This window comes from Aeromonas sp. ASNIH8, assembly GCF_002919855.1.
Lineage (GTDB): Bacteria > Pseudomonadota > Gammaproteobacteria > Enterobacterales > Aeromonadaceae > Aeromonas > Aeromonas caviae.
On record NZ_PQLN01000022.1, the window covers coordinates 1 to 54631 of the forward strand.

Here is a 54631-nt window from a genome sequence, read left to right on the forward strand (position 1 = left end):
GCTCTTACTTTGCGGGCTCTTGCGGCGGAGCACCGTTGGAGGTGATCAAGCAATACATTCAAAACCAGCGGGGCTGACGCCCCGGCGAAATTCCCCTCCCACCTACGTCGGAGGGAGTCCCCTTTCGCATTTAAGATGGTGTTCATGGCATGTCCTGCATGGGGAAAACAAGTGGCATTGCTGGGCGCAGGCCTGGCCTGCGCCTTCACTACCCTCCTTGGCAGCACATCTCGTCCCTGTCGGAGCGCACAAGGGCGGGCCCGGAGGTGTCGGCGTCAACCAGACCGTCCGACAACACGGAGAGCCATAGCGACCGGCACGGTCACAACTTTACGTATTTTTCAAAAAAGTGAGGGAAAGGAGACGGGGCCTGTCGGCGACAGGCCCCGGGAGCACTACCCTTTCAGACCACCGAGGAATTCGGCGCGGGTGTCGGGCTGGGTCTTGAAGACGCCGCCCAGGGAGGTGGTGGTGGTGTAGGAGGTGGAGTCCATCACGCCACGGGCCTTCACGCAGAAGTGGGTCGCCTTGATGCTGATGGCCACGTCCCTGGTGCCAAGCAGGGTCTGCAACGCCAGCAGGATCTGCTGGGTCAGCCGCTCCTGTACCTGGGGACGGCGGGCGAAGAACTGCACGATGCGGTTGATCTTCGACAGGCCAATCACCTTGCCGCGGGGAATGTAGGCCACGTGGGCAAAGCCGTCTATGGTGACGAAGTGGTGCTCGCAGGTGCTGGTGAGGCTGATGTCCCGCACCATGATCATCTCGTCCACCTTCATCTTGTTCTCGATCACCGTCACCTTGGGGAAGGTGGCATAGTCGAGGCCGGAGAAGATCTCGTTCACGTACATCTTGGCAATGCGGTGCGGGGTCTCGGCCAGACTGTCGTCGGCCAGATCCAGTCCCAGCGTCTCCATGATGGCGCGCATATGACCTTCGATTTTTTCCTTTTTCTGCTGGCCGCTCAATTCATTGGCCACCAGAGGTGTCTCAAGGCCCTCGGCCTCGAGCGCCGCCCTGACCAACAGGGCTTCCTGGCTTAAGCTCGTCATCGTGTTTCTCTCCCACGCTCAGGGACTGTGCTGGCCTGCGGCATGGTGCCGCGGCGCAATCTTACAGGGCGATTATTGTCATAATTCTGTCTAACTCAAGCCCGGTGCCCGACTTTATGCCAAACCACCCCGTTTTGTCCGCACCGGCCTGCCCATTCGGGGGCAAGGCGCACGGCCGTGCCGCCTCTTCCCCACCTGCCATCCCGCGCAAGCCTCGCCCTGGTTACCCATCAGGAGGTAATTTAACGGGATAGCGCCCCAGAATCCGATCACACCGGGGCATCTGCCCCCCATTACCGCACCTTCGGCCTGCCCATCGGAGCGGATTTTTGGGATAATCCGCCCCCTACACACCAGAGAGGTCATGATGATGGGATTCGATACCGGTGCACTCCTCCCCTTGGACAAGGCCCTGCAAGGGATGCTGGAACAACTCACCTGCTGTTGCGAGACGGAGCGGTTGCCCCTGCCCCAGGCGCTGGATCGGATCCTGGCCGAGGAGATAAGCTCCCCTCTGTTCGTCCCCCCCTTCGACAACGCCGCCATGGACGGCTATGCCGTGCGCCTGGCGGATCTCGCCGCCGGGGTGCCGCTCCCCGTGGCGGGCAAGGCCTTTGCGGGCCAGCCCTATGAGGGGGAGTGGCCCGCCGTCCACTGCATCCGCATCATGACCGGGGCCCCTGTGCCCCCGGGTGCTGACGCAGTGGTGATGCAGGAAGAAACGCAAGCCGGCGACAACGGGATCACTTTCCTGACCCGCCCCGTTGCCGGCCAGAACATCCGTCGCCGCGGCGAGGACCTGGCGCAGGGTGACAGGGTGCTCGAAAGCGGCCTTCGCCTGAGCCCCAGAGAGCTGCCGCTGCTCGCCTCCCTTGGCATCGCGAACGTCACGGTGCGCCGTCCCCTCAAGGTCGCCATCTTCAGCACAGGGGACGAGCTCAAGCCTCTGGGCACCCCGCTCCAGCACGGGGACATCTACGACTCCAACCGCTACGGGGTCAAGGCGATGCTGAGCCGCATGGGCTGTGAGTGCCTGGACCTTGGCATCATTCCCGATGATCCGGAGGCCCTGCGCGCCGCCTTCTTGCAGGCCGACCGCGAGGCCGATACCCTGATCACCACCGGGGGCGTCTCGGTGGGAGAAGCGGACTTCACCAAGCAACTGCTCGAAGAGCTCGGGGAAATTGGCTTCTGGAAGCTCGCCATCAAGCCGGGCAAACCCTTCGCCTTTGGCCGGTTGCCAAACGCCTGGTTCTTCGGTCTGCCGGGCAACCCGGTCTCCGCCATGGTCACCTTCGATCAGCTGGTGCAACCGGCCCTGGCCAGACTGGCCGGTCAGCAGTTTGCACGCCCGCACCCCCTCCAGGCCCTGGCGACAGAGCCGCTCAAGAAGAGCCCGGGGCGCCTGGACTTTCAGCGCGGCATCCTGAGCGTGGGCCCGAATGGCCTCGAGGTACGCAGCACCGGCTCCCAGGACTCCGGGGTGTTCAGCTCCCTGTCCCGGGCCAACTGCTACATCGTGCTCGAACAGGAGCGCGGCAAGGTAGCCGCCGGTGAGACGGTCACCGTCGAGCCCTTCTCGGGGCTGCTGCTGTGAGTGAGATCCTGAGCGACGCCGAGCTCCTTCGCTACAACCGCCAGATCGTGCTCAAATCCTTCGACTTCGAGGGACAGGAGGCGCTCAAGCAATCCCGCGTGCTGGTCATCGGCGCCGGGGGCCTCGGCTGCGCCGCCAGCCAGTATCTGGCGGTGGCCGGGGTCGGCCACCTCACTCTGGTGGATTTCGATCGGGTGGAGCTCTCCAATTTGCAGCGCCAGGTGCTTCACAGCGACGCGCGCATCGGCCAGCTCAAGGTGGAGTCCGCGGCGACGTCCCTGCGCGCCCTCACCCCCTGGCTCGAGGTGGAGACCCACGCCGCCCTCGCCGACGAGGCGCTGCTCGATGCCCTGCTGCCAGGCCATCAGCTGGTGCTCGACTGCACCGACAACGTCGCCATCCGCAACCTCCTCAACCAGCGTGCCCGCCAGCACAAGGTGCCCCTGGTCAGCGGCGCCGCCATCCGGCTCGAAGGGCAGCTTTGCAGCTTCACCTGGCAGGAGGATGAACCCTGCTACGCCTGTCTCAGCGCCCTCTTTGGCGATCAGGCCCTCACCTGTGTCGAGGCGGGGGTGCTGGCCCCCGTGGTGGGGCTGGTGGGCAGCCTGCAGGCGCTCGAAGCCATCAAGCTGCTGGCGGGCATGGGCAAAAGCTACAGCGGCCGCCTGCTGATGATCGACGGTCTGGGTGGCAGCTTTCGCGAGCTGAAGCTTCCCAAGCGCCCCGACTGCCCGGTCTGCTCAAGACCCTGAGCAGCGCCCACAAAAAAGCCGAACCCCGGGGTTCGGCTTTTTTTATCTACCTCTGCTGTCTGCTCCCCTCAATGGGTTGAGAGGATCCGCTGCAACAGATGATTGAACCCGGCGGGATCTTCCGCCGGCCAGGCGTGGTGACCATCCGGGGTGTGGATGGTGGCATTGGGCAGGGAGGCGAACTGCTCCACCCGCCGCGCCAGGGGCAGATAGTCGTGACTGGTGGAGATGATGGCCACCGGCTGCCAGAGGGTGCCGAGACGAGCCCGCACCGACCAGCCGGGCAGCGCCTCCAGCAGCGCCTTGTAGGTCTTCTTTTTGTTGCGCACGAAGCGCCCCCGGAAGGTGTGGCGCACCTGGGCGAGATCGGGGCCGGGAAAGAGCTCGCGACCGAGCCACCACGCCAGCGGCCGCATGCCGAACCAGCGCAGCCACTTGAGGCGCATGGCATAGCGCTCCTGCTCCTTTGGCGTCTCCAGCAGAAATTCGCTGAAGCCGTTGACCAGCACCAGCCCCTGCACCTTGTGGGGCAGTTGCAGCGCCAGCTCCAGCGCCACCATGGCACCGAGCGACAACCCCACTACCCAGGCAGGCTCGGGCTGTTCGTCGAGCCAGCGGGCCACATCCGCCGCCAGGGTGGGCACGTCAAAGGGCCCCTCCTGCATGCTCTGGCCGTGGCCGCGCAAGTCGATGGCCACCACCCGGTAACGCTCGGAAAAACGCTCGATCTGCGCCTGCCAGTCGAGGCTGGAAGAGCCCAGCCCGTGCAGCAAGAGCAGCAAGGGCCCCTCCCCCGCACTGCGCAGGGCCAAGCCATGGGATTTCATTACCTGATTGCGACGCACCCGTCCCCCCTTTCTCGACGCCATGCCGGCCACTCATGACCAGCCCATCCGCACTCCGGTCCCCTGTCTACCCCTCTCCCACCAGGCTCACCGCCTTGATGTAGGCGTAGAGGCGCATGGCCGGCGTCAGGGCGAGCCGCTGCGCGGAGCGGCTGGTGATCCGGGCCAGCAGTATCTGCTGCCCGAGAGCCAACTGCAACAGGGTCTGCCCCGGTCGCACCTCCCGCACCTCCAGCAGCCGGGTCTCGAGGCAGTTGGAGAGGCTGGAGTGCACGATGGGCTCGGTGGCGATCACCAGATCCCGCGCCGCCACCTTGATCTGCAAGGGGCCCGCTTCATCGGGGGCATGCTCCATGGTCACCATCAGGGTCTGCTCCCCGAGTCGCAGGGTCGCCATCTGCTCGTGCTCGTCGTAGTGGGACAGGGTCGCCGAGAGCATGACCCCGACGTCGTCGCGACTGGCCAGCGACAGGTCGGTGCGGGCGAAGATCTCCTCGGGGGTACCCTGGGCCTCCACCCGTCCCTCTGCCAGCAGCACCAGTCCATCGCAGAGCAGGCTCACCTCCTCCATGGCGTGGCTGACGAAGATCATGGGGATGCCGCTCTCCTGCTGCAAGCCCTTGAGCACGTGGGCCTGATGGATGCGGCTGCGCCTGTCCAGCGCCGAGAAGGGTTCATCCAGCAGCAGCAGATCAGGCTCGGCCAGCAAGGCCCTGGCCAGTGCCACCCGCTGACGCTGACCCCCGGAGAGGCCGTGGGCCGGTTGCCCCAGCAGCTCGGCAAAGCCGAGGCGCGCAGCAAGGGCCTGTGGCTGCCAGCGCCCCCTCCCCTTGCGAGCCGCCAGTTGCAGGTTGCCGAGCACGCTCAGGTGGGGGAAGAGACGAGCATCCTGAAACACCAGCCCGATGCGCCGCGCCTCGGGGGGCAGGGCTGCAAGCTCGCGCCCCTGCCAGCGCAGGGCATCGCCCGGGGCCCTGTCGAGCCCGGCGATGATACGCAGCAGGGTGCTCTTGCCACAGCCCGAAGGACCGAACAGACCGAGGATGCGGCTGGGGGGCAGTGCCAGATCGCACGCCAGGGTGAAGGGGCCGAAATCACGTCTGGCCTTGAGGTAGAGGCTCATCCGAACAGCCTCCGTTGTCGGCGTTGCAGCACGCCGTAGACCAGCACCAGCATCACCAGGGAGAAGCCCATCAGGCCGCCTGCCAGAATATGGGCATTCTGGTAATCCATCGCCTCCACGTGATCAAACAGGGCGATGGAGAGCACCTGGGTCTCCCCGGGAATGTTGCCGCCAATCATCAGCACCACCCCGAACTCCCCCAGGGTGTGGGCAAAGCCCAGCGCTGCCGCCATCACGAAGCTGGGCAACGTCATGGGCAGGATGATGCGAAAGAAGCGCTCAAACGGGCCCATCCCCAGGGTGGCGGCAGCCTCCAGCTCCTTGTTGCCCATGTTGACGAAGGCGGAGGTGAGGGGCTGTACCACGAAGGGGAGCGAGTAGATGACGGAGGCGATGAGCAGGCCGAGGAAACTGAAGGCGAGCGGGGCCCCGAAGGTCTCCCGCCACCAGCCACCGAGGCCGTACTCCGGGGAGAAGGCCAGCAGCAGATAGAAACCGAGCACGGTGGGCGGCAGCACCAGCGGCAGGGCCACCATGGCCTCCACCAGGGGGCGCAGCCGGTGCTGGCTGCGAGACAGCCACCAGGCGAGCGGCGGCGACAGCAGCAGCAAGATGGCAGTGGTGCTGGCCGCCAGTTTCAGGGTCAACCAGACCGCCAGCAGATCCCCTTCACTCATAGGGTCCCCTCTCGGGTGTCGATAAAAAAACAGGGCGCCGTCATGACGGGCGCCGCCTTGGGACACGTCAGGCACCGGATTTGGCCAGCACGGGGCGGGCCGGCAGACGCCGGGCGCTTACTGCGGCAGGGCGTAACCCGCCGCCTTGATCTGCGCCTGTCCCGGCCCCTTGAGCCAGGCGACCAGGGCATCCACCGCCGCCCCTTTCTTCAGCACCAGGGCCTGCTGCTCGATGGGGGGATAGAAGCTGGCCGGCACCGTCCAGGCTTCGCCGGTCTTGCCCGCCTCCACCAGATTGGCCCAGGCGACGAAGCCCAGCTTCGCATTGCCGGTGTCGACGAACTGCCAGGTCTGGCTGATGTTGGTGCCGGTCAGCACCCGATACTGCTTGGGATCGATCATGAGATGAGCCAGGGTCGCCATGGCGGCGGCGCCATAGGGCGCTGTCTTGGGGTTGGCGATGGCCAGCTCCCCCTGCCAGTGGCGCAAGGTGGCCTCGTCAGGGGCAGGCCCCCCCTTCTGCCAGAGGCCGAGCTGACCGATGGCATAGGTGAAGCGCTCGCTCCCCTTGCCTTCCGACTCCAGCTTTTGAGGGGTCGCCACGTCGGCCGAGAGGAAGAGATCGAAGGGCGCACCGTGGGTGATCTGGGTATAGAGCACGCCGGTGGCCGCCGAACTGATGACGACGCTGTGGCCGGTCTTGGCGGTGAACTCCTTGCCGATGCGCTCTATGGTGCCCTTGAAGTTGGCCGCCACCGCCACCTTGACCTCGTCAGCCAGCACAGCACTGCTGTACATGGCGCCGGCGCCCAGCACCAACACGGATACCCATCTCTTCATTCCGTTGCTCCTTATGCTCCGGCACGGCCGGATCGATTGACGCGAGCCCGAGGCTCACTCCCCTTGTTGCCAGCGGGCCAGGGCGGCGTCATCGCTCGCCCTGGCCTCGACCCAGCGTTGCACCCCGTCGGCGATCAGCTCTTTTTTCCAGAACGGCGCCCGGGTCTTCAAGAAATCCATGATGAAGTGGCAGGCCTCGAAAGCCGCCTCGCGGTGGGCGCTGCTCACCACCACCAGCACAATCTGATCCCCGAGCAGCAGCTCGCCGATGCGGTGAATGAGGGTGCACTCCTGCAGGGGCCAGCGCCCGCGGGCCTCGGCCACTATGTTCGCCAGCGCCTTCTCGGTCATGCCGGGGTAGTGTTCGAGGGCCAGCCCCTTCACATGCTCCCCCTGATTGAAGTCGCGCACCTTGCCGACAAAGCTGACAATCGCGCCTGTGTCCTGCCGGGCAGCGAGGCGGGCATATTCGTCCGCCAGCGAGAAGTCATCCCGCTGCACCAGGATGCGATCGATCATGGTTGCCTCGCTCATCATCAGCCTCCGGTCACCGGCGGGAAGAAGGCGACCTCATCCCCGTCATGGAGGGGGGTATCCAGCGGTACCAGGGTCTGGTTGACCGCCACCAGGAGCTTGCCGGATTCGAGCGCCAGCGCCCACTTGTCACCTCGCTCGCTCAAGGCGGCGCGAAGGACATCGGCACTGGCGTAGTCGCAAGGCAGGCTGAGCTCGTCGCAGCCGACCAGCTCACGCACCTGGGCAAAAAACAGAACCTTGATCATGCCTGCTCTCCTTGGGTCGCACCCAGCTGGAAATGACCGGACTTGCCGCCCTTTTTCTCCACCAGACGCACCTGCTCGATCACCATGTCCTTTTGCACCGCCTTGCACATGTCGTAGATGGTCAGGGCCGCCACCGAGGCGGCGGTGAGCGCCTCCATCTCCACCCCGGTCTTGCCCGAGAGCTTGCACAGGGTGCGGATATGGACCCGATTGTGCGCCGTCTGGGGGGCTATCTCTACCTCCACCCGGGTCAGGGCCAGGGGATGGCACAGGGGAATGAGGTCGGCGGTCTTCTTGGTCGCCATGATGCCGGCGATGCGGGCGGTGGCGAACACGTCCCCCTTGTGGTGCTGACCACTCAGGATCAACGCCAGGGTCTCGGGGGCCATGGTCACGAAAGCCTCGGCGCGGGCCTCGCGTTCGGTCACCTGCTTGTCGGTGACATCCACCATGTGGGCCTCGCCGCTCTGGTTGAGATGGGTCAGGTTCATCTATGCACCTATCGAAAAATAAGATGGATGATCCGGGTTTACTCCCGGGATCACAGATGGGTCACGAAGTTGCACGGCCGGGTACGGGCATCGAGCTGATCCCGGATAAGCTGTTCCCAGCCCAGACGGCAGGCGCCGGTGGAGCCGGGCAGGCAGCAGATCAGGGTGCGATTGGCGAGCCCTGCCAGGGCACGGCTCTGCATGGCGGAGCCTTTTATCTCGGCAAACGAGAGCTGGCGGAACATCTCGCCAAAGCCCTGCACCGTGCGCTCGAACAGCACGCCGACCGCCTCGGGCACCCGGTTCTGCTCGTTGAAGCCGGTGCCGCCGTTGATGAGCACCACCTGGACTCCCTCGTCGGCAATCCAGTCGCTCACCTGGGCGCGGATGCGAAACAGGTTGTCTGGACAGAGCGCCCGATCGGCCAGCACGTGGCCGGTCTGGGTCAGGGCCTCGACCAGATAGTCCCCCGAGCTGTCATCGGCAGCGGTGCGACTGTCGGAAACCGTCAGGACGGCGATCTTGAGAGGGATGAATTCGCTGTGTTTGGGTGCCATTGGGGCCATTCCTGTCAATCATTGACCACGAGAGGATGAGGTGAACGCGCCGCACCGTGGTGCCAGCCATGAAAGGAGCCGGTGGGCGCCGCGTTGCCGGGAAGGGATTCTATCAAAAGATGTCTGGCTGGGGGGCGTCATTGCCCATTAATCTCGAAGGCCGCCGGATCCCGAGGATCCGGCGGCCTTCCCATCAGAAGCCTGGCACCCCTTTCATGTCAGGCAGTTGGTGCGCAATCCCCTTGTGGCAGTCGATGCAGGTGTTGGCCCCGCTTGCCAGGTTGGTGGAGTGCATCTGGGCGGCCCGACGCCCTTGCAGGGAGAAGTCCATGTACTCGAAGTTGTGGCAGTTGCGGCACTCGCGCGAATCCGTCTCCTTCATCCGCTGCCACTCCCGCTCGGCCATCTCCCGCCGGTGGGATTCAAACTTCTCGCGGGTATCCACCTTGCCGGTGATCATGCCCCACAGCTCCTTGGAGGCCTGCACCTTGCGGATGATCTTGTAGGTCCACTCGTGGGGTACGTGGCAATCCGGGCAGCTGGCCCGCACGCCGGAGCGGTTGGCGTAGTGGATGGTGTCGCGGTACTCCACGAACACGTTGTCCTTCATCTCGTGGCAACCGGTGCAGAAGGCCTCGGTGTTGGACGCTTCCATGGCGGTGTTGAACCCGCCCCAGAAGATGACGCCACCGAAGAAGCCCATCAGCAGGATGACCCAGAGGGCCGCCTTCGACGGTGACTTGAAGGTGGTCCACAGACGCTTCACAAAGCCGGGTAATTTCATCTATGGGCTCCTCAGTTCAGCGCTTCAACCGGTTTGAAGGTATTGTTCACCAGCGGCTTGGCGTCCGCTTGCGGCACGTGGCACTGCAGACAGAAGTAGCGGCGCGGAGAGACTTCGCCCAGGGTCATGCCGTCGCGGGTCTCGAAGTGGGTGGGGCTTATCTTGGGGGCCTTCATGGCACTGGCGTTCTTGAAGCTGTGACAGGCCAGGCACTTGTTGACCTTGTTGTCCACTTCATAGTTGCGGGTGTCGTGGGGGATCAGCGGGGGCTGGTGCATGTACTGGCGATCGTAGAGGTCGCCATCCTTGCGAAAGTTCTTCAGAGGGGCCGCGTCGGCATCCGTCACCAGATCCGTGCTTCCCCGCTCCGACTTGATGCCCCCCGTGCTGTTGGTGATCTCGGGGACGGCCGCCATCAAGGAACCCGCCATCAGGCAGGCCAGCATTGCTCCAATCAGCTTCTTCATTATGTGTTCTCCGACGTTTTCTCTGCCTTGACGGCAAAACCTACAGTGATTTCAAAAACTTGCTCCGCGCAGACATCGATGCAACGGCCGCAGTTGGTACACTCCTGAGCCGCAATCAAGGGCCCGTGACCACGCCTGGCACCGTGAACGGGGCCGCGCAGGATGGGACGCTCCGGGCAGACCGCATAACAATCCATGCAGTTGCTGCACCGCTCGCGCCCCGAGGCTGCAATCTTGATGAACCCGACCCGGTTGACCAGGGCATAGAAGGCCCCCACCGGACAGAGGTGGCCGCACCAGCCCCGCTCCACCACAAAAAGGTCGAACAGGAACAGCACCGCCAGCAGGCCCCAGCCCGCCCCCATGCCAAACAGCAGGCCCCGCAGGGTGAGCGACACCGGATTGACCAGCTCCCACACCAGCACGCCTGTGATGGCCGGCGCCACCAGCACCATGGCCAGCAGCCAGTAGCGGGTAGCGCGGTTGAACTGACCATTGCCCTTGAGCCCGAGCCGCCCCCTGAGCCAGGCGGCGACATCGGTGACCAGGTTGACTGGACAGACCCAGGAGCAGAACACCCGCCCCCCGACCAGCCAGTAACCCGCGAGCACCAGCCCGGCCCCGAGCCACAGGGTGGGGATGGGCCACTGGCCCGCCGCCACCGACTGCAACAGGGTCAGGGGATCCGTGAGGGGCACCGTCTCCAGCAGCAGGGAGCTGGAGAGGTTGCCCTTGAGGATCCAGATGCCCGCGAGCGGCCCCAGCAGGAACAGCCCCAGCACCCCGAACTGGCAAAGCCGGCGCAGCAGCAGGAAGCGGTGGGCACGCCACCACCCCAGCCTGGCCGTGGCCTCGGCCCCTGGATACCGACTCATAGACCCTCCGGTTTGCGGGTCGGCAGGGTGAGCCTGTCGCCGATGAGCGATTTGCCCGCCTTCGCCTTCTCTTCCCAGCCGAGCCGGTAGTGGTGACCCAGCTCCCCCTTGGCAAGCTGGCGAGGCACCACCTTGATGGCCGCCTCCTCCAGCACGCAGGCGTGCTCGCACTTGCCGCAGCCGGTGCAGAGATCGCTGTGCACCGTGGGCAGGAACATGGCGTGCTTGCCTGTGCGCGGGTTGTGCTGCAGCTCCAAGGTAATGGCCTTGTCGATGAGGGGGCAGACCCGGTAGCAAACGTCGCAGCGCAGCCCCAGGTAGTTGAGGCAGGTCTCGTGATCGATGAGCACCGCCACCCCCATCCGCGCCTGATCGATATCGGTCATGGCCCGATCCAGCGCCCCGCTCGGGCAGGCCGCCACGCAGGGGATGTCGTCACACATCTCGCACGGAACGGCGCGCGCCTTGAAGTAGGGGGTGCCGGTGGTCACGGGTTCAAACAGCCGGGCGAGCTTGAGGGTGTCGTAGGGGCATGCCTCGACGCAGAGCCCGCAGCGCACGCAGGCGCCGAGAAACTCGGCCTCGTCGAGGGCGGCCGGCGGGCGCAGCGCCTGGGCAGGCAAAGCCTGCACCTGCTGGCGCGCCACGCCGCCGAGCCCCACGCCAAGCAGGCCCACACCGCAGACCCCCTTGGCCATGTCGGCCAGAAACTGGCGCCGACTACGACTCATCTCGCGCTCCCCCGCCTCAGGCCTTCATGACCTTGACGGCGCACTTCTTGTAATCCGTCTCCTTGGAGAGCGGATCGGTGGCGTCCAGGGTCAGCTTGTTGACCAGCTGGCTCGCATCGAAGAAGGGCATGAACACCAGTCCCTTGGGCGGACGGTTGCGGCCACGGGTCTCGACCCGGGTCTTCACCTCGCCCCGGCGGGAGGAGACGATCACCTCTTCACCACGGCGCACGCCACGGGCCTTGGCATCTTCCGGGTGCATGAACAGCACCGCATCCGGGAAGGCGCGATAGAGCTCGGGCACGCGACGGGTCATGGTGCCGGTGTGCCAGTGCTCCAGCACGCGACCGGTAGAGAGCCACATGTCGTACTCTTTGTCCGGAGCCTCGGCGGCGGGCTCATAGGGCAGCGCAAAGATGACCGCCTTGCCGTCGGGCTTGCCGTAGAAGCGTACCCCCTCCCCCGCTTTCACGTAAGGGTCGAACCCTTCGCGATAGCGCCACAGGGTCTCCTTGCCGTCCACCACAGGCCAGCGCAGGCCGCGGGCTTCGTGATACTGATCGAACGGCGCCAGATCGTGGCCATGGCCGCGACCGAAGGAGGCGTACTCCTCAAAGAGCCCCTTCTGGACGTAGAAACCAAAGTGCTCGGCCTCGTCGTTCAGGGCCCCCTTGCTCTGCTCTTTCGGGAACTGGTTCACCTGGCCGTTGGCATAGAGCACGTCGAACAGGGTCTTGCCCTTCACTTCCGGCATCTTGGCAATCAGCTCAGCCGGCCACACCTCTTCCACGGTGAAGCGCTTGGAGAATTCCATCAGCTGCCACAGGTCGGATTTGGCCCCTTCCGGTGCCTTCACCTGCTGGTGCCAGAACTGGGTGCGACGCTCGGCGTTGCCATAGGCCCCCTCTTTCTCCACCCACATGGCGGTGGGCAGGATGAGGTCGGCCGCCTGGGCTGTCACGGTCGGATAAGGGTCGGAGACCACGATGAAGTTGGCCGGGTTGCGATAACCGGGCAGCGCCTCTTCATTCATGTTCGGGCCGGCCTGCATGTTGTTGTTGCACATCACCCAGTAGGCGTTGAGCTTGCCGTCTTTCAGCATGCGGTTTTGCAGCACGGCGTGGTAGCCCACCTGCTCCGGGATGGTGCCTTCCGGCAGCTTCCAGATCTTCTCGGCGATGGCGCGGTGTTTGGGATCCGTGACCACCATGTCCGCCGGCAGACGGTGGGCGAAGGTACCCACTTCACGGGCGGTACCACAGGCGGAGGGCTGGCCGGTCAGGGAGAAGGGGCCGGAGCCCGGCTGGGAGATCTTGCCGGTCAGCAGGTGGATGTTGTAGCAGAGGTTGTTGGCCCAGACGCCACGGGTGTGCTGGTTGAACCCCATGGTCCAGTAAGAGACCACTTTTTTGTCCGGATCCGCATAGATCTGGGCCAGCTTCTCGAGCTTGTCCTTGGGCACACCGGAGAGCTTGGAGACGGACTCCAGATCGTAATCCGCCACGAACTTGGCGAAGTCCTCGAAGCTCATGGGGGTGGAGTCGCCGCTGTCCGGGTTCTTGGCCTTTTGCTGCAGCGGGTTGGTGGGACGCAGGCCGTAGCCGATGTCGGTCACCCCTTTGCGGAACTGGGTGTGCTTGTTGACGAAATCCCAGTTCACCTTGTCGTTCTGGATGATGTAGTTGGCGATGTAGTTGAGGATCGCCAGATCGGTCTGGGGGGTGAACACCATGCCGTTGTCCGCCAGCTCGAAGCTGCGGTGCTCGAAGGTGGAGAGCACGTGCACCTGCACATCCTGGTGGGACAGACGGCGATCGGAGATGCGCGACCAGAGGATGGGGTGCATCTCGGCCATGTTGGAGCCCCACAGCACGAAGGCGTCGGCCTGCTCGATATCGTCGTAGCAGCCCATGGGTTCATCCATGCCGAAGGTACGCATGAAGCCCACTACCGCGGAGGCCATGCAGTGACGGGCATTGGGATCAAGGTTGTTGGAGCGCAGGCCTGCCTTCATCAGCTTGGCGGCGGCATAGCCTTCCCAGACGGTCCACTGGCCGGAGCCGAACATGCCGACGGCGGTCGGGCCCTTCTCTTTCAGGGTCGCCTTGAACTTCTCGGCCATGATGTCGAAGGCCTGATCCCAGCTGATGGGGGCGAAGTTGCCGTTCTTGTCGAACTTGCCGTTGGTCATGCGCAGCATGGGCTGGGTCAGGCGATCCTCCCCGTACATGATCTTGGAGAGGAAGTAGCCCTTGATGCAGTTCAGGCCGCGGTTGACCGGTGCATCGGGATCCCCCTGGGTCGCCACGACGCGGCCAGCCTGGGAGCCCACCAGCACGGAGCAGCCGGTCCCGCAGAAGCGGCATGGCGCCTTGTCCCAGGTGATGGCGGTCTTGTCGGTACTGGTGATCAGGTTCGCCGCCAGAGTGGGGGCACTGACACCGGCCACGGCGGCGGCTGCCGCCACCGCATTGGCCTTCATAAAGTCGCGTCGACTCAGCTTCATGACATATCCTCGCATTGCTTAATCACATCAATGACAGCCATTGTGACGAGCCGCGCTGGCTCAGCTCCATGGCGCTTTATTCCTTTGCTCTGGGCTTTTCGTTCATCGAACGCAGACAACAGACCCGGCATCCCGTGTATTACCCATGGCGGTCAGCGAACGACTCTTGCGCTTCTGCCACATGACGCCTTATTCCCCATCTTCGGCGTCCATTTCATCGAACTGGTGGTAGATCAGGGCCGCAGAGAGCACCCCGGGCAACCCCTGAATGGTGTCGATGGCCGCCATGATGGGGCGCTGGCTCGGCCCCTCCAGGGTCACCACCAGCTTGCCCTCCTCGCTGACGGCGTGGATCTCGGCCCCGTCCAGGGTCGCAATCCGCTCTGCCAGGGCGTGGCGCAGATCGGGCTGGGTCAGCACCACCAGGCTGGATACATGGAACTCTTCTCGCGTCATATCACCGTTTTCCAACTTGTTCGTCTCTTGGGTCATCGCGAAGCCTCGCCACGAGACAGACCGATGCTGATGCTGCCCACCGGGCAATCCGCCACGCAGGCCCCGCAGCCGTTGCACGACTCGGCATGGATGCTGGGGGTGGGTACGCGCCCCAGTCGGGGGGAAAAGCGGATGGCCTGCTGCTCGCAGCTGTCCTGACAGCGCTGGCAGAACACCTGGGCCGTAGCCAGACAGCCCGCCTCGATATGGGCCACATACTCCCAGGGTGTCTGGGTTGTCGGCCTGAATACCGGCGCCTGGCAGGCGCTGACGCACTCGGTGCAGAAGGTGCACTCGCCGCGGTGAAAATCCACCGTGGGGAAGCCCCCGTCCCCCTTGATCAGGATCTGCTCCGGGCAGGCCGCCAGACAGTCGCCGCAGCGGGTGCAGCCAGCCACGAACTCGTCCCAGGAGACGGACCAGGGCAACTGGATCCCGGCCTTGGGGGCGCTCAGGCGTCCCCGAAACAGGCCTCTGCGTGACAAGTTGACCCCGTCGGTCATATCGACTCCTCTTTTCGGGGACGGATGCCCCCGCGCGGATCCCGTGACTGGCATTTTCAATACCAATTATAAGCGTGGGTGTATATTGCGGCCCTGACAAGTCAGGGGATATACCACCAGGGAGATAAACAGGGGGGATTTTTGCGCTGGATCAAACCCTTGGCGCAATTAGACACAACAGGGGCAAGGTAAATTACCCCTATGTGAGGATTGATAATTAATCGAAGGTTATTTGAGGTGCACGGCGGCTGTCAGCCGCCGATGGAGGCCAGGTGGGGGGTCATGCCTGCATTGCCTTCATGGAGGCGATGGGTGGCGGCCTTGCCGGTCAGCGCCTGGCGAATACGCCATTGCAGCGCCTCCTGCTGGCTGTCATCGGTGAGCAGATCCCTCAGTTCCACCCCGTTCTCGCCAAAGAGACACAGGTGCAGCTTGCCCTTGGAGGAGACCCGCAGCCGATTGCAACCGGCGCAAAAATCCTTGCTGTAGGGCATGATGAGCCCCACCCCGCCCCTCGAGTCCGGATGCGTGAACACCTGGGCAGGGCCATCATCCAGGCCGCGCAGCTGCTGCACCCAGCCGCTCTCTTGCAGGCGCTGCTTGATGAGTTCACCGCTGGTATGGTGATCGCGAAACAGGGCGTCCATCTCGCCGGTCTGCATCAGTTCGATGAAACGAAGCTCGATGGGTTTGTCGCGGATCCAGGCGAGGAATGTCTCGAGCTGATGATCATTGAGCCCCTTGAGCAGCACGGCGTTGATCTTGACCGACCGAAAACCGGCACTCAGGGCGGCGTCTATCCCCGCCATCACCTCCGCCAGCTTGTTCTCGCCGGTGATCTGGTGGAACTGACGGGGATCCAGGCTGTCGACGCTGACGTTCAGGGCCGTCAGCCCCGCATCGAACCACTCGCGGGCACGCTCCTTGAGGCGATACCCGTTGGTGGTCATGGCCACCTTCTCGATGCCGGGGGTATTGGCCACGGTCTCGATGATGGCCGTGAAGTCGCGGCGCAGGGAGGGCTCGCCTCCGGTCAGACGCACCTTGCGCGTCCCCATGGCGGCAAACCCGGAGACAACGCGACGGATCTCCTCCAGGGAGAGGAAGGACTGGCGCCCCTCACCATCTCCTTTCGGCGGGTGATAGCCGTCCGGCAGACAGTAGGTACAGCGGAAATTGCAGACGTCGGTGACCGACAGACGCAAATAGTAAAAGCGACGGGAAAAACCATCTTCAAGTGGCAACATAAACACCTTTCCAAATACGGGAGGCCAGGGCATTTCTTTCCTGACCCTTTCAGCTCGAACAGCGGCTGACGGCGATCTCCCCCTATCTCAATGACTTAGGCAAAATCGCTCGGAGTTCATCTAGTTTTTCGATGCTAGCACAACTTGGAGTACACTCCCATGCTACTTTGTGGGGTCTTTGTGGGTGAAAAGGGAGCCGGTCGGCATGGGAAAATGGTTCAGAGTGCAGTCGGTCAGCAGCGCCATCGGTCGCTCCATGGTGCTGATCCTGTTCATGGCCAGCCTGATCGCCGTGGTGGCCATGGTCACCCTCTTCTATTCGGTTCCCGATGCCAAGGCCATCAACCTGTCGGGCTCCCTGCGCATGCAGGCCTACCGCATGGCCTATGAAATCGAGAAGGATCAGGTCGTCCTCGGTCGGCTCGCCCAGTTTGAACAGACCCTTCATGCCCCCGAGCTGCAGGAGACCCAGCGCTGGATCACGCCCGCCTCCCTGCGCCGCACCTATGGTGAAGTCCTGCTGCAATGGCAAGTGATGCGCGAACACATCGAGAATGCCACTCCCAGCCGTTATACCGACAATACGGAGCAGTTCGTCGCCGCCATCGATGACTTCGTCAACCAGATGCAGTACCACGTGGAGTTCAAGGTGCGCATGCTGGCCCTGGCAGAGGGGCTAGGGCTGCTCGCCATCATCACCATCGCCTGGTGCACGGTGCGCTTCACCCGCCAGCAGGTGGTAGCGCCCCTCAACCAGCTGGTCTATTGCGCACGCCAGATCCAGCGTCAGGAATTCGATCTCACCCTGCCCCCCCACTGTGAGAACGAGCTGGGAGAGCTGTCGGGGGCCTTCGCGACCATGGCCGACGAGCTTGGCAAACTCTACCGGGAGCTGGAGAGCAAGGTGGAGGAGAAAACGGCCAAGCTGCAACAGGCCAACGACACCCTCTCCTTCCTCTATTCCACCGCCCAGAAACTGCACGCGGCGCCCCTCAGCCGCCGCACCCTGCAAAAGCTGCTGGAGCGGGCCGCCGCCCACCAGCACATCGAGTACATCCGCCTAACCCGCTTCGAGCACAATGCGATGCCGGTCTACATCACAGGTCGCAAGGGGTGGCCGGGGGATCTGGACGCCGTGGTGAGCTTCTACCTGCAGATGGATGACGAGGAGTACGGTCGGCTCGACATGATAAGCGACCACCCCATCGACGAGAGGCTGATGAAGAACTTCTCCATGTTGCTGGCCCAGGTGCTGCACAAGGATCAGACCCTGCTGCAGCACCAGCGCCTGCTGCTGATGGAAGAGCGCGCCGTCATCGCCCGTGAACTGCACGACTCCCTCGCTCAGGCCCTCTCTTACCTGAAGATCCAGGCCACGCTGCTCAAGCGCTCCTTCGCCAAGGGGGACAGGGCCAAGACCGAGGCAGCCATGGAGCAGATCGACGAGGGACTCAGCAATGCCTATACCCAGTTGCGCGAACTGCTCGGCACCTTCCGCCTCAGCATCGGCGATGCCAACCTGGGTGAAGCCATCGCGGTCATGCTCGAGCAGCTCAAACCCCAGACGCACGCCGACATCAGGCTCCAGTACGGACTGACGGACACCGACCTTGAAGCGGGGCAGCACATCCACATCCTGCAGCTGATCCGTGAGGCAGTGCTCAATGCCATCAAGCATGCCAGCGCGCGGCACATTGACGTTAGCTGTGAGACCCTGGCTGATGGTAACATCCAGGTTCAGATTGCAGACGATGGTGTTGGAATAAGGGGCGCAAGCTCGGCGGTGAATCACTACGGTCTCAGCATCATGAATGAACGCGCCAGCAAATTGCGCGGCCAGTTGACCATCAGTGAACCGCCCTCCGGGGGCACCCGCATACACCTGACCTTTCCCACCAGCCTAACAAGAGACGCCTGATGGACGAGATGAAATACAGTGTTCTGGTCGTGGATGACCACCCCCTGATGCGCAAGGGAATTGTGCAACTGCTGGAGTTGGAAGATAACATCGACGTGGTTGGCGAGGCCTCCAACGGCACCGACGCCGTGGCCATGGCCAAAGAGTCCGAACCGGACCTTATCCTGCTCGACCTCAACATGAAGGGGTTGTCAGGTCTCGATACCCTCAAGGCGCTGCGGGCCGAAGAGGTGACTTCCCGCGTGGTGATCCTGACCGTCTCTGACGCCCGCCAGGATGTGGTTGCCCTGCTCAAGGCAGGCGCGGACGGCTATCTGCTCAAGGACACCGAGCCTGACATGCTGCTGGCCCAGCTGGCTGACGTGATGACCGGCAAGCAGATCCTGAGCGAGCCGCTACGTCCCTATCTCGAGAACATCTACGAGCTGGACCACCTGCAGCAGAAGCTGGAGAGCCTGACCCGACGCGAGATGCAGATCATGCGTGAAATCGCCAAGGGGTTGTCCAACAAGCAGGTCGCCTCCGTGCTCCATATCTCCGAGGGAACCGTCAAGGTCCACGTCAAGAGCCTGCTGAAAAAGCTCGAGGCCCAAAGCCGCGTCGAAGCAGCCGTCATGTACCTGGAACAGCGCAACTGAGGTCCCGGCCTCCTGCCAGCAAGGGGTCACCATCCGTGCCTCCTTGCTGGCCCCCTCTCCTTTTCCCCAAATGGCGCGGAACCCGGTGCTCTATTGAGTAGATGGATTATTATTTTCATGACATCGCACGGGAAGGAAACATCGACATGACCTTTGAGCAGATAGAGCTGGTCCAGAAAGCCTGGGGCAGGGTGAGTGCCCTGAACAACAGCTATGTCCAGGAGGTGTATGAAGAGCTGTTCAGATTGTCCCCCGAACTCAGGGCCCTCTTTCCCCCATATCAGGAGCTGCCCGTTGCCAAGGTGTCGGACACCCTGAACACCGTCATCACCAGCCTCTCCCAGCTGGATGCACTGGGTTTCATCATTCGCGATCTCGGCAGGCGTCACCAGCGATTCAACGTTCAACCCCACCAGTTTGCGCTGCTCAAACAGGCGCTGACCCAGGTACTGGCACGGCGTCTCGGCAGTGGTTTTACCCCGGCACTACACAGCACACCGAATTGACCACCTGATCCCCTGGCCTTTGCCCCCAATCGCTGAATGGGTCTGTAACAGGCATTTTGCATGAATCAAATTTGCAATATGCGAAAATAGACTCATTCTGCACACGGGGTATGTTCGGCGCCCTAACACCTCACCTGAATCCCTTTCGCACTACCTTGCTTGCATTCGCGACATCAAATCACAATAGATTGATTTTAAATGGATATTAAAAATAACCACGGGAAATAGCTCACCCCTTCGCCACGCCACCTCTCTCTGGCACGGTCACTGCATTGTCACATTCAGCAATGACTGATTAGGAGGATGGAACATGAAACTTCAACAACTGGCACTGTTCCCCTTGCCGTCCCATATTCTGCCCGGCGGCAAGCTCCCCCTTCGCCTGTTCGAGCCGCGCCACCTGCAGATGCTCAAGGAGTCCTTCCTCGAGGATCGTGGCTTTGGCATCGTGATGGAAGAGACCACCAGCACGGGCACCTGCGGACGGATTCTCCCGGTCGGAACCCGCGTCAAGGTGACTGATTTTTATACCCTCAACGACGGTTTGCTCGGGGTCACCGTGCTCGGCCTTGAACGCTTCTGCATCCACGAGATGGAAACGGATAGCGCAGGCCTCAGGCACGCCCAGGTCGAGCCGTTGCCCAACTGGCCGAGTGCGGATTCTGATGTCAGCGACAACCAGCTGGTCAGCCGATTGAGAGAGGTCTTTGCACAATACCCGGAACTGGATGAGCTCTACCCGGACAAGCAGTTCGACGATGCAGCCTGGCTCTGCCAGCGCTGGCTCGAGATCCTGCCCATGCCGATCTATGAAAAACAGATGTTGATTGCCAAACAGAACAGTGAAGCGGCGCGCCAGTTCTTGCGCCGACTGATCGCACAGTGAGTCAAAGAGTGAGTCAACGGTTAGTTTGCAAAACGCGAATTCTCGGCACTGCATTCTTATAATGAAAAAATGAGAATTGCATTTTGCAATCACGGTAGCGATAAATAACACACAATTCAGCTACAGGCCGCAAATAACAGGTTTTGAAAAGTTGGCACGACTTTTTCATATAAAACCGTACAACCCGATTTATCCCGTGCTCTCTTCAGTATTTGCTGAAGAATTGGTCAACCACCAGGTTGACCATTTTTTTTACCCAAAATCGGCCGACATCACCTGCAATGGCGGAGCAGGCAGCTTCGCAGCCTGGCAAGACTGATGGGTTTGGCCAGAAAATCGTTCATGCCCTGGGCAAGGCAGCGGGCCCTGTCCTCCATCATGGCATTGGCCGTCAACGCGACGATGGGCACCTCGCACCCCATGTCCCGCAGGCGCCGGGTCGCCTCCAGCCCATCCATCTGCGGCATCCGCATATCCATCAGGACAAGGTCCGGCTGCTGCTTCGCCACCTGTGCCAAGGCCTCCAGACCATTGCCTGCCAGCCTCACCCTGCACACCAGCTTCTGCAGCATCAGGGATACCACCAGCTGATTGACCGGACTGTCTTCCACCACCAGCACATCCAGCTCCAGTCTGGCGCACTCTTCACTGCCGGGGGCGGCGGCCGGAGCACAGGGAGAGGCCATCCCGGGCAGCTCGAACCAGAAGCAGCTTCCCAGCCCAGGCGTGCTCTGCACGCAAATGTCTCCCCCCATCAGCTGCACCAGCCGCCTGCAGATGGCCAGTCCGAGCCCCGAGCCGGAGAAGCGGCGGGTTGCCGAACTGTCGACCTGATAGAAGGGTTCGAACAGCAACGCCTGATCCTCGGTGGAGATGCCGATCCCCGTGTCGCTGACCATGACCCCCAGCTTTTCCTCCTCCCAGGTCAACGCCAGACGCACGCTGCCGACGGAGGTGAACTTCACGGCATTGCCAAGCAGGTTGCCTATCACCTGGGAGAGGCGGACGGCATCCCCTTGAAGGCGTTCAGGGAGCGTCTCATCCAGATGCCAATGCAGTGTGATTCCCTTAGCACTGGCTTGTGCCTGCAAGGGCTCCACCAGGGCACGGCACAGCTCGGCTGGCTGAAAGGGTTCACAGTGCAGCGTCAGGGTATGTGACTCTATTTTCGAGAAATCGAGCACGTCGTCGATGATGGTCTGCAACAGATGCGCAGAGTGGGTGGCATGACCGATGAGGGTCTGTTGCGGAGTGTCGAGCCGGCCGTGCTGCAGCAGATCCAGCATCCCCAGCACGGCGTTCATGGGAGAGCGGATCTCGTGGGTCATCATGGCGAGGAACTGGGATTTGGCACGGTTGGCCGTCTCGGCATCGTCCCGCGCCCGCGCCAGCTCCTGCTCGCGGCGGATCTGGCTGCCTATCTCCCGCGCCGTACCCCGATAGCCGAGGAAGCGGCCACCGGCATCATGGCAAGGCTCCGCATTGATCTCCATCCAGCAAGGCCCGCCCGCCAGCATCACCTGGGCCCGCATTCCCCGCACCGGCAGATGGTGGGCGATCAGGTGCCGGTAGTGACTCCAGGCCGGGTCCTGCTTGTCGTGGGCAAAATCATAGAGGCTTCTCCCCGTCTGGCGGGCCAGCACTTCCCCCTGATAGCCAGGGGCAGAGACATAGCTGAGCCTGTGCTGGGGATCGGTCTCCCAGAACCAGTCAGAGGCCATGGCGGCAAAACTGCGAAAACGCTGTTCGCTGGCCTGCAGGGCCAGGGTCTTGAGGTCAACCTGTTCTTGCAGGCGAGCCCGATAGGCGATGTTGACCAGAGCCTGGGAGATGAGCGGGCGACAACGCTGCATCGCCGCCTTGCTCTTGAGATCGAAGGTGCCCGCCACGCTGTGCCGGCAGATGAGCACACCGGAAAACCCCGGTCCCTGCAAGCCTGTCATCATGACGCTGGCCCAGCCCGGCGCCCCTGCCAGCGGCGCCAGCTCAGGCAGTTGGGCGGGATCATAGATGACCAGGGTCTCCCCCTCGATGGCCCTGGAGAAGAGCGGTGTCAGCGACCAGGTCCGGCCCACCTCGTCCGGCTGGGTGCTCAGATGGGTGCTGCCCCTCACGGCCTCCCAGGCGACCACGTCCGCCTGTTCGAATCCGATAAAGGGCTTGAGAGCAAGAATGAGACTCTCCAGTACCTGCTCCAGACTCTGGGCCTGTGCCAGGGTCGCCACCCCGCACAGCAGGGCTTGGGACTCCTCCCGATATCTGGCCTCCCGCTCCCGGCAACGCATCAGCTCCACCAGCGTGGTTTGCAGTTTGTCACCCAGGGTTTCGAGTTCGCTATTGCCTATCATCTTGAATCCAGCACAGTGTCAGCTCTCGAGGAAGATTACGCTCGACACCATGAGGTTGCCGTGTGCCAGCTCACCATGGGGTAATCGTCCCTGTTCACCGAAGGTAAAGGGCGTGATGAAGGGGATCTCACCCAGCCTCTGACTGAATTGACTGACGATGTCCCCCAGCCTGTCCCCCAGTGCCAGCCGACAACCGGCACAAAACACCACCAGGGCGCCAAAGGGGCGCATATTGCTCGCCATGCCATATTCAGGCTCGATATTCACCGCATTCAGGCTGCGCTGCAACAACCCTTCCTGGCTGCTGTACATGAGCAGCAGCCGCTCTCCCAGTCGGGTTTCGGTAAAGAGGCGCAGCCCCTCCCGCGCCGTCACCGCCTCGGGATGGGAGAGCTTGTAGTAGGGCAGGTCATCGAGCATGCCGACCTGACGGGCCAGTGGCGAGAGCGTCGTCTCCCTGAGGATGGGGCCCACCGGCCAGGGCGTCGCACGCTCGGTCCAGCGACCATAGACCCGGGCCGCCGGCTCGTGATCGATGGTCAGCACCTCCCGCCCGTCTATCCCGGTAATGATGCCGCGACACTCGGTGGGTACATAGCCTGAATGAAACTGGAACGCCAGTTGGCAATCGGGGTAAAGCACCGCCAACACGCACCCTTGTGATCCCTCCCCTTCGTCCCAGCACAGCTGCCACTGCCCGGCCACGCCGTCGTCTGCCGCCGACCCGCCGACGACGGGAACGGTCGCGCCAAACTCGGCGTCGATCCCCGCGAGCACAACCTCCTCCAGCCCCGGGCTGGTGTGCAGCAACACGAGCTGCGGCAGCTCTCCCGGTCGGCCACCATCGGCGATGGCGCGGCGCAGCAATGCCCGCACATCCGGTTGATCCCCCATCTGGCCAGCCACGCCATAGGCCCCCTTGTCATCATAAAGGGCGGCGACCGACAGGCTCCAGCCATGCCGACCATGATGGCCATCCTGGGTCAGGATACCGCCGCAGGAGCTGCAACCGATCAGCCGGGTATCGGGAAAACGTGCCTTGAGCGCACGGCGCAGTTCCGCCGCCTCGTGTGCTTGGGTAAAATAGACCAGCAACAGCGATGGAACATGGGATGACTGGGCATGCAACCGCTCTGTAACTTGTTGGGCGGCCAGTGGGGTCGTCTCGGCAAGCGAGTGAGCCGTCAGGAAGTTCAACATCGTCTCCTAGGGGTACGGGATGCTGGCATCAAGCAAAAATCATACCCTTATCAAACAATTACCTGGCCATGGAGACTAGAATGGTGCTCACTGGCCTCCCACGGGATCACTGCATGTGGCAAAAAAATATCAATGACTTCGACCGGGTCGTCGCCATCGGCGGCGGGCACGGTATGGGCCGGGTGCTCTCTTCCCTGTCGTTCTTGGGATCCCGGCTGACGGGCATCGTCACCACCACGGATGATGGCGGCTCCACCGGACGCCTGCGCAAAAGCCAGGAGTGCATCGCCTGGGGGGATCTGCGCAACTGCCTCAACCAGCTGGTGACCACCCCCAGCATCGGTAGCCAGCTGTTCGAGCACCGCTTTACCGGCCGCGGCGAGCTGGCGGGCCACAACCTCGGCAACCTGATGCTGCTGGCCCTCGACAACCTCTGCGTGCGCCCCCTGGATGCCATCCGGCTCATCAGCGACATGCTGGAAATTGAACCCAATCTGCTGCCCATGTCCGAGCATCCCACCGATCTGTGCGCCCACACCGTCTGTGGCGATCAGATCCTGGGAGAGGTCTCCATCGATCAGCTCACCACACCGCCACGGGCCCTGAGCCTGAAACCGGTCGTGCCCGCCACGCGCGAAGCGGTCGAGGCGCTGAGCCAGGCCGACATGATCATCCTGGGGCCGGGCAGCTTCCTCACCTCCATCATGCCTCCTCTGCTGCTGCGCGAGATTGCGGAGGCGATCCGCAGCAGCCGCGCCATCGTCGTGTTCATCAGCAATCTGGTGGACGAAGAGGGTCCGGCAGGCCAGTTGTCACTGTCCAGTCAACATCGTTGGCTGGAAGAGCGGATAGGCAGCGGCCGGATCGATGCCATTCTGGCTCCCGAGGGCCCCCAGGTACCCGAGTTGCAGCACTGCCTCGTTCGGGCCGAGCTGGGTGAAGCGGCCCTCCCCCACCGCCACGACCGCCTCAAGCTGCGTCTGGCACTCGACACCGTGATCCTGAGCAGGCTTGGCGAGCGCGACATGGCGGGCTGATGCCCCTCTGGATCAGTGAAACTGGGCCAGATGGGTGAAGACCTGAGGCAGGGAGTGCTCCAGCTCAGCCAGCAGTCTGCCGGCCTCTTGCTCATCTTCCCGGCGACAGGCGGACTCCAGATCCATCACCTGCTGATAGCTGGGTTTGGCGCCATAGCTGCCACAGGACGATTTCATGCTGTGGGCAAGACGCGCCAGGGCTGACCAGTCCCGCTGCTCAAAAAGCGGTCTTAATTGGGCCAACTGCTCGCCTACCTCTTCGACAAACACCGAGATGACGACCGGCATCATCTCGTGACCGATGTCATCTGCCAGTTGTCGCAGCACTTTCTGATCCAGCCACTCCATCTTCTCTTCCCTATGATGGTATTCAAACAGACCACAATATAGCGGACCCACAGCCCCGCTGTCACCCGCCCTTCGGGCATGCCCGTATCGCTCCGGATGCTCTTGGGACACCAGAATGTGAGCAGCTTCAAGTTATCGGTATGTCAGTCAGAATGGAGAGAGATAAAGGTTGTCACAAAATTAACATTAAAGTAACAATGCAACCCATGAGAATGATGCGGCTCAGCAACACCTCTCTCATCCCTTTTTGCCTGTATGGCTGCTGCGAAGAACCAGGGTAGACATCTACCCTGGTATTTTTTATTTCTGGTTCAACAAGTTGGCTGCATTGCCATATTCCAGCTCGCCCAGCCTGAACAGGCAGAACTCCCCGGGCACCATCTTCACCCAATTCTCGTTGCCGGTGAGCGGCCGGGTGGCGATCAGGGTCACCACATCGTTCGGCGTGGTTTCACTCTGAAAGTCGATGGCCACATCCTCATCCAGCAGACGGGCTTCGCCAAAGGGAGCCCTGCGCGTCAACCAGTAAAGGTTGTTGCTGCAATAGGTCATCACGAACTCTCCGTCCGACAGCAGCATGTTGAACACCCCGAGCCCGCGCAGCTCGTCGCACAGGGTCGCGAGGTAGCGGAACATGGCGGGGAAATTTGCCGGCCGTTTGGGGTACTTGTGCTCCAGCCTGTCGAGCAGCCAGCAGAAGGCGTGCTCGCTGTCGGTGTCGCCTACCGGGCGGTGCCGCCCCGTGGGCAGCCTCTTGTAACCGGTCAACTGGCCATTGTGGGCAAAGGTCCAGTAACGGCCCCACAGTTCGCGGGTAAAGGGGTGGGTGTTTTCCAGGGAGACACACCCCCGGTTCGCCTGCCGGATATGGCTGACCACGGCACGGCTCTTGATGGGCAGTGCCTGGACCAGCTTGGCGATGGGAGACTGGGCACTGGGTTCGGGATCCTTGAAGGTGCGAAAACCCCGCCCCTCATAGAAGGTGATCCCCCAGCCATCCTTGTGGGGACCTGTCTTGCCTCCCCGCAGCATCAGCCCGGTAAAGCTGAAGCAGATGTCGGTCGGCACATTGGCACTCATGCCGAGCAGTTCGCACATATACCATCCACTCCCTGAATGTCTTGACTCTGGTTTCGTCAATCAACCGTCACGGCTGGACGAGAGGGCCGGTATGGTCACCCATCCCCCCTCTCAATCCCGGATCGTTGATTACTTGGCCATCTCTTTTTCAACCAGCTGGATCAGGATGTGGATCACCTTGATGTGCACTTCCTGGATGCGGTCGGCATAACCGAAGTGCGGCACACGGATCTCCACATCGGCCAGACCAGCCATCTTGCCGCCGTCCTTGCCGGTCAGGGCAATCACCTTCATCCCTTTGGCACGGGCCGCCTCGATGGCTTTGAGGATGTTGCCGGAGTTGCCGCTGGTGGAGATGCCGAGCAGCACGTCACCACGGCGGCCGACGGCCTCCACATAGCGGGAGAAGACATAGTCATAGCCAAAGTCGTTGGAGACGCAGGAGAGGTGGCTGGGATCGGAGATGGCGATGCCGGCATAGCCTGGGCGGTTCTCGCGATAACGACCGGTCAGCTCTTCGGCAAAGTGCATGGCATCGCAGTGGGAGCCGCCGTTGCCGCAGGAGAGTACCTTGCCTTCCTGCTTGAAGGAGTCGGCGAGCAGCCTGGCCGCCGCCTCGATGTTTTTCAGATTTTGCTCATCTGCCAGGAACGCCTGAAGCACGCTGGCAGCCTCGGTCAACTCGTTGCGGATCAGTTCTTGGTACATGGTTCTTGAAATCTCGTCGTCCAACATAGGGTGGCGGCATTGTCGCACAAGCCAGTCCAATCGTCGCCCCCCGCCCGCCAAGATGGGGCGGGCAGCGCGTTATGGAGATCACAGAGCCAAGGTAACAGGCTTGTAAACAGCTTGATAAGTTTGTGCGTATGAATTACAACAGGGGCCATATCCAACAGGTCAGACCTCTGGATCAGTTAACGCCAATTTCCCAACCTCGGCAATTCATGCAAGGAGCAAACAATGACGACGACCCTCACTCTGCTCGGGGTGATCCTGGTGATCGGCGCCATGGCCTATCGCCGTGCGTCCCTGTTCACCGCCACGCTTGCCACGGCCGCCGCCCTGGTCGCCGGCACCTTCTATGGCCATGTACCCCTGCTGGTGTGGGCGCTGTTCGCGGTGATAGCCCTGCCCCTCAATCTGGTGGAGTTTCGCCGTAACCAGCTGACCAAGCCGCTGTTCAAGATCTACAAGTCCATCATGCCGGAGATGTCCCGAACCGAGAAGGAAGCAATCGAAGCGGGGACGACCTGGTGGGAAGCGGATCTGTTTGCCGGCAACCCTGACTGGAAGAAGCTGCACGCCATTCCGGTGAGCACCCTCAGCGCCGAGGAGCAGGCCTTCATGGACGGCCCGGTTGAAGAAGTGTGCCGCATGGTCAACGACTGGGAAGTGACCCACGAGCGTGCCGATCTCTCTCCCGAGGTGTGGCAATACCTGAAGGACAACAAGTTCTTCGCCATGATCATCAAGAAGAAATATGGCGGGCTGGAGTTCTCCGCCTACGCCCAGTCCTGCGTGCTGCAAAAGCTGTGCGGCGCCAGCGCCGTGCTCGCCTCCACCGTCGGCGTTCCCAACTCCTTAGGGCCGGGTGAGCTGCTGCAACACTACGGTACTGACGAGCAGAAGGATTACTACCTGCCCCGTCTGGCTGTCGGCAAGGAGATCCCCTGTTTCGCCCTGACCAGCCCGGAAGCGGGTTCTGATGCGGGCTCGATTCCCGACTTCGGCATCGTCTGCAAAGGCGAGTGGGAAGGGGAAGAGGTGCTCGGCATGCGCCTGACCTGGAACAAGCGCTACATTACCCTGGCTCCCATCGCCACCGTACTCGGCCTCGCCTTCAAGCTGCGTGACCCTGACCACCTGCTGGGTGAGGAAGAAGAGCTCGGCATTACCTGCGCCCTCATTCCGACCCACATCAAGGGGGTCGACATCGGCCGTCGCCACTTCCCGCTCAACGTGCCGTTCCAGAACGGCCCGACCCGCGGCAAGGACGTGTTTGTACCGCTCGACTTCATCATCGGCGGTCCGGCCATGGCCGGTCAGGGCTGGCGCATGCTGGTGGAGTGTCTCTCCGTCGGCCGCGGCATCACCCTGCCCTCCAACAGCACGGGCGGCGTCAAGATGCTGGCCCTGGCCACCGGAGCCTACAGCCGCATCCGTCGCCAGTTCAAGCTGCCGATAGGCAAGATGGAAGGGATTGAAGAGCCGCTGGCACGCCTGGGTGGCAACGCCTACATCATGGGCGCCGCCGCCAAACTGACGGTCACCGGCATCGATCTCGGTGAAAAACCCTCGGTCATCTCCGCCATCGTCAAGTACCACCTCACCGACCGCGCCCAGAAGTGCATCATTGATGCCATGGATATCCATGGCGGCAAGGCCATCTGCATGGGGCCGAACAACTATCTGGCCCGTGGCTATCAGGGGGCGCCCATCGCCGTGACCGTCGAAGGAGCCAATATCCTGACCCGCAGCATGATCATTTACGGTCAGGGAGCCATCCGTTGCCACCCCTACGTGTTGCCGGAGATGCTGGCAGCCAGCCACCCCGACAAAGAGCAGGCGCTGAAAGATTTCGACAAGGCGATGTTCAGCCACGTGGGCTTTGCCATCAGCAACCTGGTGCGCAGCTTCTGGCTGGGGCTGACCAGTGCCCGCTTCGCCGCCGCGCCCTACAAGGATCAGACCAAGGGCTACTATCAGCAACTATCCCGCCTCTCCGCCAACCTGGCCTTCCTGTCAGACATGGCGATGGGCACCCTGGGTGGCGAGCTCAAGCGCAAAGAGCGGGTCTCTGCCCGCCTTGGCGATGTGCTGAGCCAGCTCTATCTGGCCTCCAGCGCCCTCAAGCGCTATCAGGATGAAGGACGCCAGCAGGCCGACCTGCCGCTGCTGCACTGGGCACTGCAAGACGCCCTGTTCAAGGCTCAGGAAGCGATCGACGAGTTGCTGCGCAACTTCCCGAACCGCTGGATTGGTCTGGCCCTGCGCGCCATCGTGCTGCCCCTTGGTCGCGACCTGAAGCGTCCCTCCGACAAGCTCGACAGCCAGGTGGCCCGCCTGCTCCAGGTGCCAAGTGCCACTCGCAGCCGTCTGGCCGAGGGCCAATATCTGACGCGCGAGGAGGGCAACCCCTTCGGGCTGCTGGAACAGGCGCTGGACGATGTGCTGACCGCAGAGCCGCTGTTTGACAAGGTGTGCAAAGCCGAAGGGAGCAAACGCCCCTTCACCCAGCTCGACAAGGTGGCAGAGGCGGGCCTGAGCCTCGGTGTCATCAACCAGGCCGAAGCGGACCTGCTGCGGCGCGCCGAGGAGAGTCGCCTTCGCACCATCAACGTCGATGACTTCGATCCCGTCGACCTGGTGGCCAACAAGGCACTGTTTGAAGCCTCCGCCTATCACAGGGCAGCTTGATGCCTCTGATGCCAGAACGCCTCCCTTGTGGAGGCGTTTTTCATGAAAGGGCTGGTGGATGGCATTCGATACGAAGAAAGAGAAACCGACTGGATCATATTTTGGATATCAATCCGTTTCCTATATTGAATGAAGCGGTTAAGGTAAGCACAGGATCACACACAGGATTGCATAATGGATGATCAAATCCTGATTATTGATGATGAAGATCTTCCCCAATCAGCACCGCGTCCCGCCGGCTGGAAGGTGATGATAGTGGACGATGAACCCGAAGTGCATCGCATCACCAAAATCACCCTGAACAAGTTTGAATTCGACGGCAAGCCGATCGATTTTCTGCACGCCTACTCTGCGGCTGAAGCCAAAGCCTTGCTCGCCCTCACCCCGGATGTCGCCCTGCTGCTGCTCGACGTCGTCATGGAGGTCGACCATGCCGGTCTCGAGGTGGTCAAGTTCGTGCGCGACGAGCTGCAAAACAAGATGGTGCGCATCGTGCTGCGAACCGGTCAGCCCGGCCAGGCCCCGGAAGATGACGTGGTGACAAACTACGACATCAACGACTACAAAGACAAGACCGAGCTCACCTCCCAGAAACTGCGCACCCTGCTGCGCGCCAGCCTGCGCTCTTACCGGGACATCCGAACCCTTGAGAGCAATCGACAGGGCTGGAGAAGGTCATCGAGGCGTCCAAGGGGATCTTCGAGCAGCGTGCCCTGCGCCAGTTCGTCGAAGGAGCCCAGACCCAGCTCAGCGCCCTGCTCAATCTGGAAGAGTCCCAGATTTACGATGTGAAGCACTTGGCGTATGAGGTGCGGGATCAGGTGCTCGAGCCTCTGCTCAGCGATGGTCCCATGCTGCGCCTCGTCGATGCGCCGGAAATCCTGCGCTGTGCCATGGCCAAGGGAGCCAATGTCTACGATGGCAACCAGATGGTGCTCTATTGCCAGAATGCCCGTCATCACCTGCTGTTCCACATCGAGACCACTCGCCCGCTCAGCCAGATGGATACCGGGCTGCTGAGCCTGTTCACCGAAAACATCATAGTGGCGCTGGAGAATATCCGGCTCAACGAGGTGATCGGTGACAACCAGCGAGAGATCATCTATCGCATCGGCGAACTGGTGGAGAGCCGCTCGAAGGAGTCCGGCTTGCACGTCAAGCGGGTGGCCCTCTACACCGAACTGTTCTGCAAGCTGCTCGGCATGAATGAGGACAGGTGCGAGCTCATCAAACGGGCCTCTCCCCTGCACGACATCGGCAAGGTGGGGATCCCGGACGCCATCTTGCACAAACCTGGCAAACTCACTCCCGAGGAGTGGGAGATCATGAAAACCCACGCCCAGCTTGGGCAGGACATGCTCTCCGGCAGTGACCTGGCCCTGTTCCAGATAGGCGCCACCATCGCGGGCAACCATCACGAGAAGTGGAATGGCAGCGGCTATCCCCGCGGGTTGAAGGGAGAGGACATTCCGCTGGAAGGACGCATCGTCGCCCTGGCGGATGTGTTCGATGCTCTGGGCTCCGATCGTTGCTACAAGCAGGCCTGGCCGCTGGATCAGGTGCTGGCGCTGATCAAGGAGGAGAAAGGAGAGCACTTCGACCCCCTCCTGGTGGACCTGATGCTGGCCAATCTGGAGAAGTTCCTCGATATTCGCGAGCAGTACAAAGACATCTATATCGGCGCTCACTGATATCGGATGCACCCCATCCACTTGCCACCATGAAGAAGCCGCCCATTGGGCGGCTTCTTTGCAATGTGCGCGGAATTATTGCTCCGGCAGATTGAGATCCAGTTTGGGGGTTGCTGGCGTCTCTTCAAGTTGCGCCTTCTGCGCCGCCATCGCCTTGTGCAGAGTGCGGCGCTTTTGCAGCAGAATGAAACCACCCGCCCCCAGCAAGAGCAGCAACACGCCACCTCCCCCCAGCGCCCAGGGCAGCCAGACCGGACTCTCCCGCTCCTCGAACCGGTCGGGGGTGGCGGCGGATGCGGGCATGGCCGCAGAGGGTGCGGGAGGGGGGGGAGGCGTTGCTATGGTGAACGACTTGGCCGGCAATTGCAGTTGCACCTCGCGACCGAGCCGGGTTGTTCCAAAGAGGGTGGCCTCCACCTTGTACTGCCCTGCCGCCTTGAGGGCGGAGAGATCCACGCCAAAACGCGGTGCTGTCGCCACCTCGTTGAACGTCATGCTACTGCCGCCGCCGTCGATGGCCTTGCCCTGGATGACCACGGAGGCGGGATCCAGTTCATCCACATCGATGACCAGAGAGAGCTTGGCTCCCCCCTCCCCGGAGGGGGGATTCAGGGAATAGCTGACCGGCCAGGGGTAGAGCAGCACCTGCTGTGACTGGGCTCGTGAGAAGACCTCATTGCCGGTGCTGAAGAGGGCTCGGTATTTTCCCGCAGGGACGTCCAGTACCGCCTCGGCGGTCAAGATACCGTCCCCCGGCACTTCGTCCACCCCCTTGCCATCATCCATGTAGCGTCCCAGGGTCTCCTCGAACACGGGATCGCTACTCTGGCTGGCATCGTTGAACTGCTGCAGCTTGACGGTCATGCCCAGATCGGTGAGGTAGTAACCCGCCCCAGGCGCCGCGCCATCGATCAGCAGACGGGATTGCAGTTTGACACGCTCACCCTGATAGAGGCGGGCCGGCAGCGGCTCGCTCTCGACCTGGATGTCGGTGAGCAGGCGCACCCGATTGTCGGGGTCCACCTCTCCGATCGCCTGCCAGGGGCCGGGTATGGGGTCGCGGATGGTGATGAGATCCTGATCCTTGAGGGGCAACCAGCCCACGTCGGGCGGCTTGACCTTGCCCACATAGAGCTTGCTGCCATCGGGCCGCACCAAGATCACCGAAGGCGTCCCCGGCTTGCGCTTGATGATGAAGGTGATCTCCTTCACGCCGTAATCGATGCGAAAGCGGTTGTCGAGCAGAGGAATGTCGGAAGGCGCAAACACCTCGTTGGCCGCGGCCGGGAGGGAGGCCAGCAGCAGCAGCCCCCAAAGCGATCTCATTGCCGCCACAGGCAGGCACCTCCTTTTTTCTGTACCAGATCCAGCCTCGCTTCATGGACAGCCGCCACCTCGTCGCTCGCGCGAACCACCCTGAGCGGCGGGCGATTGCTCTCCAGACGACGAATGCCGGTATCCTGGCTGGTCTCGCTCTCGCTGGTTTCGCTCGCCAGATTGAGTTTGGTCTGGCCACCCGTCATCAGGAGGTAGACGTCCGCCAGGATCTCCGCATCAAGCAAGGCGCCGTGCAGGGTACGGTGAGAGTTGTCGATGCCGTAGCGATCGCACAACACGTCCAGGTTGTTGCGCTTGCCCGGGAAGAGATCCCGCGCCATCGCCAGGGTATCCGTGATGCCGCAGATATCCGCCGTCTTGAAGTTCAGACCGAGCTTGCTGAACTCATAGTCCATGAAGCTCACGTCAAAGGGGGCGTTGTGGGCGATGAGCTCGGCGCCGCGAATGAACTCGATGAAATCGTCCGCTATCTGGTTGAAAGAGGGCTTGTCAGCCAGGAAAGCATCCGTGATGCCGTGCACGGCGATGGCCTCGGGGTCCACCAGCCGATCCGGCTTGATGTAGACGTGGAAATGGTTGCCGGTGAGTTTGCGGTTGATCACCTCCACACAGCCGATCTCGATGATGCGGTGCCCAAGATAGACAGGGCCGCCCGCGGTGTTCATGCCGGTGGTTTCGGTATCCAGAATGATCTGGCGATTCAGTTGGGGTGTGCTCATGATCAAATCCATGTCAAACTTCGGTTTTACTCGCTAGTTTACCCCAAGCCTCTCGCTAAAACAGATTGATTGCTCATGTTGAAACAGATTGATTTATTCACGGATGGCTCCTGCTTAGGCAACCCGGGCCCCGGCGGCTATGGTGCCGTCATGGTCTATGGCAAGCATCGCAAGGAGATCTCCGCAGGTTTTCGATTGACCACCAATAACCGGATGGAGCTGATGGCCGCCATCATGGGGCTGCGGACCCTGAACGAACCCTGCCAGGTGCGGCTTACCACCGACAGCCAGTATGTGCGCCAGGGGATCACCCAATGGATCATCGGCTGGAAGAAGAAGGGCTGGATGACCGCCAACCGTCAGCCGGTCAAGAACGTCGATCTCTGGCAGGCCCTGGATGCGGAAGTGGCCCGTCACCAGATCGAATGGCTCTGGGTGAAAGGACACTCGGGCCACCCGGAAAACGAACGCTGTGACGAGCTTGCCCGTGAGGCCGCCAGCGGCAAGCAGCTTGCCGAAGACAGCGGCTACCAGCCCTGATGCCCGCTAGCCGCCCTGGCGCGCCATTCCTGGCGCGGCCATCGACTCCGGCAGCCGCCAGCGGCGACGCACCGGAGTAACGGGGAAACGCCGCTTGCGGGCGGCAATCACGTAAACAGACGCCAGGGAGCGGCAATAGTCCCGCCCCAGACTCTCCCGCCACCAGCCGATCTTGCTCTGCCTGCCCATGAAGGAGAAACCGAACCGCTCGTCGAACATCACCTCGCAGCCGAGCAGTTGCAGCCAGTCGGTCACCCGTGCGGGCGTGAACATGCGGGCAGACCAGGGCAGATGCCGCCGCATGAAGGGCAGATAGTGGCCCAACCCCACCAGGCTGAGCGGGTTGTAACCGCTGACAATGAGCCAGCCATCGTCGGTCAGCACCCGTTCTGCCTCCCGCAGCACCTGATGAGGATCCGGCGAGAAATCGAGGCAGTGAGCCAGCAGGCAGGCATCCACGCTCCCCGATCGCACCGGCAAGGCGAGCGGATCCCCCTGGATGTCCAGCAGCCGTCCGCCGGGAGCGACACCTATTTGATGGCGAATGGTGGAACAGCCGCAGGAGAGTTCGGCGCTCAGGGCTCCTATCTTGAGCAAGTGATAGCCAAAGAGGTGGGGGCACCAGTTGTCGAGGCGCTCCTGAAGCTCGGCGGCCACCCAGTCCCCCATGGGCAGTGCGGACCAACTGGTCGGAAGCGCGATCTGTTGTTCGGTACGTGCCAGTTGCATAATGGGACCAACTCGGGGCGAATGCCATCCAGTTATATAAGATCCCTTCCTTAAAGAGAACACAAGAGACCTCGACCCATGTATACCGTCATCACAGTTCCCGCCTTCAGCGACAACTACATCTGGTTGATCCGTCATGAAAATCACTGCCTGGTCGTCGATCCGGGCGAGGCCGCTCCCGTGCTGGAACGGCTGGCTGCGCTGGATCTGGTGCTGGATGCCATCCTCCTGACCCATCACCACCGCGATCACGTCGGGGGCGTATCCGAGTTGCTGCAACACTTCCCCCACGCTCGTCTCTATGGCCCCAAGCATGACCCCATGCCGGACCATCACGGCCAGTGGCTCGACGACGGGGATCAGATCAACTGGCATGGCCTGAGTCTGGATGTCCTCCATGTACCCGGTCATACCCTGGGGCACATCGCCTATTACGGCCAGGGCATGCTGTTTTGTGGCGATACCCTCTTCAGCGCCGGTTGCGGCCGTCTGTTCGAAGGTACCCCGGCACAGATGCACACTTCCCTGCAACGGCTCGCGGCACTGCCCGATGAGACCCTCCTTTATTGTGCCCATGAATACACCCTCTCCAACCTGCGTTTCGCCCATGCGGTCGAGCCCGACAACCTGGCGATCCAGCGGCAGATCGGCGTGATCAGCAAACTGCGTCAGCAGGGCCTCCCGAGTCTCCCCTCCCGGCTGGGAGATGAGCGGAATTTCAATGTTTTTCTGCGCTGCGAGCAGGACTCGGTAAAATTTTATGCTGAGAAATACGCCCTTAAATGCTTGGAAAATCCAGAGGATACCTTCGCTGTTCTGCGGGCCTGGAAGGACGTTTTTTGAACAAACCTTGATCAGGGGGGCATTGCCCCTTATGATGCGAGCTGTTTTTCCACAGATGACCTGAGCGAGATGAAGCTACGAACGGCCTTATTGGCAGCGCTGTTTCTCAGCGGCTGTCAAAACCTGAGCCATCAGGATGACCGGGCGGTAACGGCAATCGAGCCGATCAAATCCCCCCAAGTCAGCAAGAAAACGTACAAAAAACACTCTTCGCGGATGCTGTTCGGCGACGAACAGATAGAAGAGCTGGATGACACTGATAACCTGTGGGTGCGTATCAGCGATGATATGCAGCTGGACTCGCACGATAATGCCCGGGTTCGCCAACAGCGTGATTGGTTGTTGCGCAATGATAAGCATATGGCGACCATTGCCAGCCGGGCTGAGCCCTACCTGTATCTGATGGTAGAGGAAATCGAACGGCGTGAGCTGCCAATGGAGCTTATTACCATCCCCATGATCGAGAGCATGTTCGATCCCAATGCCCGCTCCCGCAGCAATGCGGTCGGTCTTTGGCAGTTCGTTCCTGCAACCGGCAAGAATTTCGGCCTGCGCCACGACAACTGGTACGACGGTCGACGCGATGTCCTGGCATCCACCAATGCTGCACTGGATTACCTGGAGTACCTGAACCGGTTCTTCGACGGTGACTGGCTGCAGACCCTGGCCGCTTACAATGCCGGTGAAGGTCGGGTGCGCAACGCCATCACCCGCAACGAACGGGCTGGTCGTCCGACCGACTACTGGTCGCTGGACCTGCCCCGCGAAACCCGGATGTATGTGCCCAAGATCCTGGCCATGGCCGACATGATCCGCAATGCGGACAAATACAATGTCACCCTGCCGGTGCTGGCCAACAAGCCGCAATTGCGAACCATCAATACCGGTGGTCAGATTGATTTGAACGTGGCCGCCCAGCTGGCTGGCGTTTCCGCCTCCCAGCTCAAGGCGCTTAATCCTGCGCTCAAGCGTGGCATGACCTCACCGCAGGGCCCTTACAACCTGCTGGTCCCCGTCGAGTACGCCGACACCCTGGAGCTGGCCCTGGCCGATCTGCCCCAGCGTGAACGTACCCGTGGCGTGCGCTCCTATCAGGTCACCAGTGGTGATACGCTGTCACGGATCGCCCAGAATCACGGGGTGACCGTGCAACAGCTCAAGCTGGCCAACAACATGCGCGGCAACAACCTGCGCCGTGGCCAGAGCCTGATCATCCCCAATGGCGGGCGCGCAACCCAGGTTGCCCAGAGCAAGCCACAGCAGCTCGCCAGCCGCAGTGGTGGCAAGGTGAACTATCAGGTGCGCTCCGGTGACAACCTGTGGAGCATCAGCCAGGCACACGGGGTCACCCACGCCGACCTGGCCAAGTGGAACGGCCTGAACGCCAAGTCGGCCCTCAAGCCTGGCATGAAGCTGGTGGTCTGGCCCAAGCAGGGCAAGAGCAGCAACAAGTCCATGGTCTATCAGGTGCGCCGCGGTGATTCCCTCTCCTCCATCGCAGCCCGCTTCCAGGTCGCCGTCAACGATGTGATGCGCTGGAACCAGCTCGGCAAGAGTGACTATCTCAAGCCGGGTCAGGAGTTGACCCTGTTCGTGAAGAACAACAGCTGATCGCTCGTCGCAATCCAAAAAATACCCCGCTTGATGCGGGGTATTTTTTTGTCTGCATGAACCAGCGGCGACGCCGCTCTCCCCTGAGGGATGACTCAGGGAGTGATGGCCTGGGCCGCAAAGCGCGCCAGAATGGGGTTGTGGTCAGAGGCATCGGTAGCCGGTGAACTCACCTCCACCAGATCCAGATTGCGATAGTAGAGGTGATCCAGCGGGCGGCCAAAAGCGGTGCGACGCAGATCAGGCACAGGTATGGCCTCCTGCAGGCCAAGCTCGCCCACCAGCTTGTTCAACCAGAACGCGCGCTTGTCGCTCCAGGTGTTGAAATCGCCGCCCAGGATGACCGGCCCCTGGTGGCGATGGATCAACGCAGTCAGATCGTTGAGCTGCTCGCGGAAGGTCGCCATGCCCAGTTCGAAATTGACCGCATGGAGATTCACCACCAGCACGCCGTCAGGATCCCCCTGCAAGGGATAGAGACTGACCAGACCTGACTTGGGGATACGCAGCAGGGGTTCGGGGGAACGGACGCCACAGACAAACGCCTGCGGCGTTTTCGCCACTGTCATCACGCCAAAGGAGACACCTCCCTGGGTGAAGGCCTGCAACTGCTGCCATTGGAAATCGCCTCTCTTCAGCCAGTCCAGCATCTCGGGCCGGGTCGCCGACTCTTGCAGCAGCACCAGATCCTGGGACTTGGCATACTCATCCAGCCCTTCCCGCCAGTTCTTGCGTTGTCCCTTGTAGAGGTTCCAGACGGTGATGCCAAATTCCCTCGGCAAGGCCGTGGAGGCGAGCGCCACCAGAGGTGGTCTGTCACAGCTTGCGCCAGGTATGATACCTGCCGCAGTCACCAGATGATCTTGATCCGGTACCTCGAAGCAACCGACCAGCCCCAACGTCAGCAGGGACGTTCCCAGAATCCGATAACTATTTTTCATTGGCTAACAATCACCTGCCTCTGCAAGACGACATGGCCCTCACACAGGCCACGGTCGCCGACTAGTCTCATTATTCGTGTCCGGCCCGACTCATCCAGAAGGAATTCAACGATGGCGAGACAGCACCAGTACCGCGTGACATTTTACGATCAACAGGGAACCTGTCATCAAGTGGAGCTTTCCACCGTCTATCAAATCAGGCGGGATCCCCAATGTGATCTCTGTCTGTTCGACACCCGGCAGTGCGTGGGGTCGGAAGAGATGCTGGAGCGCATGATACGGCAAAAAACCGGGCTTGAGCAGGAAATATCCATCATCAATGCCCGGCTCATCTGAGCAGACTCAGACCGGGACGGGGCGGGATTTGCCCTGATCGTCGATGGCCACATAGGTGAAGACGCCCTCGGTCACGCAGTACCGCTGGGCTTCGTTCTCCCGCAATACCGGCTTGACCCAGACCTCCAGCTTGAGTCGCATGGAGCTGCGACCAATCTTGAGGCAGCGACCGTAACAGCACACCACGTCACCCACCTTGACCGGGCTGTGGAAGGTCATCCCCTCCACCGAGACGGTACAGATGCGCCCTTTTGCCAGCTCCTTGGCCATGATGCCCCCACCTATATCCATCTGGGACATGATCCACCCGCCGAAGATATCGCCATTGGGGTTGGTATCGGCTGGCATTGCCAGGGTTCTCAGCAACAGCTCCCCATCGGGGTGGCGCTTGGTCTCTTCCATCATTACCGCTCTCTTTATCATGGATGGCGGCATGATAGGGGGCGATCCCCCCCTTGGCAAACCTCAATTGTCCCGGAGCGCGCGCCGTATCTGGTTTGCACGCCAGATGACCGACTCCGGGGCCCGGATGGCGACGACCCGTTCAACCCTTCAAGGCCGCCCCGTCCGCAAACCAGTGGGCCGGATCCGGCCAGCGATAGACGAAACCAAGCTGCTGGCAGATGCGCTGACCTTCGATGGGAGCAAACTCCCCCGTCGGCTCAACGAACTGCGGCGGCACCAGCCCGAGCAGGCGGCTCGCGAAGGGGTAGAGCTGCTCCCGGCGCGGGTGAACGGGGGCACTCAGATTGTAGGCATCCCCATCCTGCCCCTGGGCCAGCATCAGCTCACAGGCGGCCACCACGTCGTCCAGATGCACCAGGTTCACAGCCTGGCCTCCCCCGGCCAGCGTCTTGCCCGCCAGAAAACGGCCGGGGTGACGGTCAGGACCATAGAGTCCGGCCGGGCGCAAGATCATGGCGCAGTCAACATGCCCTTCCAGCACGGCAAGCTCGGCCGCCCGCATCCGCAAGCCTCTGTCATGGGCTGGAGCGGGCGTATCCTCCTCCCCCTGTCCGGCCCCCCAGACCGAAGTCGCGCTGATAAAAAGAACCCTCTGAACACCCGCCTCCCTCGCCTGTCGGCACAGGCTGGCCACGGACGCCGGGTAATCACCGGTCTTGCTGGGGGGCACACAGATCACCAGGTCATGACAGCGAAAAGGCAGTGACCCCATGTCAGGGGTGAGCAACAGCGGCCAGGCAGCAATACTCTCCCCCCGCAGCCGTTCAGCCTTTTCGGCCGTACTGACCGTCACCGCGACAGATTGCCCCTGCTCTTGCAATGCCCTGGCCAGGGGCAAACCCAGCCAGCCGGCGCCCACGATACCCGTCTGATACTCAAATTCGTTCGTCATACCCGGATCCTGACAAAAAAAAAACGGCCATCCAATGATGACCGTCGAAAGTAACGAAGGAAATAGCCGGATTAACCGGTTACCTCCCACAGCGGGAAAATCGGGAGCGCACGCTCCTAATTCGTGGGCCTATCCTAGTGGCAGCGCGGTCAAAAAGCTTTGAAGCGGATCACAGTTGAAAAGGATTTCTGAAAGCGCTTTCACTGTTTTGCAAAAAAGTCGACCCGCACGGGGCCAACTTCATGACTCAGGCCACAGATTCCCGCCGTACCAGTTCGGCTTCGAATTTGAGCGCCAATCCCTCTACCGGCTTGTGATCCAGCAGCCTCAGGGCCAGCTCAGCGGCACGCTCTCCCATCTCCTCGATGGGGTAACGTACCGTGGTGAGCTTGGGATAGATGTATCGGGCATAGGGGATGTCATCAAAACCGACCACAGAGACCTGCTGGGGGATCTTGTAACCCCGCTCCAGCAGACAGGAGATGGCCCCCGCCACCATGGCATCATTGAAACCAAGCACAGCGCTGAACTCGACGCCGCGCGCCAGCAGCTCGCTCATGGCCACATAGCCACCTTTTTCATCGGCATAGGCACGGCCGATGAGGGCAGGATCCAGCTCGATACCTGCCCGTTGCAGGGCGAAGCGATAGCCGGCCATCCGCTGCTGACCATCCACAAACTCCTCGTCATCGGAGGTGACGAAGGCAATCTTGCGATGTCCCGCGTCCAGCAGATGCTGGCAAGCCGTGGTGATGCCGGCCTGGTTGTCCAGCCAGACGCAGCGATCCTCGCAGCCTGGCACCTGACGGTTGATGAAGACGATAGGGGTCGTGCCCGACGCCAGCTCGCTGAGCTCTTCGTCAGGCAGCGCCTTGCTGTGCAGGATCAAGGCATCGCACTGGCGCTGCAGCAGCGCCTGGATGGCGTGCCGCTCACGGGCCGCGTCGTGGTTGCCGGACACCACGATGGTGAACTTGTTCGCCTTGTCGACCATGCTTTCGATGCCGCGCATCATCTGAGCGAAGAAGGGGCCGCCACACAGATCCCCCACCAGCACACCGATACAGTTGGAGCGTTTGCTCACCAGGGCCTGGGCGAAGCTGTTTGGACGAAAGCTGAGCTCCTTCATGGCCGCGAGGACAGCCTCGCGCTTCTCGGGCGCCACCTGCGCCGTGTTGTTGATCACTCGAGACACTGTCGAAATGGAGACATTCGCCAGCTGAGACACATCTTTGATCGTTGCCACTCTCGATTCCTTTGTTGGAAAAGCCTGTCAGTGATGATCGGGCATTGTATCGAACCTGACAGACCAAGACGCGGCGCCCGATCACCTGGCAGGTTTCCTTTTGTAACAAAGCTTAAGGGATGATAACCATTTTGGGGCAAGAATGGGAGGCAGCCGCCACAACGACTGCCCCCCGAACTCAATAGGCGTGATTCAGCTCGCGTTCCGACATGAAACGCAAGGGCTGCTGCAGCTTGTGTTGATAGATGAGATCGAAAGAGAGCACGTTCTGGACATAGTTGCGCGTCTCCCGATAGGGGATGCTCTCCACCCAGACATCCATCGGCTTGTTGTCGCTCTGCTCGCGCCAGCGCTTGACCCGGCCAGGACCCGCATTGTAGGCCGCCGCCGCCAGGATCCGGTTGCCGTCATACACATCCAGCAGGCGCTTGAGGTAGGCGCTGCCAAGTCGAATGTTCATGGCCGGGTCGAACAGTTGCTGCTCGTTGCGATAGGGCACCCCAAGCTTGCCGGCCGTCTCTTTCGCGGTGGCAGGCATCAGCTGCATCAACCCCCGCGCCCCGACCGGTGACTGGGCCAGGGGATAGAGTGCGCTCTCCTGACGGGAGATGGCGTAGAGCAGACTGGTGTTCATGGTGCGCTCTTGTGCCATCTGGGAGAAGGTGCGCTTGAGGGGCAGCGGGAAGCGCAGGTCCAGCGCATCCCAGGCCTCGGCACGGATGCTGGAGAGGATCGCCAGCTCGTGCCAGCCCTGGTTGAGGGCGATGTGGCCAAACTCCAGGCGCTGGGCCACGCTGTTGCGATCCATGTTGTGGATCCACTCAGAGCGGGCCGCCGTGATCTCGTTCATCGCCAGCAGCTCACGCACCCGCAGCAGGAAGGGCCAGCGGCGGCTGGCACTTTGCCAGTCCGGCACCTTGTGCGCCACGCTCTGGTTCTTCATGCGATAGGGCACACCGGTGCGCTGGGCCGCCATGAAGCCGTAGAAGCCGCGCAGGCTCGCAGTCTCGAGATAGAGGTCCCGCGCCGGTTTCTGCCGCCCCTGTTTCTCCAGCGAGCGCGCCATCCAGTAACGCCAGCGATCCTCTTTTTGCAGCCCCATGGGCATCCGCTTGACCCAGCCTTCGAGGCCGCGCCAATCCTGCTCCCAGATGGCAAGACGGGCCCGCAGCTCCACCAGCTCCGGATCCTTGAGCCGCACCAGAGCCGTATCCAGCCAGGCGCGCTGGTCAGAAGATCGGTCCAGCAACAGGCGGCGGGCGGCCGCCTTCTCCACCCGACTCACCTCGGCATGGTTCAGGCCGAAGCGACGGGTCATCTCCCCCAGCTGGCGCAGAACCGCGTCGGGCTCCTGGTTGGCGTAGCGGGCCAGCCCCAGGGAGAGCAGATGCCGCGACGGGGGCGCCGCCGTGAAGTTGGCAGGATTCATCGCCCGCACGGGTTGGTCATACAGGGCGATCATCTGATCGCCATACCCCTTCATGCCGCTGCCGAGCTGGGCCCCGAGGTGGCGAATGAGGTTGGGGTTCTGGGCCTCGAAAGCCAGGTTCATACGCTCCCAGATCTTCTCCTGAGTGCGCAGACCTGCCTGCTGCCAGAGCTGGAACAGGGGATCGCAGGCATCGGGCCTGGATTGACCGCTCAACCAGAGCTTGCCTGCCTCCTGCAGGGCTTCACTTTGGTGCCCCGTGTAGTAGCGGGCCTGATAGTGCTGACAGAGCAGATCGGTGGAGCTTGGCTTGGCCGGATAGAAGCGCAGGAACTGGGACCACTGCTGGCTCTGGGCAAGATAGGTGAGATAGCTGCGCTCGAGCCGGTTGGACTGGGGGGTGTCCCCGTGCTGGCGGATGAAGCGGGTCACATCGTTGTAGTCTGCCGCCCCGGGACGGAACGCAAGCTGGTAGTAATCCAGATAGGGCAACAGCGGATAGTGGATCAGGCGTGCCCGAAGCTGGCTGAATTTGACCTGATCATTGGCACGCACGGCCTCATGGGCCTGGCGATAGAGAGACTGCTCCATGGTCTGCGCGAAGGCAGGAGCCAACAGCCCCGGCATCCAGAGCGCAGACAAGATGATTCCCTGCACGACTTTCACGAATGGCATTCTCCCCTTGAAGGCATAACCACCGTCAAAGTGCGGTGGTGACATACCTTCATTCTACCCGCTAAGCACGGGGGCTACGCCACACTATTTTTATCGGTGCAGACGGGGCGATCACCGCGTACCTGGCGGCTGACATAGCGTTCAAGGTAGGAAACAGGGAGCGGCTTGGAGGCGAGGTATCCCTGGAAGAAATGGCAGCCCTGTGCCTGCAGAAACTCCAGTTGCTGGCGGGACTCCACCCCCTCCGCCGTCACGTTGAACCCCATGTGGCGGGCCATGGCGATCACGGCCTCGACGATGGCCATGTTGTCACCATCCTTGGGAATGTCCTGGATGAAAGAGCGGTCGATCTTGAGCTCGTCCGCCGGCAGCCGCTTGAGGTAGCTCAGGGAAGAGTACCCCGCCCCGAAGTCATCGATGGCAAAGCTTATGCCCAGGGTCTTGAGTTCCGCCATCTTGCTGATGGTGTCTTCCGCATGACCCAGCACCACCGACTCGGTGATCTCCAGGTTGAGGCAGGCGGGATCCATGCCGGTGGCCGCCAGCACGTCGTGAATGCGATCGACAAAGTCGGGAGCATGGAACTGTTTGGCGCTCACGTTGACCGACAGCTGGGGGACGTGGATCCCGTTCTCCTCCCAGGAGACGTACTGGGTACAGGCTTCGTGCAATACCCAGTTACCGATGTCGACAATGAGATCCGTCTCCTCGGCAATGGGGATGAACTCGGCAGGCGACACCAGGGCACGCCCGGGGGGTTGCCAGCGGATCAGCGCCTCGACACCGATGATCTCCCCCCCCGCTACCATGTGCTGGGGCTGGTAGTGGAGAGTCAGCTCCCCATTGTCGAGGGCACTGCGCAGCTCGTTGTGAATGTGCAGACGCCGGTCGGCCTGCAACTGCATGGAGGCATCAAAGAAGCGCCGGGTCTTGCGGCCCGCCGATTTCGCCTGATACATGGCGGTGTCAGCCTGCTTGAGCAGATCCCCCGCCTCCTGCTCCCGACCGGGGAAGAGGGTGATGCCGACACTGGCGCCGATGTGCAGCACCTGGCCTCTGAAATCATAGGGGGCGGCGATCTCCCCGATCAGCCGCTCCGCGATGAGGTCGGCCTGCATCTCCGCCTGGGGCGGGCTGATGGAGAGCGCGGGCAGCAACAACACGAACTCGTCGCCGCCGAGACGGGCCAGACAATCCCCCTGGCGCACCAGCCGCTTGAGACGGCTGGCCACCTCCTTGAGCAGCCAGTCGCCGGTGGCGTGACCCAGGGAATCATTGATGGTTTTGAAGTGGTCGAGATCGATGAACAGCAGGGCCCCGATGAGGTGACTGCGATTTGCATCGGTGAACGCCTGGGTCAGGGTTTCGTGCAGCTGACGGCGATTGGGCAGGCCGGTCAGCTCGTCATAGAAGGCGAGATCCTGAATGCGGCGCTCCGCCGCCTTGCGCTCGGAAATATCCTCGAAGAAGATGACATAGTGGCTGATCCCCCCCTTCTCATCCTGCACCGGCGTGACGATCTCCCACTGGGGATAGGCGTGACCGTCGGCGTGCAGGCGCAGGGTTTCCCCCTGCCAGCGATCCAGGGCGTTGAGCTCGTAACCCAGCCCTCCCAGCCCCGACCAGAGATCGTTGCCAAGATGCAGACCAATCACCCCCTGGTTGTCAAAGCCGGTGATCTGGCTGAAGGCGTAATTGACCCGCAGGATCTTGAACTCGGGATCCGTGATGATGATCCCTTCGTGAGTTTCAAAGGCCACCGCAGACAGCCGCATCAAGGCATCGCTCTGCAGGCGCTCCAGCTCGGCCACCATGCGCACCGAGAAGATGGTCAGGACGGAGTCCAGATCCGTGGTCCGGGTCTGGCTTGGGAACAGCAGGGCGAGATGACCCAGGATCTGACCGTTGCGATCGAGCAGCGGCTGGGCGTAATAGTGCTGGCCCGGGGGCAGGTCAGGATACCCGGTCAGGGGTTCACTCACGGGGACCGCGCAGGAGGCCCCCTGGCGATAGAGCTGCTGGCAGGGCATGTCACAGAGAGCATACTCCTTGACGTCGATGCCGTGGCTCGCCAGCACCCTGAGCCTGTCGAGACCGACCCGCTCCGTCAGCCAGACGGCAGTGGCTCCCAGGATATGGGCCAGCTCGTTGACCAGGGTCTGGCAAAAATCGAGCCCCGTCTTGGCGGAGAGCGCCTGCGCCAGCTTGGCCAGCAAGGGGGCCTGCAACATGGGAAGCGGCGGTGTCACGCCTGCGGGGGAGTCGGCGCGATCCATCTCGCGATGCATCATTTCAAGGGGGGCAAGCCAGCCACAACAGAGCCCCTGTGCAGGCACATACTGACCGTACCAGAGCGCATGGTGTATCTTGCCGTCCTCATCGCGCAGGTGACCGATGAACTGGCCAGGCTGGCCGGAATCGTGGAGTCTTGCAAGAAAATCGGCGAAACCCGCTTCATCTTCCCGCTCAAGTTGGGTGGCCCAGGGGTGGGCTCCCTCCCCTGCCCAGGGTTCACAAGAGACATGATCAGACAGGCTCCATTGCCCATGCTGCCGATCATAAAACCACATCATCTGGGTGGCTTGCTGCTTCATCTACGACTCCAACCACTACAACCACGTTATCCACCCCGACTCCTGCAGAAAAGCATATCCGTTTGCGCGCATATCTCCACCGGCGCATGGCAATGATTTTGCGATGCGATGAGGCGATGTGGGTGGAGAAAATTCGAGACTATGCGGCAAAAACCAAACATCGGGTCGACACAAGGCGCTGCCGAGGGGGGACAGAAACGATCCTATTTGCTGATACTGCCTGCCTGTTTCACTGAGCTCAAGCGGTTTTTGGCATGAAACGGGAAAAGCTCACAATTTATGGACAGCGGGATTCCCAAGGGGATTTTTCGTGACATAGATCACATTTTGATTTGGCGACATGGGTAATCTGGAGGTGAAGACACAAGCAAGACGACCCGAAGGGGGCCATTATGAAAATCGAAATGACCAGTAAAATCATCGACATCACCCCAGCCATCCGCGAGCGCATTGAATCCCGTTTTGAAAAGCTCGAGCGTCTTCAGGTGCCTCTTATCACACCCCATGTGATCATCTCCAAAGAGCGTTTGATGTATATCGTCGAAGCCACTATCGGCATTCCCAACGGCAAACTGTTTGCGCAGGCAGAGCACGAGGATCTCTATGCCGCCATCACGGACCTGGGCCAGAAGCTGGAACGCCAGCTCAACCGTCACACGGAAAAACCCATCGCCCGTCGTGCCGCCGGCAAGGAAGTGCCTCAACCGGACGAAGCAGACGCCTGACAAGGTTCACCACTCATAAAGCAAAAGGCGGGTTATCCCGCCTTTTTGCATTCTACCGTGCCGTCACCCCAGCCAGCGCAGCCTGGCATCCACCCCTTGCGCAAGCTCATCGAGCAGCGGCAGCATCATCAGCGGAACTTCCTCCCTGGGGTCAGCGCCCATAGGTCGGGCCTGCCATCGCTCGCGACCCAGTGCCGAGAGGTTGTCGTACACCGCGGGATCCAGCGCGGGCGTTCGGCTCACCAGTGGCGGGGAGCGCAGCGCCAGCCAGAGTCTCACATCCGTCATGCACCCGCCCTGTTGCAGACGTTCGTTGAGGCTGGTGGCATCGCTCTCTTCCACCCCGCCTTGCAGGGACGCCCGGGGCATCAGACCGAAACGAGAGCGCCAATCCAGCTCACCCGACGCAGGCTTGGGCGGGGCATCAAACCAGGGCTGCTCTTCCACTGCATCAGTCAGCAGCGCCAGATGCAGCCTGAAGTCGGCACGGTCCCCCGCACGGAGATCCTGGTTGAGCCGTTGGCCCAACTGGGCCTCATCCACGAGCAAGCGGTCACGAATCGCACTGGGCAGCATGAGATAAATCTTGGAAATGAAGGTTTCATTGCTTATCGGCCATCAACCCGATCCTTTAAGCATTAAAAATCCCGGCAGAGGGGTTCACAAGCGCGACAGATCTGTTAGTATGCGCCTCGCACTTGGGGAGGGGTTCCCGAGCGGCCAAAGGGATCAGACTGTAAATCTGACGGCTCTGCCTTCGAAGGTTCGAATCCTTCTCCCTCCACCATTCAAGTGCGCACAATCAGGTCATGCCCCGTGGAGGGGTTCCCGAGCGGCCAAAGGGATCAGACTGTAAATTTGACGGCTCTGCCTTCGAAGGTTCGAATCCTTCTCCCTCCACCATCTTTCAGAGAACCAGGCCTTGTGCCGGGTTTTCGCTTTTCTGCCTTCCACAAATCCCCTTCTTCTACAAAAAAACGGGAGGCCAGGCCTCCCGTCAATATATGCACGCTCTCACCCCGAACCTGCTGGCGACAGCTGTCATCAGCAGGTCGGGCAGGGGGGAATAAGCGTCCCCCCAGGCATCTGTCTTGTCATCCGCGCCCCTTACAGGGTGAAGCGATAGAAGATATCCACCGCCTGGGCCATCCCGCTCATGGCCTGCAGATAGAGCCTTGGCATCAGCTCGTAGCGCAGCTTGAATTCGGCGATGGGGCTGAACACCCCGACCCCGTACTGGAACTGCAAGCCGGGCAGCAGGTAGGCCGACAGGGTCACCTGGGTGTCATCGCCACTGCCTGCGGTATCGAGGGCCACGTCGCTCATGCCGAGGGACTCCCCGATGCTGGAGACCACGCCGCTCGCCTGGCTCACGGCCCCCGCCACCAGCAGGCCGTTGAAGCCGCCATCCTCGCCGCTGGTCTGCAATCCCTTGCCCCGCAACAGATAGGAGAGCTGTTCGGACTGCGCCATCTGCGGTTCGGAATAGACAGTGATCTTCGGCTTGGCGGCCGGCCCCGTCACCCGCACCCCGACGGTCACGTTGTCCTCGATGGTGTCCGGATCCCGATAGGTCTCGATGTTGAGATAGGGCTGATCGATGGGACCGGAGAAGAGGATCCACCCCTCCTTGATGATGAGGTTCTGGCCATAGGCCTTGAAGCGCCCGTCCCTGAGCTCCAGTTGCCCGTTGCCCGAGAGCGGCTTGGAGGGATCCTGGCGAATGTTGAGGGCCCCTCCCACCTTGGTCTTGAGTCCCATGGCTTCAAGGCGGACGTCGTCCCCGAGCCGGATGGCGAGCCTGATCTCCATGGGCAGCGGTGCTGCCTTGGGGACCGGCGGCAGATCGTCGTAGATGACGGTGACGTCATCGGAGACCGCTACCGCGCTGTCTGGCAGGCTCTTGACCAGGATGCGCGACCAGGGGATGTCCACCTGACCGGTCACCCTGGTCTCCTCCCCGAGAGAGATGGCGATGTCAGGTGTCACCCTGACCCGGCCCATGCCCGGGTACTGGGCTTCCAACTCCTTGCCCTGAATGGTGAGGCTGCCGGTCACCGGCTGCTGGGCCCAGCTCAGCCAGCCCCCCAGCACCAGGGGGCCCTTGCCCACCATCATGGAGCCGTCGAGTTCGGCCCGGTTGCCATCTATCTTGAGGCGGGTCACCAGCTTGGAGAGGGTCACCATGTCGGAGTGGGTCTGAACCTCCCCCTCCTTCAGGTTCAGCTCGCCATACAGCAGGGGGGCAGCCAGGGTGCCGTCGAAGCGGGCATCCGCCGAGATGACCCCTTGCAGGGAGCGCACTTCGGGAATGAGGGGCGCAAAGGTCGCCAGCTTCAGATCGTCAAACCTGAGTTGACCGCCGAGGTTGCCGCGGCCGGCGGGATCCCGGATCAGCAGATCGGTGTCGATGTTGCCGATCTGCTCGGAAGCGAAATCGACCCGGATGGCGGCCTGCTGGCGCTCGAAATCGATCCCAAGCTCGAGGCGCTGGTAGTCGGTCTTGAGTTCGTCGGCGACGAAGGTCCCAGGCGTGGTACGCACGGTGGCGTGCAGGGTCGGCTGGTTGCCGCGCCAGCTGGCGCGCCCGTCGGCCGACAGCACCGCCTGCCAGCGGAAATTGTCCGGCAACCAGGGGCGCAGCCGCTTGAGATCAAATTCGTTCAGGGCAAATTCCAGATTGCCCTGGGACTGGGCTATCCGGCTCCCCTTGACGCAGAGACTGGCCTTCTGGGACGCGAGGCAGAGATCCCCCATGGTTAGCTGCTGTTTCGGCAGATCCAGGTCCAGAGACCAGGGGGCGGTCAGCGCCCAGCGCTTGAGGGGGGTCTTGAGCTTCAGCTCGGCAAGGGCGCCACGCCAGTGGTCACCGCGCAGGCTGCCATTCAGGCTGAGGTCTGCCGCCAGGGGATCCCCCTTCATGGTCAAGGTGAGCCCGTGGCGATCGAGATCGCCGCTCAGGTTCAGGGCGATTTGCGAGAGCTTGGTCTCCCCCTGCGCCAGGCTCGCCACCGTCACCGCCACCTCACCGGCGGGCTTCTCCCCGACCAGGGCGTTGGCCTTGATGACGGTCTCCTTGAGGACGGTGCCCGCGTAGGCGAGTCGGCCCGACACCAGATCGGCATTCACGCGCGGCGCCTGCTGGTTGCCGGTGACGCGCACCTGGCCCTTGATGTCCCCTCCCAGACCCGGATAGATGCCCCCAAGCTTGGGCGCATCCAGAGCCGCATCCAGCTTCCAGGCCTGGGTCGTGAGCGAGCCTTTGGCCTGCAGCCGGTTGGGGCCGCTTTGCAGCGCCAGGGCCGGGATGGTCCACTCCATCTTGTCGTTGCCGCTGAGCCTGCCCTGCAAGGCCAGAGGATACTGGTTGAGCTTGCCATCCACCTTGAGCTCGGGCAGGGCCAGCTGCCAGTGGCCCGCCTCATCCAGATCGAAACGGCTGGTGATCTTGCCCGCCAGTGCCCCCTTGATCTCGGGCACCAGCTCCGCCGGGTTGATCCCCTTGAATTCGGTCGTCCCCTGCCACTGGACCCCCTTGCTCCAGGCCAGCTTGCCGTCGAGCTTGAGCTCCCCCTTGAGGGCCCCCAGCAGCAGCTCGATACGGCTCAGCTGGTTGAGATCCCCCTTGCCCGAGAGGGCCACCTTGAAGGGGGGCACATCGGTCCCCTTGCCGGCGGTGTTGAGCGCAAACTGGTAACCGGAGAGCTTGCCCTTGGCGCTCAGGGTACCCTTGTCCAGCCGATAGCTGGGCTCATCCTTGGCAGGCTTGTGCAGGGGCCAGGAGAGGCTCTTCCAGTCCAGCGCCAGATCGAAGGGCAGATCCGGGTCGAGGGCCGCAAGGGATCCTTTGAGATTGGCGCCCACCGGCCCCTTGGCCTTGAGTGCCAGCCCAAGCTTGCCCACAGAACCGTCCAGGACGAGATTGACCTGCTCCCCCTTGAGCTCCCCGTCCAGCAGCCCTTGACGCGCCTTGGCATCCAGAGTCAGGGCGAGGGGGTAATCCTCGTGCAGGCGCACCTGACCACTCAAGGCCAGATCTGCCATGGCATGGCGCAAGGAGAGCTCCCGGATGTCGATGCGCTCCTCCTCGGCGGTGGCCGACAGCAAGAGGTTGTCGAGCCCCTCCACCAGCTCACCTTGCTGATAGCGAAACGCCGTGACCTGTAATCCTTCCAGCTGGATGGGGAAAGGCAGGCGCACGGCCGGCAGCACCATGGGCTCGGGCTTGCTTGCGGCCTGCGTCTTGTCACCGGGGGCAGCCTTGCCCTCGCCGACCGCCAGGGTGGCGCTTTTCTCATCCGCCGGTTTGGCGCCCTTGTCACTGGCCGCCTCCACCGGGGACGGTGCCAGCACCACGTTCAGGCCATCGAGCACGGGGCCGCGCACGATGAGCCCGGCGCGATCCAGGGCGGCGCCAATGTCCAGATCCTTGAGGGTGATCGTCACACCGGGCACCGCCACATCGAGATCGGCAACCTTGAGGCTGTCGACCTGGATTTTGAGCGGCAACGGATGCCAGACGAAGGGCTCCGACGGCTCTTCCGGCACCGGCTCGGACTCCGCCACCCGGACCATGGGGCGAGTCACCGCCAGAGACTTGATCCAGAGCTTGCCCTGCAGGAGCTTGCCCAGATCCCAGTCCAGCACGGCCCGCTCCACGGTGACATCCACCAGCTCGTCCTGCCAGCCAACCCCTTCGAAGGTCCAGCCATACCCGAGTTGCCCCGCCACCAGCTCCCCCTTGAGGGAGGGCAGCGCGGCTCTGGCCTGTTGCCACAGCCACTTGTTGCCCTGATGGGTGAAGCCCAGCAGGCTGACGCCGATGAGCAGCAGGAAGAAGAGGCCCATGAGCCACAAGAAAATGCGTTTTACCCAGATCACGATGCAGACCCCTGCAAGGAAAGCAGCCGCAGCGGCCAGAAAAGAGAAAGAAGAGGATGTGCGCCTGGTTGCCGGGTCATAGTTCCGGCCCCAGCGCGAAGTGCAGCCGCAGCGGCTTGTCCTCCTCGGAGATGCCCACCGCCAGATCGAGCCTGACCTGACCGATGGGGGTGACCCAGCGCACCCCGACCCCGGTGCCTATCTTCCAGGCCTCGCTGTAGTCGACGGTGGCGGTCCCGGCGTCCACGAACAGGGCGCCGAGCCACTTCTCGCTGAAGCGGTAGTTGTACTCCAGGCTGCCGACGCTGGTGTAGCGTCCGCCGGTCAGCTTGCCATCGTCCCCCCGTGGCGAAATGGTCTCGTAACCGTAGCCCCGGACCGTCTGATCGCCGCCGGTGAAGAAGCGCAGGGAGGGGGGGACCAGGGAGAAATCATCCCCGACGATGGCCCCCTGTTCGGCCCGCATCAGGAAACGGTGATCTTCGCCCAGGGTGCGCAGCCACTTGCTGCGCCCCCACACCCGCATGAAGCTGATGTCGGACCCCCAATAGGGACTCGAGAACTCCATCGTCAGTTGCTGGCGATCCCCCCAATCCGGCACCAGACCGCCGCGCACCCGCAGCCGTGACCAGGAGACACCGGGGATCAGCAGCAGGCTGTTCCCCTCGTCCTGACCCTGGACGTAGCGCTCGTTCTCCAGGCGCACAAAGACGTCCCTGTCCCAGCTCTCCGGTCGGCGTGTCCAGCGGTGCACCCCGAAGGTGGCCAGATCGGAGCGGGTATCGTTGTTGTCGGTGTATTGATAGCCCGCCTGCAGGGAGTAGTAATCCCGTAGCGGGTTGCCCACCGGGATCTGGTAGTCGAAGCTGAGCTCCGCTTCCGGCGCCGAGATCTTGGCGGTGCTGGAGAGGCGGTGACCATAGCGGTTCACCCAGGGTTTCTCCCAGGTGGCACTCAGGCGCGGCCCCACGTCCGTGGCATAACCGATACCGGTCTCAATCTCGTGATCGACCCGGTTGGAGAGGGTCACCTGCACCGGCACCCGGTTGCCCTCGGCCTGGCTGATCAGGGGTTTGATGTCCACCTGCTTGAACAGCTTGGTGGAGGAGACATCCTGGGACATCTCCGCCAGACGGATCGCCAGATAGGGGTCGCCGCTCTTGATGTTGATGAGCGGGCGGATCAGGTGCAGTGCCTCCGGCGTCGCGTCATAGCGGATCTCGCCGAAATGGTAACGCGGGCCAGAGCGAAACAGGATGTAGATCTCCGCCTTGCCCTGTTCCGGGAAAACCTTGACCTGGCTCTTGCTGATCTTGGCGTCAAAATAGCCGCGGGCCAGCCCCAGACTGCCGAGATCCGCCTTGATGGATTCATATTTGCCGTGGTTGAGGGGATCTCCCTCCTTCAGGGGCAGCTTGTCCAGCAGCTCGCTGTACACCTCGTCGCTCCCCGCATCCCCTTCCAGCAGGATGTCGAGGCGCGAGATGATCACGGGTTCCCCCCGCTCAATCTCGATCACCACCTTGGCGGGCGTCTTCTTGTCGCGGTTCAGGGTGATCTTGGGCTGGTAGTAGCCATAGACCTGCAGCGCCTTCTGTACGCTCTCGGTGATCTTGGCGCGGGCGGGGCGGTACTGGCGTTCCTGATAGACGGGCAGGGCGTTGAGGTAGGCCTCGACGTTGTCTTTCTGCTCTCCCCTGACCCCCTTGATCTGGTAGGTCAACTTGGCCGCCATGACGGGCATCGCCATCAGCCAGAGAGCGAGGGCAAGCAGCAAGAGACCGGGCCCGGGGCGACGGGATCGCCCGGATGAAGTGCTCCCGGTGAGAAAAGTAGGATAGCATCCTGTCAAACGTCATTTTCCCCGAATAACATGATTTAAAGATTGTGTTATTTAGTACGATACCGAGACTCATCCCGGGCGAGTGCCGCTCATCCTAGCATAATCGCGACGGCGAAATCCCACGCTCGGGGCCCCTTTGCGTGCCGCTCTGCCGCCCCCGGTGCGGGGATCGCTTCGGCCCTGCAAGGAGCCAGCCGGGTGTGAGGAGCCAAACTGCGCACAATCCGGGCAAGGGGTGAACAAAACGCCACCACCTGCCCCGCCACGCCGGATCTCCCCTGGCGGCCTTGGGCTGGCAGCAGGGTCCGGTTCTTCGCGACAACCCTTGTCGGACACCCCGCATCCGGCGGGTTTCGTCAACCCGTCCCCCTCGACTTGCTCCGTGCCCTCTTCCCCGCCCTGCCTGCTATTGAACAGGAAAATAAGTTTAAATCAATCACTTGAATAGATGGCACTAAAGCTTCGTTCAATTCAATCGATTTATCCCGCTGCCCCTGCGCTCCTGCCTGTCCCACACTGATCCCAATCATCGCAGGAGAGACCCCATGCACCTACGTAGCGAACAACTGGCTGACTACATCGCCGACCGACTCGAGTTCATCACCTTCCTGGCCTGCTGCAGCGCCCTGCTGGCCCTGCTGACCGGCATGAACGGCCAGCAGGCTCTCGCCTTCACCGCGCTCAATCTGCCCTTTGGCCTGGCCCTGCTGCTGGGCATGGCCCTGCTCGCCCCCCTGCCTGTCCACTGGCGCCTGCCCGGCATAGTCCTGCTGCTGGTGAGCGCAGCCCTGGCCACCCTGCAGATGGGGGGCAACTGGCTCAATCCCCTGGCCATCTGGAGCCTCTATGCCCTGCTGGGGCTGGAGATCCTCTGGCAATCCCGGGCCAGGGTCCCCCTGGCCACCGGCCCCCGGAGCCGGGTCTCGCGCCCGAGGGGCTGACGCGGAGGCGCAATTGCAGTAATCTTGCGCCCCCTTTCCCCTCGCCGAGGAGCATTCCGATGAAAAAAGCCTGTGCCCAGCACATTCTGGTCAAGACCGAGAAACAGTGTCTGGAGATCAAGGAGAAGCTCGCCAAGGGCGCCGACTTCAGCCAGATGGCCAAGCGTTTCTCCACCTGCCCTTCCGGCAAGCGTGGCGGCGATCTGGGGGAGTTCTCCAAGGGGGACATGGTCAAGTCCTTCGACGATGCCGTGTTCAAGGGGGAGTTGCTGACCGTGCTGGGGCCGGTGCGCACCAAGTTCGGCTTCCACCTGATCAAAGTTTTATATCGGAGTTGAGTGAAAAAGAGCTGGCGTATACGCCTAATGCCAGTCAGTTAAGCCTGACTGGCATTGTTTTTACTAGGTTTTCTCGTCGCATACTTCTGTGGTTTGGCTTTGATGCACCTTGGGTAACTTCGTTCTCGGCGGGCGGGTAACTTGAACTGCTC

General features: G+C 62.1%; 51 protein-coding genes, 2 tRNA genes, 1 pseudogene and 1 riboswitch. Of the genes and pseudogenes, 19 read left to right on the plus strand and 35 right to left on the minus strand.

Annotated features, from left to right (window positions below):
- Window positions 1–77: transposase (locus tag C3418_RS07910; RefSeq protein ID WP_174213905.1), on the plus strand; the 77-nt coding region annotated here is incomplete at its 5' end.
- A 318-nt stretch (window positions 78–395) separates the two neighbouring features.
- Here the strand turns inward: C3418_RS07910 and folE are convergent.
- Window positions 396–1052 carry a GTP cyclohydrolase I FolE gene (gene folE, locus C3418_RS07915; protein ID WP_010674171.1) on the minus strand — a complete coding sequence of 219 codons (657 nt, stop codon included), beginning with the start codon at window positions 1050–1052 and terminating at the stop codon, window positions 396–398.
- A 370-nt stretch (window positions 1053–1422) separates the two neighbouring features.
- Between folE and moeA the strand changes: the two genes are divergently transcribed.
- On the plus strand, window positions 1423–2649 hold the full coding sequence (gene moeA, locus C3418_RS07920; RefSeq protein WP_052814829.1) for a molybdopterin molybdotransferase MoeA: 1227 nt from the start codon (window positions 1423–1425) through the stop codon (window positions 2647–2649).
- Window positions 2646–3401 (plus strand): molybdopterin-synthase adenylyltransferase MoeB, encoded by a 756-nt coding sequence (moeB, locus tag C3418_RS07925; protein WP_052814816.1) that lies wholly within the window; start codon window positions 2646–2648, stop codon window positions 3399–3401. The genes moeA and moeB overlap by 4 nt, the downstream gene beginning before the upstream one ends.
- Before the next feature lie 68 nt (window positions 3402–3469).
- Here moeB and C3418_RS07930 read toward each other — a convergent pair whose 3' ends face one another.
- The 16 genes from C3418_RS07930 to moaA form a co-directional block, all read right to left on the minus strand.
- Window positions 3470–4246: an alpha/beta fold hydrolase gene (locus C3418_RS07930; protein ID WP_049636339.1), complete on the minus strand. Its 777-nt coding sequence runs from the start codon at window positions 4244–4246 to the stop codon at window positions 3470–3472.
- A gap of 67 nt (window positions 4247–4313) precedes the next feature.
- Window positions 4314–5369 (minus strand): molybdenum ABC transporter ATP-binding protein, encoded by a 1056-nt coding sequence (gene modC / locus C3418_RS07935; RefSeq protein ID WP_052814818.1) that lies wholly within the window; start codon window positions 5367–5369, stop codon window positions 4314–4316.
- Complete coding sequence (modB, locus tag C3418_RS07940) at window positions 5366–6046, minus strand: molybdate ABC transporter permease subunit (RefSeq protein ID WP_010674165.1); 681 nt, start codon at window positions 6044–6046, stop codon at window positions 5366–5368. Before modB ends, modC begins: the two co-directional genes overlap by 4 nt.
- 117 nt (window positions 6047–6163) lie before the next feature.
- The gene (gene modA / locus C3418_RS07945; protein WP_052814820.1) at window positions 6164–6886 is read right to left on the minus strand and encodes a molybdate ABC transporter substrate-binding protein; all 723 of its coding nucleotides are present in this window, start codon (window positions 6884–6886) and stop codon (window positions 6164–6166) included.
- A 54-nt stretch (window positions 6887–6940) separates the two neighbouring features.
- Window positions 6941–7420, minus strand: a complete 480-nt coding sequence (moaE, locus tag C3418_RS07950; RefSeq protein WP_052814822.1) for a molybdopterin synthase catalytic subunit MoaE — start codon at window positions 7418–7420, stop codon at window positions 6941–6943.
- Window positions 7421–7422: 2 nt separating this feature from the next.
- Window positions 7423–7668 carry a molybdopterin synthase sulfur carrier subunit gene (gene moaD / locus C3418_RS07955; protein ID WP_048207331.1) on the minus strand — a complete coding sequence of 82 codons (246 nt, stop codon included), beginning with the start codon at window positions 7666–7668 and terminating at the stop codon, window positions 7423–7425.
- Window positions 7665–8159 (minus strand): cyclic pyranopterin monophosphate synthase MoaC, encoded by a 495-nt coding sequence (moaC, locus tag C3418_RS07960; RefSeq protein ID WP_103858283.1) that lies wholly within the window; start codon window positions 8157–8159, stop codon window positions 7665–7667. The genes moaD and moaC overlap by 4 nt, the downstream gene beginning before the upstream one ends.
- A gap of 50 nt (window positions 8160–8209) precedes the next feature.
- The gene (gene moaB / locus C3418_RS07965) at window positions 8210–8716 is read right to left on the minus strand and encodes a molybdenum cofactor biosynthesis protein B (RefSeq protein ID WP_039038846.1); all 507 of its coding nucleotides are present in this window, start codon (window positions 8714–8716) and stop codon (window positions 8210–8212) included.
- 193 nt (window positions 8717–8909) lie between these two features.
- On the minus strand, window positions 8910–9500 hold the full coding sequence (locus C3418_RS07970) for a cytochrome c3 family protein (protein WP_010674159.1): 591 nt from the start codon (window positions 9498–9500) through the stop codon (window positions 8910–8912).
- An 11-nt stretch (window positions 9501–9511) separates the two neighbouring features.
- A complete protein-coding gene (locus C3418_RS07975) occupies window positions 9512–9967 on the minus strand; it encodes a nitrate reductase cytochrome c-type subunit (RefSeq protein ID WP_041212738.1) in 456 nt (151 codons plus the stop codon).
- A complete protein-coding gene (napH, locus tag C3418_RS07980) occupies window positions 9967–10842 on the minus strand; it encodes a quinol dehydrogenase ferredoxin subunit NapH (RefSeq protein WP_049636341.1) in 876 nt (291 codons plus the stop codon). Before napH ends, C3418_RS07975 begins: the two co-directional genes overlap by 1 nt.
- Window positions 10839–11573: a ferredoxin-type protein NapG gene (napG, locus tag C3418_RS07985; protein ID WP_049636342.1), complete on the minus strand. Its 735-nt coding sequence runs from the start codon at window positions 11571–11573 to the stop codon at window positions 10839–10841. Before napG ends, napH begins: the two co-directional genes overlap by 4 nt.
- Window positions 11574–11589: 16 nt before the next feature.
- On the minus strand, window positions 11590–14079 hold the full coding sequence (gene napA / locus C3418_RS07990) for a nitrate reductase catalytic subunit NapA (protein ID WP_103858284.1): 2490 nt from the start codon (window positions 14077–14079) through the stop codon (window positions 11590–11592).
- Between the two features lie 189 nt (window positions 14080–14268).
- Window positions 14269–14571, minus strand: a complete 303-nt coding sequence (locus C3418_RS07995; protein WP_010674154.1) for a chaperone NapD — start codon at window positions 14569–14571, stop codon at window positions 14269–14271.
- On the minus strand, window positions 14568–15077 hold the full coding sequence (gene napF, locus C3418_RS08000) for a ferredoxin-type protein NapF (RefSeq protein ID WP_010674153.1): 510 nt from the start codon (window positions 15075–15077) through the stop codon (window positions 14568–14570). Before napF ends, C3418_RS07995 begins: the two co-directional genes overlap by 4 nt.
- Before the next feature lie 251 nt (window positions 15078–15328).
- Window positions 15329–16324, minus strand: coding sequence for a GTP 3',8-cyclase MoaA (moaA, locus tag C3418_RS08005; RefSeq protein WP_103858285.1), 996 nt, complete (start codon window positions 16322–16324; stop codon window positions 15329–15331).
- Window positions 16312–16451: riboswitch (molybdenum cofactor riboswitch) on the minus strand. Its footprint overlaps the gene before it by 13 nt.
- A gap of 78 nt (window positions 16452–16529) precedes the next feature.
- Between moaA and narQ the strand changes: the two genes are divergently transcribed.
- From narQ to C3418_RS08025, 4 genes are all read left to right on the plus strand, one after another.
- The gene (gene narQ, locus C3418_RS08010; RefSeq protein ID WP_041215515.1) at window positions 16530–18242 is read left to right on the plus strand and encodes a nitrate/nitrite two-component system sensor histidine kinase NarQ; all 1713 of its coding nucleotides are present in this window, start codon (window positions 16530–16532) and stop codon (window positions 18240–18242) included.
- Complete coding sequence (gene narL, locus C3418_RS08015) at window positions 18242–18880, plus strand: two-component system response regulator NarL (RefSeq protein WP_039038841.1); 639 nt, start codon at window positions 18242–18244, stop codon at window positions 18878–18880. Before narQ ends, narL begins: the two co-directional genes overlap by 1 nt.
- A gap of 146 nt (window positions 18881–19026) precedes the next feature.
- Window positions 19027–19386, plus strand: coding sequence for a globin domain-containing protein (locus tag C3418_RS08020; RefSeq protein ID WP_010674149.1), 360 nt, complete (start codon window positions 19027–19029; stop codon window positions 19384–19386).
- 310 nt (window positions 19387–19696) lie between these two features.
- Window positions 19697–20272, plus strand: a complete 576-nt coding sequence (locus C3418_RS08025; RefSeq protein ID WP_010674148.1) for an LON peptidase substrate-binding domain-containing protein — start codon at window positions 19697–19699, stop codon at window positions 20270–20272.
- Between the two features lie 272 nt (window positions 20273–20544).
- Here C3418_RS08025 and C3418_RS08030 read toward each other — a convergent pair whose 3' ends face one another.
- Both C3418_RS08030 and C3418_RS08035 read right to left on the minus strand, forming a co-directional pair.
- Window positions 20545–22620 (minus strand): ATP-binding protein, encoded by a 2076-nt coding sequence (locus C3418_RS08030; RefSeq protein WP_010674147.1) that lies wholly within the window; start codon window positions 22618–22620, stop codon window positions 20545–20547.
- An 18-nt stretch (window positions 22621–22638) separates the two neighbouring features.
- Window positions 22639–23820 carry an FIST signal transduction protein gene (locus C3418_RS08035; RefSeq protein ID WP_041201554.1) on the minus strand — a complete coding sequence of 394 codons (1182 nt, stop codon included), beginning with the start codon at window positions 23818–23820 and terminating at the stop codon, window positions 22639–22641.
- A gap of 113 nt (window positions 23821–23933) precedes the next feature.
- On the opposite strand from C3418_RS08035, the gene yvcK reads away from it, so the two are divergent.
- Window positions 23934–24857, plus strand: a complete 924-nt coding sequence (gene yvcK / locus C3418_RS08040) for a uridine diphosphate-N-acetylglucosamine-binding protein YvcK (RefSeq protein WP_029314269.1) — start codon at window positions 23934–23936, stop codon at window positions 24855–24857.
- A gap of 12 nt (window positions 24858–24869) precedes the next feature.
- Here yvcK and C3418_RS08045 read toward each other — a convergent pair whose 3' ends face one another.
- From C3418_RS08045 to lpcA, 3 genes are all read right to left on the minus strand, one after another.
- Complete coding sequence (locus tag C3418_RS08045; protein WP_010674144.1) at window positions 24870–25205, minus strand: Hpt domain-containing protein; 336 nt, start codon at window positions 25203–25205, stop codon at window positions 24870–24872.
- Window positions 25206–25505: 300 nt separating this feature from the next.
- Window positions 25506–26303 carry a class II glutamine amidotransferase gene (locus C3418_RS08050; RefSeq protein WP_010674143.1) on the minus strand — a complete coding sequence of 266 codons (798 nt, stop codon included), beginning with the start codon at window positions 26301–26303 and terminating at the stop codon, window positions 25506–25508.
- 111 nt (window positions 26304–26414) lie between these two features.
- On the minus strand, window positions 26415–26993 hold the full coding sequence (gene lpcA, locus C3418_RS08055) for a D-sedoheptulose 7-phosphate isomerase (RefSeq protein WP_010674142.1): 579 nt from the start codon (window positions 26991–26993) through the stop codon (window positions 26415–26417).
- Window positions 26994–27245: 252 nt separating this feature from the next.
- Between lpcA and fadE the strand changes: the two genes are divergently transcribed.
- Together fadE and C3418_RS08065 are read left to right on the plus strand one after the other, a co-directional pair.
- Complete coding sequence (gene fadE / locus C3418_RS08060; protein WP_010674141.1) at window positions 27246–29702, plus strand: acyl-CoA dehydrogenase FadE; 2457 nt, start codon at window positions 27246–27248, stop codon at window positions 29700–29702.
- Window positions 29703–29876: 174 nt separating this feature from the next.
- Window positions 29877–31393 (plus strand): annotated as a pseudogene (locus tag C3418_RS08065) (HD domain-containing phosphohydrolase).
- Window positions 31394–31468: 75 nt separating this feature from the next.
- On the opposite strand, the gene C3418_RS08070 reads toward C3418_RS08065, so the two are convergent.
- Together C3418_RS08070 and dnaQ are read right to left on the minus strand one after the other, a co-directional pair.
- Window positions 31469–32719 carry a TIGR03503 family protein gene (locus C3418_RS08070; protein WP_010674140.1) on the minus strand — a complete coding sequence of 417 codons (1251 nt, stop codon included), beginning with the start codon at window positions 32717–32719 and terminating at the stop codon, window positions 31469–31471.
- Complete coding sequence (gene dnaQ, locus C3418_RS08075; protein WP_010674139.1) at window positions 32716–33450, minus strand: DNA polymerase III subunit epsilon; 735 nt, start codon at window positions 33448–33450, stop codon at window positions 32716–32718. The genes C3418_RS08070 and dnaQ overlap by 4 nt, the downstream gene beginning before the upstream one ends.
- 75 nt (window positions 33451–33525) lie before the next feature.
- On the opposite strand from dnaQ, the gene rnhA reads away from it, so the two are divergent.
- Window positions 33526–33990: a ribonuclease HI gene (gene rnhA, locus C3418_RS08080; RefSeq protein ID WP_010674138.1), complete on the plus strand. Its 465-nt coding sequence runs from the start codon at window positions 33526–33528 to the stop codon at window positions 33988–33990.
- 6 nt (window positions 33991–33996) lie between these two features.
- Here the strand turns inward: rnhA and C3418_RS08085 are convergent, their stop codons facing one another.
- Complete coding sequence (locus tag C3418_RS08085) at window positions 33997–34719, minus strand: class I SAM-dependent methyltransferase (protein WP_010674137.1); 723 nt, start codon at window positions 34717–34719, stop codon at window positions 33997–33999.
- 78 nt (window positions 34720–34797) lie between these two features.
- Here C3418_RS08085 and gloB point away from each other — a divergent pair, with 78 nt between their 5' ends.
- Complete coding sequence (gene gloB / locus C3418_RS08090) at window positions 34798–35562, plus strand: hydroxyacylglutathione hydrolase (RefSeq protein WP_010674136.1); 765 nt, start codon at window positions 34798–34800, stop codon at window positions 35560–35562.
- Between the two features lie 87 nt (window positions 35563–35649).
- On the opposite strand, the gene C3418_RS24690 is transcribed toward gloB, so the two are convergent.
- Entirely contained in the window at window positions 35650–35922 is a 273-nt protein-coding gene (locus tag C3418_RS24690; protein ID WP_010674135.1) for a hypothetical protein, read from the minus strand.
- Here C3418_RS24690 and C3418_RS08095 point away from each other — a divergent pair, their 5' ends adjacent.
- Window positions 35923–37173, plus strand: a complete 1251-nt coding sequence (locus C3418_RS08095) for a LysM peptidoglycan-binding domain-containing protein (protein ID WP_010674134.1) — start codon at window positions 35923–35925, stop codon at window positions 37171–37173. It begins immediately after the preceding gene.
- A gap of 95 nt (window positions 37174–37268) precedes the next feature.
- Here the strand turns inward: C3418_RS08095 and C3418_RS08100 are convergent, their stop codons facing one another.
- A complete protein-coding gene (locus C3418_RS08100) occupies window positions 37269–38114 on the minus strand; it encodes an endonuclease/exonuclease/phosphatase family protein (RefSeq protein WP_029314263.1) in 846 nt (281 codons plus the stop codon).
- 111 nt (window positions 38115–38225) lie between these two features.
- Here C3418_RS08100 and C3418_RS08105 point away from each other — a divergent pair, with 111 nt between their 5' ends.
- Entirely contained in the window at window positions 38226–38450 is a 225-nt protein-coding gene (locus tag C3418_RS08105; RefSeq protein ID WP_010674132.1) for a hypothetical protein, read from the plus strand.
- A gap of 6 nt (window positions 38451–38456) precedes the next feature.
- Here C3418_RS08105 and yciA read toward each other — a convergent pair whose 3' ends face one another.
- The 5 genes from yciA to C3418_RS08130 form a co-directional block, all read right to left on the minus strand.
- The gene (gene yciA, locus C3418_RS08110) at window positions 38457–38855 is read right to left on the minus strand and encodes an acyl-CoA thioester hydrolase YciA (RefSeq protein ID WP_029314261.1); all 399 of its coding nucleotides are present in this window, start codon (window positions 38853–38855) and stop codon (window positions 38457–38459) included.
- Between the two features lie 139 nt (window positions 38856–38994).
- On the minus strand, window positions 38995–39807 hold the full coding sequence (locus C3418_RS08115; RefSeq protein ID WP_010674130.1) for an NAD-dependent epimerase/dehydratase family protein: 813 nt from the start codon (window positions 39805–39807) through the stop codon (window positions 38995–38997).
- A 247-nt stretch (window positions 39808–40054) separates the two neighbouring features.
- Complete coding sequence (locus C3418_RS08120; protein WP_029314259.1) at window positions 40055–41053, minus strand: LacI family DNA-binding transcriptional regulator; 999 nt, start codon at window positions 41051–41053, stop codon at window positions 40055–40057.
- Window positions 41054–41231: 178 nt separating this feature from the next.
- Window positions 41232–43148, minus strand: a complete 1917-nt coding sequence (locus tag C3418_RS08125; protein WP_029314258.1) for a transglycosylase SLT domain-containing protein — start codon at window positions 43146–43148, stop codon at window positions 41232–41234.
- Window positions 43149–43231: 83 nt separating this feature from the next.
- On the minus strand, window positions 43232–45751 hold the full coding sequence (locus tag C3418_RS08130) for an EAL domain-containing protein (protein ID WP_010674127.1): 2520 nt from the start codon (window positions 45749–45751) through the stop codon (window positions 43232–43234).
- A gap of 392 nt (window positions 45752–46143) precedes the next feature.
- Here C3418_RS08130 and hpf point away from each other — a divergent pair, with 392 nt between their 5' ends.
- On the plus strand, window positions 46144–46476 hold the full coding sequence (gene hpf, locus C3418_RS08135; protein WP_010674126.1) for a ribosome hibernation-promoting factor, HPF/YfiA family: 333 nt from the start codon (window positions 46144–46146) through the stop codon (window positions 46474–46476).
- 63 nt (window positions 46477–46539) lie between these two features.
- On the opposite strand, the gene C3418_RS08140 is transcribed toward hpf, so the two are convergent.
- Window positions 46540–47052: a VC2046/SO_2500 family protein gene (locus C3418_RS08140; protein ID WP_010674125.1), complete on the minus strand. Its 513-nt coding sequence runs from the start codon at window positions 47050–47052 to the stop codon at window positions 46540–46542.
- Window positions 47053–47178: 126 nt separating this feature from the next.
- Between C3418_RS08140 and C3418_RS08145 the strand changes: the two genes are divergently transcribed.
- Together C3418_RS08145 and C3418_RS08150 are read left to right on the plus strand one after the other, a co-directional pair.
- Window positions 47179–47263, plus strand: a tRNA-Tyr gene (locus C3418_RS08145).
- Between the two features lie 31 nt (window positions 47264–47294).
- A tRNA-Tyr gene (locus C3418_RS08150) sits at window positions 47295–47379 on the plus strand.
- A gap of 204 nt (window positions 47380–47583) precedes the next feature.
- Here the strand turns inward: C3418_RS08150 and C3418_RS08155 are convergent.
- Together C3418_RS08155 and C3418_RS08160 are read right to left on the minus strand one after the other, a co-directional pair.
- Window positions 47584–51357: a translocation/assembly module TamB domain-containing protein gene (locus C3418_RS08155; protein WP_029314254.1), complete on the minus strand. Its 3774-nt coding sequence runs from the start codon at window positions 51355–51357 to the stop codon at window positions 47584–47586.
- Between the two features lie 76 nt (window positions 51358–51433).
- A complete protein-coding gene (locus C3418_RS08160; protein ID WP_029314252.1) occupies window positions 51434–53209 on the minus strand; it encodes an autotransporter assembly complex family protein in 1776 nt (591 codons plus the stop codon).
- Window positions 53210–53745: 536 nt separating this feature from the next.
- On the opposite strand from C3418_RS08160, the gene C3418_RS08165 reads away from it, so the two are divergent.
- The gene (locus tag C3418_RS08165; RefSeq protein ID WP_010674121.1) at window positions 53746–54141 is read left to right on the plus strand and encodes a hypothetical protein; all 396 of its coding nucleotides are present in this window, start codon (window positions 53746–53748) and stop codon (window positions 54139–54141) included.
- A 59-nt stretch (window positions 54142–54200) separates the two neighbouring features.
- Window positions 54201–54479, plus strand: coding sequence for a peptidylprolyl isomerase (locus C3418_RS08170; protein ID WP_010674120.1), 279 nt, complete (start codon window positions 54201–54203; stop codon window positions 54477–54479).
- Window positions 54480–54631: the final 152 nt, after the last annotated feature.

Coding starts and splice junctions, on each gene's coding strand:
- folE (WP_010674171.1), bottom strand. CDS start 1,052: ATGACGAGCTTAAGCCAGGAAGCCCTGTTGGTCAGGGCGGCGCTCGAG.
- moeA (WP_052814829.1), top strand. CDS start 1,423: ATGGGATTCGATACCGGTGCACTCCTCCCCTTGGACAAGGCCCTGCAA.
- modC (WP_052814818.1), bottom strand. CDS start 5,369: ATGAGCCTCTACCTCAAGGCCAGACGTGATTTCGGCCCCTTCACCCTG.
- modB (WP_010674165.1), bottom strand. CDS start 6,046: ATGAGTGAAGGGGATCTGCTGGCGGTCTGGTTGACCCTGAAACTGGCG.
- modA (WP_052814820.1), bottom strand. CDS start 6,886: ATGAAGAGATGGGTATCCGTGTTGGTGCTGGGCGCCGGCGCCATGTAC.
- moaE (WP_052814822.1), bottom strand. CDS start 7,420: ATGAGCGAGGCAACCATGATCGATCGCATCCTGGTGCAGCGGGATGAC.
- moaD (WP_048207331.1), bottom strand. CDS start 7,668: ATGATCAAGGTTCTGTTTTTTGCCCAGGTGCGTGAGCTGGTCGGCTGC.
- moaC (WP_103858283.1), bottom strand. CDS start 8,159: ATGAACCTGACCCATCTCAACCAGAGCGGCGAGGCCCACATGGTGGAT.
- moaB (WP_039038846.1), bottom strand. CDS start 8,716: ATGGCACCCAAACACAGCGAATTCATCCCTCTCAAGATCGCCGTCCTG.
- C3418_RS07970 (WP_010674159.1), bottom strand. CDS start 9,500: ATGAAATTACCCGGCTTTGTGAAGCGTCTGTGGACCACCTTCAAGTCA.
- C3418_RS07975 (WP_041212738.1), bottom strand. CDS start 9,967: ATGAAGAAGCTGATTGGAGCAATGCTGGCCTGCCTGATGGCGGGTTCC.
- napH (WP_049636341.1), bottom strand. CDS start 10,842: ATGAGTCGGTATCCAGGGGCCGAGGCCACGGCCAGGCTGGGGTGGTGG.
- napG (WP_049636342.1), bottom strand. CDS start 11,573: ATGAGTCGTAGTCGGCGCCAGTTTCTGGCCGACATGGCCAAGGGGGTC.
- napA (WP_103858284.1), bottom strand. CDS start 14,079: ATGAAGCTGAGTCGACGCGACTTTATGAAGGCCAATGCGGTGGCGGCA.
- C3418_RS07995 (WP_010674154.1), bottom strand. CDS start 14,571: ATGACCCAAGAGACGAACAAGTTGGAAAACGGTGATATGACGCGAGAA.
- napF (WP_010674153.1), bottom strand. CDS start 15,077: ATGACCGACGGGGTCAACTTGTCACGCAGAGGCCTGTTTCGGGGACGC.
- moaA (WP_103858285.1), bottom strand. CDS start 16,324: ATGTTGCCACTTGAAGATGGTTTTTCCCGTCGCTTTTACTATTTGCGT.
- narQ (WP_041215515.1), top strand. CDS start 16,530: ATGGGAAAATGGTTCAGAGTGCAGTCGGTCAGCAGCGCCATCGGTCGC.
- narL (WP_039038841.1), top strand. CDS start 18,242: ATGGACGAGATGAAATACAGTGTTCTGGTCGTGGATGACCACCCCCTG.
- C3418_RS08020 (WP_010674149.1), top strand. CDS start 19,027: ATGACCTTTGAGCAGATAGAGCTGGTCCAGAAAGCCTGGGGCAGGGTG.
- C3418_RS08025 (WP_010674148.1), top strand. CDS start 19,697: ATGAAACTTCAACAACTGGCACTGTTCCCCTTGCCGTCCCATATTCTG.
- C3418_RS08030 (WP_010674147.1), bottom strand. CDS start 22,620: ATGATAGGCAATAGCGAACTCGAAACCCTGGGTGACAAACTGCAAACC.
- C3418_RS08035 (WP_041201554.1), bottom strand. CDS start 23,820: ATGTTGAACTTCCTGACGGCTCACTCGCTTGCCGAGACGACCCCACTG.
- yvcK (WP_029314269.1), top strand. CDS start 23,934: ATGTGGCAAAAAAATATCAATGACTTCGACCGGGTCGTCGCCATCGGC.
- C3418_RS08045 (WP_010674144.1), bottom strand. CDS start 25,205: ATGGAGTGGCTGGATCAGAAAGTGCTGCGACAACTGGCAGATGACATC.
- C3418_RS08050 (WP_010674143.1), bottom strand. CDS start 26,303: ATGTGCGAACTGCTCGGCATGAGTGCCAATGTGCCGACCGACATCTGC.
- lpcA (WP_010674142.1), bottom strand. CDS start 26,993: ATGTACCAAGAACTGATCCGCAACGAGTTGACCGAGGCTGCCAGCGTG.
- fadE (WP_010674141.1), top strand. CDS start 27,246: ATGACGACGACCCTCACTCTGCTCGGGGTGATCCTGGTGATCGGCGCC.
- C3418_RS08070 (WP_010674140.1), bottom strand. CDS start 32,719: ATGAGATCGCTTTGGGGGCTGCTGCTGCTGGCCTCCCTCCCGGCCGCG.
- dnaQ (WP_010674139.1), bottom strand. CDS start 33,450: ATGAGCACACCCCAACTGAATCGCCAGATCATTCTGGATACCGAAACC.
- rnhA (WP_010674138.1), top strand. CDS start 33,526: ATGTTGAAACAGATTGATTTATTCACGGATGGCTCCTGCTTAGGCAAC.
- C3418_RS08085 (WP_010674137.1), bottom strand. CDS start 34,719: ATGCAACTGGCACGTACCGAACAACAGATCGCGCTTCCGACCAGTTGG.
- gloB (WP_010674136.1), top strand. CDS start 34,798: ATGTATACCGTCATCACAGTTCCCGCCTTCAGCGACAACTACATCTGG.
- C3418_RS24690 (WP_010674135.1), bottom strand. CDS start 35,922: ATGCTTATCATTGCGCAACAACCAATCACGCTGTTGGCGAACCCGGGC.
- C3418_RS08095 (WP_010674134.1), top strand. CDS start 35,923: ATGGCGACCATTGCCAGCCGGGCTGAGCCCTACCTGTATCTGATGGTA.
- C3418_RS08100 (WP_029314263.1), bottom strand. CDS start 38,114: ATGAAAAATAGTTATCGGATTCTGGGAACGTCCCTGCTGACGTTGGGG.
- C3418_RS08105 (WP_010674132.1), top strand. CDS start 38,226: ATGGCGAGACAGCACCAGTACCGCGTGACATTTTACGATCAACAGGGA.
- yciA (WP_029314261.1), bottom strand. CDS start 38,855: ATGATGGAAGAGACCAAGCGCCACCCCGATGGGGAGCTGTTGCTGAGA.
- C3418_RS08115 (WP_010674130.1), bottom strand. CDS start 39,807: ATGACGAACGAATTTGAGTATCAGACGGGTATCGTGGGCGCCGGCTGG.
- C3418_RS08130 (WP_010674127.1), bottom strand. CDS start 45,751: ATGAAGCAGCAAGCCACCCAGATGATGTGGTTTTATGATCGGCAGCAT.
- hpf (WP_010674126.1), top strand. CDS start 46,144: ATGAAAATCGAAATGACCAGTAAAATCATCGACATCACCCCAGCCATC.
- C3418_RS08140 (WP_010674125.1), bottom strand. CDS start 47,052: ATGCTGCCCAGTGCGATTCGTGACCGCTTGCTCGTGGATGAGGCCCAG.
- C3418_RS08165 (WP_010674121.1), top strand. CDS start 53,746: ATGCACCTACGTAGCGAACAACTGGCTGACTACATCGCCGACCGACTC.
- C3418_RS08170 (WP_010674120.1), top strand. CDS start 54,201: ATGAAAAAAGCCTGTGCCCAGCACATTCTGGTCAAGACCGAGAAACAG.